Source organism: Pseudonocardia sp. GCM10023141 (assembly GCF_042653605.1).
In genome coordinates this window covers 1-57068 of the sequence record NZ_JBHSIR010000010.1, presented here as the reverse complement: position 1 = coordinate 57068, position 57068 = coordinate 1, and the positions used below count along the sequence as shown (strand labels likewise).

51 protein-coding genes, 1 tRNA gene and 1 pseudogene (1 of these 53 running past the window's edge) are annotated in these 57068 nt (G+C 71.9%); 25 read left to right on the top strand and 28 right to left on the bottom strand.

What is annotated here, in order from left to right:
- The 3 genes in view from ACFPFQ_RS07270 to ACFPFQ_RS07260 are tightly spaced (at most 24 nt apart) and all read right to left on the bottom strand, a layout consistent with a single transcriptional unit that may run on beyond the window.
- Positions 1-165: the 5' portion of a TetR/AcrR family transcriptional regulator gene (locus tag ACFPFQ_RS07270; protein WP_379616081.1), read on the bottom strand. The gene continues 417 nt to the left of window position 1, outside the view; only the first 165 of its 582 coding nucleotides appear in the window; its start codon is at positions 163-165; the stop codon falls past the left edge of the window.
- Between the two features lie 24 nt (positions 166-189).
- Entirely contained in the window at positions 190-1080 is an 891-nt protein-coding gene (locus tag ACFPFQ_RS07265; protein ID WP_379616079.1) for a hypothetical protein, read from the bottom strand.
- A gap of 17 nt (positions 1081-1097) precedes the next feature.
- Positions 1098-1613 (bottom strand): SigE family RNA polymerase sigma factor, encoded by a 516-nt coding sequence (locus ACFPFQ_RS07260; RefSeq protein WP_379616077.1) that lies wholly within the window; start codon positions 1611-1613, stop codon positions 1098-1100.
- Positions 1614-1870: 257 nt separating this feature from the next.
- Here ACFPFQ_RS07260 and ACFPFQ_RS07255 point away from each other — a divergent pair, with 257 nt between their 5' ends.
- Positions 1871-2899: a threonine aldolase family protein gene (locus ACFPFQ_RS07255; RefSeq protein WP_379616075.1), complete on the top strand. Its 1029-nt coding sequence runs from the start codon at positions 1871-1873 to the stop codon at positions 2897-2899.
- Here ACFPFQ_RS07255 and ACFPFQ_RS07250 read toward each other — a convergent pair.
- From ACFPFQ_RS07250 to ACFPFQ_RS07230, 5 genes are all read right to left on the bottom strand, one after another.
- Positions 2896-4194 (bottom strand): MFS transporter, encoded by a 1299-nt coding sequence (locus ACFPFQ_RS07250; RefSeq protein ID WP_379616073.1) that lies wholly within the window; start codon positions 4192-4194, stop codon positions 2896-2898. The two genes, ACFPFQ_RS07255 and ACFPFQ_RS07250, sit on opposite strands and share 4 nt — an antisense overlap.
- A gap of 97 nt (positions 4195-4291) precedes the next feature.
- Positions 4292-5428 (bottom strand): pyridoxal phosphate-dependent aminotransferase, encoded by a 1137-nt coding sequence (locus ACFPFQ_RS07245; RefSeq protein ID WP_379616109.1) that lies wholly within the window; start codon positions 5426-5428, stop codon positions 4292-4294.
- 130 nt (positions 5429-5558) lie between these two features.
- The gene (locus ACFPFQ_RS07240) at positions 5559-6305 is read right to left on the bottom strand and encodes a hypothetical protein (RefSeq protein ID WP_379616072.1); all 747 of its coding nucleotides are present in this window, start codon (positions 6303-6305) and stop codon (positions 5559-5561) included.
- A 253-nt stretch (positions 6306-6558) separates the two neighbouring features.
- On the bottom strand, positions 6559-7824 hold the full coding sequence (gene purD / locus ACFPFQ_RS07235) for a phosphoribosylamine--glycine ligase (protein WP_379616070.1): 1266 nt from the start codon (positions 7822-7824) through the stop codon (positions 6559-6561).
- 76 nt (positions 7825-7900) lie between these two features.
- Entirely contained in the window at positions 7901-8176 is a 276-nt protein-coding gene (locus ACFPFQ_RS07230) for a UBP-type zinc finger domain-containing protein (RefSeq protein WP_379616068.1), read from the bottom strand.
- A gap of 16 nt (positions 8177-8192) precedes the next feature.
- Here ACFPFQ_RS07230 and ACFPFQ_RS07225 point away from each other — a divergent pair, with 16 nt between their 5' ends.
- Positions 8193-9767, top strand: coding sequence for a Na+/H+ antiporter (locus tag ACFPFQ_RS07225; protein WP_379616066.1), 1575 nt, complete (start codon positions 8193-8195; stop codon positions 9765-9767).
- 6 nt (positions 9768-9773) lie between these two features.
- Here the strand turns inward: ACFPFQ_RS07225 and ACFPFQ_RS07220 are convergent, their stop codons facing one another.
- The 5 genes from ACFPFQ_RS07220 to acs form a co-directional block, all read right to left on the bottom strand.
- A complete protein-coding gene (locus ACFPFQ_RS07220) occupies positions 9774-10703 on the bottom strand; it encodes an alpha/beta fold hydrolase (RefSeq protein WP_379616064.1) in 930 nt (309 codons plus the stop codon).
- A 5-nt stretch (positions 10704-10708) separates the two neighbouring features.
- Positions 10709-11257 (bottom strand): phage holin family protein, encoded by a 549-nt coding sequence (locus tag ACFPFQ_RS07215; RefSeq protein ID WP_379616062.1) that lies wholly within the window; start codon positions 11255-11257, stop codon positions 10709-10711.
- Between the two features lie 115 nt (positions 11258-11372).
- Complete coding sequence (gene nhaA / locus ACFPFQ_RS07210) at positions 11373-12599, bottom strand: Na+/H+ antiporter NhaA (protein WP_379616107.1); 1227 nt, start codon at positions 12597-12599, stop codon at positions 11373-11375.
- 92 nt (positions 12600-12691) lie between these two features.
- Positions 12692-13120 (bottom strand): alternative ribosome rescue aminoacyl-tRNA hydrolase ArfB, encoded by a 429-nt coding sequence (gene arfB / locus ACFPFQ_RS07205; protein WP_379616060.1) that lies wholly within the window; start codon positions 13118-13120, stop codon positions 12692-12694.
- Between the two features lie 28 nt (positions 13121-13148).
- On the bottom strand, positions 13149-15134 hold the full coding sequence (acs, locus tag ACFPFQ_RS07200; RefSeq protein WP_379616058.1) for an acetate--CoA ligase: 1986 nt from the start codon (positions 15132-15134) through the stop codon (positions 13149-13151).
- 178 nt (positions 15135-15312) lie between these two features.
- Here acs and ACFPFQ_RS07195 point away from each other — a divergent pair, with 178 nt between their 5' ends.
- Positions 15313-16062, top strand: coding sequence for an oxidoreductase (locus ACFPFQ_RS07195; protein WP_379616056.1), 750 nt, complete (start codon positions 15313-15315; stop codon positions 16060-16062).
- Between the two features lie 323 nt (positions 16063-16385).
- On the opposite strand, the gene ACFPFQ_RS07190 is transcribed toward ACFPFQ_RS07195, so the two are convergent.
- Positions 16386-17222 (bottom strand): HAD family hydrolase, encoded by an 837-nt coding sequence (locus tag ACFPFQ_RS07190; RefSeq protein WP_379616105.1) that lies wholly within the window; start codon positions 17220-17222, stop codon positions 16386-16388.
- 440 nt (positions 17223-17662) lie between these two features.
- Between ACFPFQ_RS07190 and ssd the strand changes: the two genes are divergently transcribed.
- The 7 genes and pseudogenes from ssd to ACFPFQ_RS07155 all read left to right on the top strand — a co-directional run.
- Positions 17663-18772: a septum site-determining protein Ssd gene (ssd, locus tag ACFPFQ_RS07185; protein ID WP_379616054.1), complete on the top strand. Its 1110-nt coding sequence runs from the start codon at positions 17663-17665 to the stop codon at positions 18770-18772.
- Complete coding sequence (locus ACFPFQ_RS07180) at positions 18769-19959, top strand: TadA family conjugal transfer-associated ATPase (protein WP_379616052.1); 1191 nt, start codon at positions 18769-18771, stop codon at positions 19957-19959. Before ssd ends, ACFPFQ_RS07180 begins: the two co-directional genes overlap by 4 nt.
- Entirely contained in the window at positions 19953-20756 is an 804-nt protein-coding gene (locus tag ACFPFQ_RS07175; RefSeq protein WP_379616050.1) for a type II secretion system F family protein, read from the top strand. Before ACFPFQ_RS07180 ends, ACFPFQ_RS07175 begins: the two co-directional genes overlap by 7 nt.
- The gene (locus ACFPFQ_RS07170) at positions 20753-21514 is read left to right on the top strand and encodes a type II secretion system F family protein (RefSeq protein ID WP_379616048.1); all 762 of its coding nucleotides are present in this window, start codon (positions 20753-20755) and stop codon (positions 21512-21514) included. The genes ACFPFQ_RS07175 and ACFPFQ_RS07170 overlap by 4 nt, the downstream gene beginning before the upstream one ends.
- 45 nt (positions 21515-21559) lie before the next feature.
- A complete protein-coding gene (locus ACFPFQ_RS07165) occupies positions 21560-21769 on the top strand; it encodes a DUF4244 domain-containing protein (RefSeq protein ID WP_379616046.1) in 210 nt (69 codons plus the stop codon).
- A 13-nt stretch (positions 21770-21782) separates the two neighbouring features.
- The gene (locus ACFPFQ_RS07160) at positions 21783-22133 is read left to right on the top strand and encodes a TadE family type IV pilus minor pilin (RefSeq protein WP_379616044.1); all 351 of its coding nucleotides are present in this window, start codon (positions 21783-21785) and stop codon (positions 22131-22133) included.
- Positions 22130-22471 (top strand): annotated as a pseudogene (locus ACFPFQ_RS07155) (Rv3654c family TadE-like protein); the annotation flags it as partial. The gene ACFPFQ_RS07160 and the pseudogene ACFPFQ_RS07155, both read left to right, overlap by 4 nt.
- Positions 22472-22913: 442 nt before the next feature.
- Here the strand turns inward: ACFPFQ_RS07155 and ACFPFQ_RS07150 are convergent.
- Together ACFPFQ_RS07150 and ACFPFQ_RS07145 are read right to left on the bottom strand one after the other, a co-directional pair.
- A complete protein-coding gene (locus ACFPFQ_RS07150; RefSeq protein WP_379616042.1) occupies positions 22914-25304 on the bottom strand; it encodes a DEAD/DEAH box helicase in 2391 nt (796 codons plus the stop codon).
- 64 nt (positions 25305-25368) lie between these two features.
- A complete protein-coding gene (locus tag ACFPFQ_RS07145) occupies positions 25369-26328 on the bottom strand; it encodes a hypothetical protein (protein WP_379616040.1) in 960 nt (319 codons plus the stop codon).
- A 227-nt stretch (positions 26329-26555) separates the two neighbouring features.
- Between ACFPFQ_RS07145 and ACFPFQ_RS07140 the strand changes: the two genes are divergently transcribed.
- From ACFPFQ_RS07140 to topA, 6 genes are all read left to right on the top strand, one after another.
- A complete protein-coding gene (locus ACFPFQ_RS07140; protein WP_379616038.1) occupies positions 26556-28904 on the top strand; it encodes a sodium-translocating pyrophosphatase in 2349 nt (782 codons plus the stop codon).
- Positions 28905-29049: 145 nt separating this feature from the next.
- Positions 29050-29577, top strand: a complete 528-nt coding sequence (locus tag ACFPFQ_RS07135) for a hypothetical protein (RefSeq protein WP_379616036.1) — start codon at positions 29050-29052, stop codon at positions 29575-29577.
- Positions 29578-29639: 62 nt separating this feature from the next.
- Complete coding sequence (locus tag ACFPFQ_RS07130) at positions 29640-30239, top strand: hypothetical protein (RefSeq protein ID WP_379616034.1); 600 nt, start codon at positions 29640-29642, stop codon at positions 30237-30239.
- 9 nt (positions 30240-30248) lie between these two features.
- On the top strand, positions 30249-30857 hold the full coding sequence (locus ACFPFQ_RS07125; RefSeq protein WP_379616032.1) for a hypothetical protein: 609 nt from the start codon (positions 30249-30251) through the stop codon (positions 30855-30857).
- 111 nt (positions 30858-30968) lie between these two features.
- Positions 30969-31562 carry a hypothetical protein gene (locus ACFPFQ_RS07120; RefSeq protein ID WP_379616030.1) on the top strand — a complete coding sequence of 198 codons (594 nt, stop codon included), beginning with the start codon at positions 30969-30971 and terminating at the stop codon, positions 31560-31562.
- Between the two features lie 363 nt (positions 31563-31925).
- A complete protein-coding gene (gene topA, locus ACFPFQ_RS07115; protein ID WP_379616103.1) occupies positions 31926-34697 on the top strand; it encodes a type I DNA topoisomerase in 2772 nt (923 codons plus the stop codon).
- 15 nt (positions 34698-34712) lie between these two features.
- Here the strand turns inward: topA and ACFPFQ_RS07110 are convergent, their stop codons facing one another.
- Positions 34713-35183: a GatB/YqeY domain-containing protein gene (locus ACFPFQ_RS07110; RefSeq protein ID WP_379616028.1), complete on the bottom strand. Its 471-nt coding sequence runs from the start codon at positions 35181-35183 to the stop codon at positions 34713-34715.
- A gap of 66 nt (positions 35184-35249) precedes the next feature.
- Between ACFPFQ_RS07110 and ACFPFQ_RS07105 the strand changes: the two genes are divergently transcribed.
- Together ACFPFQ_RS07105 and ACFPFQ_RS07100 are read left to right on the top strand one after the other, a co-directional pair.
- The gene (locus tag ACFPFQ_RS07105; RefSeq protein ID WP_379616026.1) at positions 35250-36191 is read left to right on the top strand and encodes a metallophosphoesterase; all 942 of its coding nucleotides are present in this window, start codon (positions 35250-35252) and stop codon (positions 36189-36191) included.
- Between the two features lie 35 nt (positions 36192-36226).
- Positions 36227-36303 (top strand) — tRNA-Pro (locus ACFPFQ_RS07100).
- 922 nt (positions 36304-37225) lie between these two features.
- Here the strand turns inward: ACFPFQ_RS07100 and ACFPFQ_RS07095 are convergent.
- The 4 genes from ACFPFQ_RS07095 to ACFPFQ_RS07080 all read right to left on the bottom strand — a co-directional run bounded on the left by ACFPFQ_RS07095 (position 37226) and on the right by ACFPFQ_RS07080 (position 41626).
- Positions 37226-38731, bottom strand: a complete 1506-nt coding sequence (locus tag ACFPFQ_RS07095) for a LacI family DNA-binding transcriptional regulator (RefSeq protein ID WP_379616024.1) — start codon at positions 38729-38731, stop codon at positions 37226-37228.
- Between the two features lie 61 nt (positions 38732-38792).
- Positions 38793-39125, bottom strand: coding sequence for a helix-turn-helix domain-containing protein (locus ACFPFQ_RS07090; protein ID WP_379616022.1), 333 nt, complete (start codon positions 39123-39125; stop codon positions 38793-38795).
- Between the two features lie 331 nt (positions 39126-39456).
- Positions 39457-41088, bottom strand: coding sequence for a hypothetical protein (locus tag ACFPFQ_RS07085; RefSeq protein ID WP_379616020.1), 1632 nt, complete (start codon positions 41086-41088; stop codon positions 39457-39459).
- Positions 41089-41236: 148 nt separating this feature from the next.
- The gene (locus tag ACFPFQ_RS07080; RefSeq protein WP_379616018.1) at positions 41237-41626 is read right to left on the bottom strand and encodes a hypothetical protein; all 390 of its coding nucleotides are present in this window, start codon (positions 41624-41626) and stop codon (positions 41237-41239) included.
- Between the two features lie 278 nt (positions 41627-41904).
- Here ACFPFQ_RS07080 and ACFPFQ_RS07075 point away from each other — a divergent pair, with 278 nt between their 5' ends.
- The 7 genes from ACFPFQ_RS07075 to ACFPFQ_RS07045 all read left to right on the top strand — a co-directional run bounded on the left by ACFPFQ_RS07075 (position 41905) and on the right by ACFPFQ_RS07045 (position 49954).
- A complete protein-coding gene (locus ACFPFQ_RS07075; RefSeq protein WP_379616016.1) occupies positions 41905-42204 on the top strand; it encodes a transposase in 300 nt (99 codons plus the stop codon).
- 47 nt (positions 42205-42251) lie between these two features.
- The gene (locus ACFPFQ_RS07070) at positions 42252-43085 is read left to right on the top strand and encodes an IS3 family transposase (protein ID WP_379616014.1); all 834 of its coding nucleotides are present in this window, start codon (positions 42252-42254) and stop codon (positions 43083-43085) included.
- A 671-nt stretch (positions 43086-43756) separates the two neighbouring features.
- Positions 43757-45256 (top strand): tyrosine-type recombinase/integrase, encoded by a 1500-nt coding sequence (locus ACFPFQ_RS07065; RefSeq protein ID WP_379616012.1) that lies wholly within the window; start codon positions 43757-43759, stop codon positions 45254-45256.
- A complete protein-coding gene (locus ACFPFQ_RS07060; protein WP_379616010.1) occupies positions 45257-47014 on the top strand; it encodes a hypothetical protein in 1758 nt (585 codons plus the stop codon). It abuts the gene before it with no gap.
- Positions 47014-49293 (top strand): hypothetical protein, encoded by a 2280-nt coding sequence (locus tag ACFPFQ_RS07055; RefSeq protein ID WP_379616008.1) that lies wholly within the window; start codon positions 47014-47016, stop codon positions 49291-49293. The genes ACFPFQ_RS07060 and ACFPFQ_RS07055 overlap by 1 nt, the downstream gene beginning before the upstream one ends.
- Positions 49290-49721: a hypothetical protein gene (locus ACFPFQ_RS07050; RefSeq protein ID WP_379616007.1), complete on the top strand. Its 432-nt coding sequence runs from the start codon at positions 49290-49292 to the stop codon at positions 49719-49721. Before ACFPFQ_RS07055 ends, ACFPFQ_RS07050 begins: the two co-directional genes overlap by 4 nt.
- Entirely contained in the window at positions 49718-49954 is a 237-nt protein-coding gene (locus tag ACFPFQ_RS07045) for a hypothetical protein (RefSeq protein ID WP_379616005.1), read from the top strand. The genes ACFPFQ_RS07050 and ACFPFQ_RS07045 overlap by 4 nt, the downstream gene beginning before the upstream one ends.
- A gap of 84 nt (positions 49955-50038) precedes the next feature.
- Here ACFPFQ_RS07045 and ACFPFQ_RS07040 read toward each other — a convergent pair whose 3' ends face one another.
- The 7 genes from ACFPFQ_RS07040 to ACFPFQ_RS07010 form a co-directional block, all read right to left on the bottom strand.
- Positions 50039-50959 (bottom strand): bifunctional DNA primase/polymerase, encoded by a 921-nt coding sequence (locus tag ACFPFQ_RS07040; protein ID WP_379616003.1) that lies wholly within the window; start codon positions 50957-50959, stop codon positions 50039-50041.
- Complete coding sequence (locus ACFPFQ_RS07035; protein ID WP_379616001.1) at positions 50956-51627, bottom strand: bifunctional DNA primase/polymerase; 672 nt, start codon at positions 51625-51627, stop codon at positions 50956-50958. Before ACFPFQ_RS07035 ends, ACFPFQ_RS07040 begins: the two co-directional genes overlap by 4 nt.
- On the bottom strand, positions 51624-51905 hold the full coding sequence (locus tag ACFPFQ_RS07030) for a hypothetical protein (RefSeq protein WP_379615999.1): 282 nt from the start codon (positions 51903-51905) through the stop codon (positions 51624-51626). The genes ACFPFQ_RS07035 and ACFPFQ_RS07030 overlap by 4 nt, the downstream gene beginning before the upstream one ends.
- Positions 51902-52573, bottom strand: coding sequence for an HNH endonuclease family protein (locus ACFPFQ_RS07025; protein WP_379615997.1), 672 nt, complete (start codon positions 52571-52573; stop codon positions 51902-51904). The genes ACFPFQ_RS07030 and ACFPFQ_RS07025 overlap by 4 nt, the downstream gene beginning before the upstream one ends.
- A gap of 282 nt (positions 52574-52855) precedes the next feature.
- Positions 52856-55240: an FtsK/SpoIIIE domain-containing protein gene (locus ACFPFQ_RS07020; protein WP_379615995.1), complete on the bottom strand. Its 2385-nt coding sequence runs from the start codon at positions 55238-55240 to the stop codon at positions 52856-52858.
- The gene (locus ACFPFQ_RS07015) at positions 55240-56196 is read right to left on the bottom strand and encodes an ABC transporter permease (RefSeq protein ID WP_379615993.1); all 957 of its coding nucleotides are present in this window, start codon (positions 56194-56196) and stop codon (positions 55240-55242) included. Before ACFPFQ_RS07015 ends, ACFPFQ_RS07020 begins: the two co-directional genes overlap by 1 nt.
- Before the next feature lie 127 nt (positions 56197-56323).
- Positions 56324-56800: a hypothetical protein gene (locus ACFPFQ_RS07010; RefSeq protein ID WP_379615991.1), complete on the bottom strand. Its 477-nt coding sequence runs from the start codon at positions 56798-56800 to the stop codon at positions 56324-56326.
- Positions 56801-57068 lie beyond the last annotated feature (268 nt).

Sequence of the window (57068 nt, the reverse complement as noted above, 5' to 3'; positions counted from 1 at the left end):
CAGGTCGTCCAGCGACGCGAAGTAGTACGTGGTGGACGCCAGCGGCAGGCCGGCCCGCTCGGCGACGGCGCGGTGGCGCACGGCGTCGAAGCCGCCCTCGCGCAGCAGTGCGGCCGCGGCGGCCACCAGTTCCTGTCGCCGCCGCTCGCCCTTGGCCGTACCCATGCGACCAGTGTCTCGCGCGTCCACTCAGAGGCGCGGGACGAGGTAGGAGACGATCCCGCCCAGCCGATCGGCGAAGGGCACCGGCCCACCGGCCGTTGCCGGCCGGACCGAGACCACCACGGTGCCGCCCGACGCCGTGACCGCCGACGCCGTGCGTGCATCACCCTGTGCGGGTGGCGGCCTCGCACCCGGCGGCTCGTAGAGCACCGTCAGCAGCCCCGGTGCGCGGGCGTCGGAGACCTCGATGTTGACGCCCCGCTCCCCCGCGGGCCGGCACTCCATCGTGGTGGCAGCGGCCTTGGCCCCGACCGCCTCCGGCAGTGCCTGCTCCAGGTAGGCGCGCAGTTGGGGGTCCTGCCGGTCGGCGCACGCGGCGGTGCCGGGACCCAGTGGCGTGCCGGTGAACGGCGCCGCCCCGGCTGCCGCGGCAGGCGCACCACCGGCCTGAGCGGGGGGTGGGGTCGGGACGGGGGCGTTGTCGGGTGCCTCTGGAGCCGGCGCTGCCGAGCCCGGTGCCGGCGCAGCCTGGGCAGGCGCCGGCGCCGGTACGGCCTTGTCGGCGGCGGAGCCCCCGGCCGCCCCACCGGCCTGCCCCGGCTGTGCGTAGCCCTGCTCGGGGTTGTTGAGCGGTGGTGCGGCGGGCACGCCGTTGCCGACCGCCGGTCCCTCGGTCGCGGCGTAGGGCGCCGCCGCCGTGGTGGTGCCCGACTGCTGGAACTGCCCGGGCAGCACGACTGCCGCGCCGATACCGGCCACGATCAGGACACCGAGTGCGCCCCGTGCCATGGCCGTGCGGCGACGGCCGATCTTGTAGGAAGCCAGCACCACGTCGTCGTGGCCGAAGGCGGGCGGCGGCGCGCCCGGTTCCGAGGCCGCGTCGCGGAACAATGCCGCCAGCTTGTCGTCATCACTCATGTCTCGCCACCTCCTCCTCAGCCCGCGGGTCGCAGGTCGTCGAGCGCGTCACCGAGCGACGCGCGCAGTGCCGCCAGACCGTGGGAGGTCTGGCTCTTCACTGTGCCCTCCGAGCACCCCAGCGCGGCGGCGGTGCCGGCGATGTCGAGCCCTTCGAGATACCGCAGCACCAACACGGCGCGCTGGCGCGGTGGCACCGTGCGCAGCCCGTCCACCAACACGTGCCGGGTGGCCACAGCGTCCGACGCCGACGGCACGCCCACGGTGTCGGCGGGCTCTGCCGTGGAACGTTCCCGCCGCCACGGCCTGCGTGACTCGTCGATGACCGCACGCACCAGCGTCCGCCGCATCCATGCGTCGAGCGCGGCGCGATCCCGGATCTTCTGCCAGTGCCGGTGCAGCGACACGAACGCCGCCTGCGCATGGTCGTCGGCGCGGTGCCAGTCGCCGCACAGCATGTAGGCGGTGCGGCGCACCGTTTCCAGGCGCGCGCGGAAGTACTCGGCGAACTCCCGCTCGCTGGCCTCGTCCACCCGTGCCGTTCCCTCCTCCCTGCGTGCGACAGGGACGCAGGGACCGTCGCACACGGTTGCATGGCCATGAGGAGTTCCCCCGAACAGCGCAACGTCGTGATCGTTCTGTGACCCTTGCGCGACCTCACCGTCTCCAGATGGTTGAATCGGATTCTGTGCGACCCCCATCACGTATCCGCCGCGCCACGGGCACCGAAGGTCCGATCGACCTCCGGTCCGACACGGTCACGCAGCCGACGAAACAGATGCGGGCAGCGATGGCCGCCGCCGAGGTCGGCGACGACGTGCTCGATCGCGACCCCACCATGCAGGAGCTCGAAGAACGCGTCGCTGGGATGCTCGGCGCCGCCGCTGCCATGTGGACGCCCAGCGGCTCGATGGGCAACCTCATCGCGCTGATGCACCACCTCCAGCGGGGCGACGCGTTCCTCGCTCCGGCGGGTTCCCACGTGCTCGACGCCGAGCTGGGCACCGCGGCCTGGATCGCCGGCGGCATGCCGCGCCCGATGGAACACGACGCCGGTCCGGGCAAGGTCTCGCCCGACGCCGTGCGCCGCGCCGCCGGAACGGCCGGCCCGTACTTCACGCTGCGCACCACGCTGCTGTGCGTCGAGAACACCCACAACGGAGCGGGCGGCACCGTCACCGCACCCGAGGAGCACGCCGCCGTCGCGGCGGCGGCCCGGGCCGCGAAGCTGCGCGTGCACCTCGACGGCGCCCGGCTCTGGCACGCCGCCGTCGCGCTCGGCGTGCCGCCCGCCGCGCTGACGGTCGGGTCCGACACGGTGCAGGTCTGCCTCAGCAAGGGCCTCGGCGCGCCCGTCGGATCGGTGGTCGCGGGGTCGGAGGAGTTCGTCGAGAACGCGCGCAGGCTGCGCAAGATGCTCGGTGGCGGGGTCCGCCAGGGCGGCGTGCTGGCCGCCGCCGGCCTCGTCGCGCTCGACCGCATCGACCGGCTGGCCGAGGATCACGAGCGCGCCACCACGCTGGCGGCGGGGCTGCGCGAGCGCGGCTGGCGGGCGTCGGTGCCCCAGACCAACATCGTGCTGATCGCCGTGGCCGACCTGCCCGGCACGCTGCGGCGCTTCGAGTCGTCCGGCGTGCGGGCCTCAGCCATGTCGGGACAGGTCCGCCTGATCACCCACGCCGACATCTCCGACGCCGACATCACCGCGACGCTCGCGCGCATCGGCCCGGTGGAACCTGCCCGATCGGGCGATCCGTCGGCCGGGCCGCGCACCCTGCGCCGCTCCGAGGGCCGTCCCGCCGCCCAGCCCAGGGGCTAGGCCGGAACCTCGGCCGCCGGCACCGTGGCCTTCCGCGGCATCAGCACCAGCGCCACGAGCGACACCACGCAGCAAGCGATGATGTACAACGCGATGCTCGAGCTCGAACCCGTACCCGCGAGCAGTGCCGCCGCGATGAGCGGGGCCGGGCCACCGGCGATCACGGAGGCCAGCTGGTACCCGAGCCCCGCACCGCTGTAGCGCACGTTGGTGCCGAAGCTCTCCGCGATCAGTGCCGCCTGTGGCCCGTACTGCACGTCGTGCACGATCAGCGAGACGACGATGGCCAGCAGCACGAACCCGGACGAGCCGGTGTCGAGCAGGCCGAAGTACGGGAAGGCGAACACCCCGGTCGCGACGATGCCGATGCCGTACACGAGCCGCCGCCCGAAGCGGTCCGACAGATGCCCGAACAGCGGCACGCTGATCAGCCCGACCGCCGCTGCAACCAGCGTGTCGTTGAGCAGTTCCTCGCGGGGCAGCTTCAGCACCGTGGTGCCGTAGGTCAGCACGAACGTGATGAACAGGTAGAACGGCGCCTGCTCGGACATGCGCACGAACGCGGCGGTGAGCACCTCCCGCGGGTGCTCGCGCAGCACCACCCACACCGGCTGCCGCTCCACCACCTTCGTCTCCTTGACCGCGGCGAAGTCGGGGCTCTCCAGCACGCGCAGCCGCACGTAGAGCCCGATCCCGATGAGCACGGCGCTGAGCAGGAACGGGATCCGCCACGCCCACTCGAGGTAGGCGGGCCCGCTGATCGCGCTCACGAGCACCACCGCCCCGGTGGACAGCAGCAGCCCGAGCGGCACCCCCATCTGCGGCAGGCTCGCCATCAGCCCGCGCCGCTTCGCCTCGCCCCACTCCATCGACAGCAGCACCGAGCCGCCCCACTCGCCGCCGACCCCGATGCCCTGCGCGATGCGCAGCAGGGTGAGCAGGATCGGCGCCGCGATCCCGATGGTGGCGAAGGACGGGATCAGACCCATCAGGACCGTGGCGGTGCCCATGATCAGCAGCGTCGTCACGAGCGTCGACTTGCGGCCGATGCGGTCCCCGAGGTGGCCGAAGATCGCGGCACCGACCGGCCGGGCGGCGAAGCCGACGAACTGCGTCGCGAACGCCGACAGCACGCCCGCGGTCGTCGAACTGCCGGGGAAGAACACCTGTGGCAGCACGAGTGCGGCCACGGTGCTGTAGAGGAAGAAGTCGTACCACTCGATCGTCGTGCCGACGGTGCTCGCGACCGCGGCACGGCGACGCTGGGTGCGGTGTTCGGCAGCGGAGGACGTCATCGGGCTCCTCAGGATGACCGGAAACGGACTGGACCACTGGCCCAGTCCAACTCGCACCGAGGGTGACGACTTTCACTCCACCGCGCAAACGCTGGCGTCAGGCGGAGTACCGCTGCTCCAGACGGCGCAACGCTTCGTGGATGTCGGCGGTCGTACCGGCGCACGACAGCCGGATCCACCGGTGCCCGTCGACCGGGTCGAAGTCGATCCCGGGCGCCACCGCCACACCCGTCTCCCCGAGCAGCTCGTAGGTGAAGGCCATGGAGTCACCGGTCAGGTGCGACACGTCCGCGTAGACGTAGAACGCGCCGTCGGCAGGTGCCATGCGGGCGATGCCGAGCCGCGGCAGACCCTCCAGGAGCAGGGCGCGGTTGGTCGCGTAGCGCTCCACGTGCCCGTCGGCCTCCGCGTAGCTGGCCGGGTCGAACGCGCCGAGCGCGGCCTGCTGGGCGAGCGCGGGCGGGCACACCGTGAAGTTGCCTGCCAGGCAGAACGCCGCGTGCAGCAGCCGCGGGGGCAGCAGCAGCCAGCCGAGCCGCCAGCCCGTCATGGAGAAGTACTTGGAGAACGAGTTGACGACGATCGCCTCGCGCGACGTGCTCCACGCCGACGACGCCGCCGGCGTGCCGGCGTAGGAGATGCCGTGGTAGATCTCGTCGCTGACCAGCTGGACACCGGAGCGCTCGCACCACGTCGCGATCGCGGCGAGCTCATCGGGGTCGAGCACCGTGCCGGTCGGGTTGGCGGGGCTCGCGACGACCAGTCCCTGCACCGGCTCGTCCAGCGCCTCCAGCATCGCGACCGTCGGCTGGTAGCGCGTCTCCGGACCGCACGGCAGCTCCACCACCTCGCAGCCCAGCGCGGTGAGGATGTTGCGGTAGCAGGGGTAGCTGGGGCGGGCCATCGCCACGCGGTCACCCGCGTCGAACGCCGCGAGGAAGGCGAGCAGGAACCCTCCGGAGGAGCCGGTGGTGACCACGACCTGGTCCGGGGGCACGTCGATGCCGTAGGTGCGGCCGTAGTGCTCACCGATCGCGGTCCGCAGCGGCAGGATCCCCGTGGCCACGGTGTAGCCGAGCACGTCGCCCTCGATCGCCGCCGTCGCCGCGGCCCGGACGGCGGCGGGTGCCGGGGTCGAGGGCTGTCCCGCCGACAGGTTCACCACGTCGCCGTGGGTGCGCTGGCGCTCCTGCGCTGCCGCCCAGACGTCCATGACGTGGAACGGGGGGATCATGGCGCGGCGGGCGACCGCGAGACCGGCGGCGGTGGGGTTCGTCGTCACCCGCAGAGCCTACGGCCGGACGGCGGCCGCCCTGCCACGCTGCAGGACGGCCGCCGGGCTTGCGAGGAGCGGGTCGTTCGGGTCAGGCCTCGGCGTCGGGCGCGAAGGAGAACGCGTCCCCGGGGGCCTCGTTCGAACCGGACTCGTCCGAGACCGTCGGCACCTCGTCGGATGCCGCCGAGTCCTCGTCCGACGCCGTCGTGTCCTCGCCTGTCGCCGGTGCCGCTTCCGTGCTCGGCGCACCGAACAGCGAGCCGATGCCCGGCAGGGCCGAGACACCGGGCAGGGCGGGCAGGGCGGGCAGTGCCGGCAGGGCAGGCAGGACCGGAAGGACAGGCAGCGCGTCGGCGCCGGGCAGGGTCGGCAGGCCCGGGAGGGCGTCGGTGCTCGGGAGCGTCGGTACGGCGGCCACACTCGGGACCGCGGGCAGGGTCGGCAGCGCCGGGAGTGCCGTGGTGCTGGGCAGGTCGATGCCGAGCAGTCCCTGGTCCAGCGGGTTCGCCGGGTTCAGGCTCAGGATGCCGAGGTCGGGCAGTCCGGCGCTGGGCAGCGACGGCAGCCCGGTCTCGTCGCCACCGGGCTGGGGCAGGCTGGGCAGCCCCGGCAGGGTCGGCACCGCCGCCAGCGTGCCGCTGTCGAGGTGCAGCGTGGCCTCGCCACCGTTGTCACCGTCGGTGACGGCGCCGCCCAGGTCGAGCGTTGCGGCGTTCGCCGGACCGGCCACGGCGAGCAGGGCCATCGGCGCGCCCAGTGCGCCGAGCGCGGCGCGGCCTGCGATGCGGGAGGCGCGGCCGGGGAGTGCGTGCCGGGGACGTGAAGAGTTGGACATGCGTGGTCCTCAGTTCTCGGGGGAGCGAGCGGATCGACCCGGAGAAACGTGAACAACAGCCATCACGGGGAGCGACGACAGCTACCTCTCTCCGGGCACGGCAGAGCCTGTACTGTCACCCGTTCGCGCACAAGTTGTAGCGCGTAGTGCCCGGCGACTCACAGGTACGGCCGAATGGGCCATTAGCTCGCTCTTCGCGCCCCCGCCCCACCGAATACGGTGGACGAGCATCACCCGATCAGGTGACGAACTCTCAGGTTGCGACCGGGGCCGCGACCTCGCCCTGCACCGCGCGCAGCGCGATGTCGGTGCGGTGGTGCGATCCCGCGAGGTGCACGCCGTCGAGGCGCGCGTAGGCGTCGGCGCGCGCGGCGGCCAGATCCGCACCGGTACCCACCACCGAGAGCACCCGCCCGCCCGACGACACCACGGCACCGTCGTCGCGACGGCGCGTGCCGGCGTGCAGGACGCCGTCGGCCTCGCCACCACTGATGACGTCGCCCAGCCGCGGCGGGCCGGGATACCCCTCGGCGGCCACGACGACCGTGACAGCGGCTCCGTCGGCCCACTGCAGCGGCGGCTGCTGCGCGAGCGTGCCAACGGCCGTGGCGTGCAGCAGCGCGGTGAGCGGGGTGCGCAGCAGCGCGAGCACCACCTGGGTCTCGGGGTCACCGAAGCGGCAGTTGAACTCCACCACCGCCGGACCCGACGACGTGAGCGCGAGGCCCGCGTACAGCAGTCCCTGGAACGGTGTGCCGCGCTTGGCCAGCTCCGCAGCCACCGGTGCCACGACGTCGGCCACCAGCTCGTCGACGAGCCCGTCCGGGGCCCACGGCAGCGGCGCGTAGGCGCCCATGCCGCCGGTGTTGGGCCCGCTGTCGTCGTCGCCGACGCGCTTGAAGTCCTGCGCGGGCAGCAGCGGCACCACCGTGTCGCCGTCGACGAGGCAGAACAGCGAGACCTCCGGCCCGTCGAGGTAGGACTCGAGCAGCACCGGGTGCCCGCCGTCGAGCAGCGTGCACGCGTGTGCGCGGGCGATGTCGTAGTCGGAGCTGACCACCACGCCCTTGCCCGCGGCGAGCCCGTCGTCCTTGACCACGTAGGGCGGGGTGAACCGGCCGAGCGCGGCGTCGAGGCGGGCCGGGGTGTCGACGATCTCCGCGGTGGCCGTGCGGACGCCCGCGGCGGCCATCACGTCCTTCGCGAACGTCTTGGAGCCCTCGATGCGGGCGGCCTCGGCGCTGGGCCCGAAACAGGCGATACCGGACGCGCGGACGGCGTCGGCGACACCGGCGACGAGCGGCACCTCCGGCCCGATGACGACGAAGTCGGCCTTCCAGTCGGTGGCCAGCGCCACCACCGCCGCCGGGCCCGCCGCATCGACGCCCAACTGCTCGGCCACCGCTGCGGTGCCGGCGTTCCCCGGTGCGCACGCGAGCGCCGTCACCTCGGGGTCCTGCGCCATGGCCAGGACGATGGCGTGCTCACGAGCACCGGACCCCACTACCAGGACGCGCACGACTGGGAATCGTAGATCCCCCGTCCCGGGCGGTGCTGAGCGCATCGGTCCCGGCGGTGTTCCGGTCCCGTACTGGTCAGACGATCCGCTTGTCCTCGTAGCACCAGCGCCACTGCTCGCCCGGCTCGATGGAGCGCATCACGGGGTGCAGGGTGGCCTTGTGGTGCGCCGCGGCGTGCCGGTGCGGGCTGGAGTCGCAGCAGGCGACGTGGCCGCACGTGAGGCATTTTCGCAGGTGCGCCCACACGTTCTCGCCGAGTGCGACGCAGTCCTCGCAGTCGTCGGCCTTGTCGGGCGGGGGCTCGACCCACGACGAATTCTCGTAGGCGGTGGTGTGTGCGCAACTCATCATCAGTCATCCTGCCACCATGACCACGGAGTTGACGGTTCTCGTCCTCGTCATCGGTTCGCTGGCGGTGACCTGGGCCTGCCGTCGGCTCGACGTGTCGGCACCGCTGGTGCTCGTCGTCGTCGGGATCGGTGCCTCGTTCCTGCCCGGCGTGACGGTCGTCGAGTTCGACCCCAACATCGTGCTGCTGCTCGTGCTGACCCCGCTGCTCTACTCCGCGGCGCTCGAGTCGTCGTACCTGAACATCAAGGCCAATGTGCGCCCCATCGGCCTGCTCGCCGTCGGGTTGCCGGCGTTCACGGCGCTGGTGGTGGGGCTGGTCGCCTGGTGGTTCGTGCCGGGCCTGAACCTGGCCACCGGGCTGGTGCTGGGGGCCGTGGTGGCACCGCCCGACGCCGTGTCGGCGCTGGCCGTGGGCAGGCGGCTGGGCCTGCCGCGGCGCGTGATGACGATCCTCGGCGGCGAGAGCCTGGTCAACGACGCCACCTCGCTGACGCTGTTCCGCGTCTTCCTCGCGGTGGCGGCCGGCACCGGCATGTCGGCACTGGGCGCCACCGGGATGTTCCTGCTCGCCGCCGTCGGCGGCACCGTGATCGGTTACGCCGTCGGCTGGGTGGCGCACCGGATCCGGCGCAAGCTGCGCGACCCGCTCGTCGAGAGCGCGTTCGGTCTGGTCGTGCCGTTCGGCGTGTACCTGCTCGCCGAGGGCGCGCACACGTCCGGCGTGCTCGCGGTGGTCGTTGCGGGCCTCTACCTGGGCCACCACGCCCCGGACAGCGGCTACGCCACCCGCCTGCAGGAGACGGCCGTCTGGCAGGCGAGCGACACGATCCTGGAGTCGATCGTGTTCGTGCTGATCGGGCTGCAGCTGCGGTCGGTCGTCGCGACGGTCGGCGATCTCGGGCCGCTGTTGGTGGGTGGGATCGTCATCACCGCGGCAGTGGTGCTGGCCCGCATCGTGTGGGTCTTCCCCGCCACCTACCTGCCACGCCTGATACCGGCGGTCGGCAGGCGAGATCCGCGCCCGCGCTGGACGGTGCCCGCCGTGATCTCGTGGTCGGGCATGCGCGGGGTGGTCACGCTCGCGGCGGCGTTCGTCATCCCTCCCGACATCCCGGGTCGCGAGACGGTCGTGTTCCTCGCGTTCTTCGTCACCGTGGCCACGCTGCTGCTGCACGGACTGACACTGCCCGCGGTGATCCGCATGCTCGGCGTCCACGAGGACGGGCAGCAGGCCGACAAGCTGGCCGAGGCGCAGACGCAGTACGACGCCGTGCAGGCGTCCATCGCGCGGCTCGACGAGCTGACCGCCGAGGACAACGGCACCTCCTACGGCCACACGGTCGAGAAGCTGCGGCGCTCGGCCGAGCACAGCGCCAACGCCGTCTGGGAGCAGCTGGGCCGTGGGGCGGCCGAGGCGGGCGAGAGCCCCAGCGCGGCCTTCCGGCGGCTGCGCCGCGAGATGCTGACCCGCGAGCGCGACACGTTCGTGGCCAGCCGCGACTCCGGTGACATCGACGACGAGGTGCTGCGCCGGGTGCTGCGCCGCCTCGACCTGGAGGAGGCGATGCTGGCGCGCGACGAGGCGACCTGAGCCCGATCAGCTCCCCAGGTGCGCCGCGAGCAGTTCCGTGCTGCGCAGGGGCCGCTCCTCGTGCGGGAAGTGCCCGGTCCCGGCCAGCAGCTCCATGCGGTGGCCGGCGCCCGCCCATGGCACCGACGCGGCCGCCGTGCTGGGCAGCAGCCACGGGTCGGCAGCGCCGTGCACCTGCAGCACCGGCACCTCCGTGGGGCGCGCGACGGCCGCGGCGAAGCGGCGACCCTCCGGGCGCAGCTGCGAGCGTGCCGCCCAGCGGTAGTACTCCATCGAGCAGTGCACGACGCCGGGGATCTGGATGGCATGGCGGTAGCGCTCGACGGTGGCGGCGAAGTCCGCGGTGGCGGTCCAGTCCCCGCCCGACCACGCTCGCATGATCCGCTCGACGCGCGCCCCACCGTCCTCCCGCAGGGAGCGTTCCGGCCGGCGCGGCAGTTGGAACCCCAGTGCGTACCCCGCCGTCGCCCGGCCCTGCCCGCGCAGGTCGCGCAGCACGGCGGAGCGCACGGCGAGCGGGTGCGGCGCACCCACCACCGCCAGCGAGCCCACCAGCCGCGGGTGCAGCGCCGCCAGCGTCCACGCGATGAGACCGCCCCAGCCGTGCCCGACGACGTGGGCCCGCGGCTCGCCGAGTCCTTTGATCAACCCGGCGACGTCACCGGCGAGGGTCCACAGGTCATAGCCCCGGGGCGGCTTGTCCGAATCGCCGTAGCCGCGCAGGTCGACCGCGACGGCCCGGTAGCCCCGCTCGGCGAGCCCGACGAGCTGGTGCCGCCACGACCACCAGAACTCCGGGAAGCCGTGCAGCAGCACCACCAGCGGGCCGCTGCCGCACTCGGCGACGTGCAACCGGATCCCGTTGGCCGAGATCGCGCGATGGACCCACGGTCCGTCCAGCCTGACCGACGACGGATCCGGCGGCCGGGGCCGCATCCGGCTCAGCTGCGGGGCTCGCTCCGGGAGGCGAGCTCGCGCGCCCCGAGATCGGCCGCCCCGTGCCCGTTCAGCTCGGGGACGGCGCTGTTGCTCTCGCCGCGGCGCGACAGCAGCTGCGCCGAGTCCTTGAGGCTCGCGATCGTGCGCTCCGGCTTGCGGATCTTGCGAACGCGCAGGTAGCCGAGGAACCCGAACGCCCCCGCCGCCAGCAGCATCACGCCGAACACGATGCTGAAGGCTGCCCACTCCGGCAGCCAGATCGCGAGGATGAACCCCAGCGCGAAGAACAGGAAGAACAGGCTGAACAGCAGGATCACGAGCGCGATGACGAAGAAGATGCTGCCCTGCAGACCCTTGCGGACCTCTGCGGTGATCTCGGCGCGCGCGAGTTCGACCTCGGCACGCACGAGCGTCGAGACGTGGGCCGTTGCCTCCTTGACGAGGCTGCCGATCGACTGATCGGCCGACGACTTCTCCGGCTCGGGGGCGAGCGGGATCGAGGGGAGCACGGGGGGAACCTCCGCACCGCTGGAGCTGCTCGGGCTGGCCACCGCGATCCTCCTGCACGTCCGCCTGTTCCGGCGCGTAGTGATCAACGCGTCGGACACCTGATGATCGGCGACATCCTTCCACGGATGGCCCTCCGACGCGCCGTGAGGCGCGCGCTCACCCGTCGGTGTGACGCGATCCGGCCCGACGGTGGCTCCGGCTGCGCAGCACCAGCAGGGCCGCCGCGAGCAGGGCCGCGACGGCCGAGGCGAGCAGCACCGCCGCCTTCGCCGTCAGCACGTCCGCACCGTCGAGGCTCAGCTCGGCCATCAGCAGGCTCACCGTGAACCCCACACCACCCAGCATCGCCACGGCCAGCACGTCGGGCCACGACAGCCCGCGCGGCCGCGAAGCGGGCGTCAACCACACCACGAGCAGGACCGCACCGAAGATCCCCACCACCTTGCCGAGGATCAGCCCGGCCGCGACGGCCTGACCCAGCGGCTCGGTGACGACCGCGCGCAGCGCCTCGCCGTTGACCGGGACACCGGCGGCGAACAGCGCGAACAGGGGTACGCACAGGCCGGCCGACCACGGCTGCAGCCGGTGCTCCAGCCGGACGGCCGGGGCCTCGGACTCCCCCGGATCGGCACGAACCCTGGTCAACAGGCCCAGCAGGACACCGGCGATCGTGGCGTGCACCCCGGCCTCGTGCATGGCGACCCAGGTGGCCAGCGCGATCGGGACGTAGAGCCACGGGGACGTGACACGGCGCCGCTGCAGCATCCAGTACAGCCCGGCGAGCACGACGACGGCCCCGAGCGCCAGCAGGGCGATGCCGGTGCTGAACACCACGGCGATGAGCAGGATCGCCCCGAGGTCGTCGACGACGGCGAGCCCCAGCAGGAACACGCGAGCGGTGGTGGGGAGCGCGGTGCCGGCCAGCGCGAGCACGCCGAGCGCGAACGCGATGTCGGTGGCCACCGGGATCGCCCAGGCCTGTTCCATCCCGGGCGCGCCGCGCCCGACCAGCAGCGCGACGCCTGCCGGCACGATCATGCCGCCGAGCGCGGCGGCCACCGGCAACAGTGCCTGCCGCGGCCGCGACAGCTCCCCGATCACGAGCTCGCGCTTGAGCTCCAACCCGACGACGAAGAAGAACACCGCCAGCAGCCCGTCGGTGGCCCACTGCGCCAGCGTCAGGTCCAGGTGCAGCGCGTGCGGCCCGACCCGGAGGTCGCGCACCGCCTCGTAGGCGCCGTGCCACGGCGAGTTGGCCCAGAGCAGCGCCGCGGCGGTGGCGGCCAGCAGCACGAACCCGCCGACCGTCTCGGTGCGCAGGTAGCGGGCGAACTCCGCGGTCGGCCCGGCGAACCGGGCGAGGTCGAGGCGGCGGGGGGCGATCACGGGCGGCTCCATGAGGGGTCGGGTCGAACACGTGCCGACCAGACTTCCCGGCTCACCTCACACCACTCTACCTGCTGGTGCGCTGATCCCTACTCGGTCGGGCGACCCCGCAACCGCTTGATCTGCCCGCGGCGCGTCTTGCCGTCGAGCCGCCTGCGCTTGGCGCCGGCCGAGGGCCGGGTCGCCCGGCGCTGGGGCGGGTCGGGCTCGGTGGCGGCCCGCAGCATCGCGACGAGGCGTTCGCGCGCGGCGTCGCGGTTGCGCAGCTGGCTGCGGAACTCCGCGGCCGCGATGGTCACCACACCGTCGACCAGCCGGGACCCGAGCCGGGCCAGCGCCCGCACGCGCAGGTCGTCGGGGATGGACGGGGAGCCGGCCACGTCGAACGAGAGCTCGACGCGTGAATCCGTGGTGTTGACGCCCTGCCCGCCAGGTCCGGAGGCGCGCGAGAACCGCCAGTGCAGCTCCCGCTCGGGAATCACCAGCCGTCCCCGCACGGGGAGATCGCCTTCGGGCATGCCCGCAAGCATGCCCGAAGGCGGCCGATCAGTCCTCCGACTTGCCGTCCTGCAGACCCGCCGAGATCAGGCCCATCACCGTGGAGTCGGCCAGCGTGGTGACGTCGCCCACCTCGCGGTTCTCCGCGACGTCGCGCAGCAGCCGCCGCATGATCTTGCCGGAGCGGGTCTTCGGGAGCTCCTCGACGACCATGATCTGGCGCGGCTTGGCGATCGGCCCGATCTGCTTCGCGACGTGGTCCCGCAGGGCCTTGATCGCGTCCTCGCCGCCGTCCTTCGCGGCGTTTCCGCGCAGGATGACGAACGCGACGATGCCCTGTCCGGTGGTCGGGTCGGACGCGCCGACGACCGCCGCCTCGGCCACCGTGGGGTGGCTGACCAGAGCCGACTCCACCTCGGTCGTGGAGATGTTGTGCCCCGAGACGAGCATCACGTCGTCGACGCGGCCCAGCAACCACACCGCGCCGTCGTCGTCGTACTTCGCGCCGTCGCCCGCGAAGTAGAAGCCCTGCTTCGCGAAGCGCGACCAGTACGTCTCGCGGAAGCGCTCCTCGTCGCCCCAGATGCCCCGCAGCATCGACGGCCACGGCTTGTCCAGCACCAGGTAGCCACCGCCACCGTTGCCGACCGGCTCGCCGTCGTCGTTGACCACGACAGCGGAGATCCCGGGCAGCGCGCGCATCGCGGAGCCCGGCTTCGCGGCCGTGACCCCGGGCAGCGGGGCGATCATGATGGCGCCGGTCTCGGTCTGCCACCAGGTGTCCTCGATGGGGCACCTGTCGTGGCCGATGTTCTCCCGGTACCACATCCAGGCCTCGGGGTTGATCGGCTCACCGACGCTGCCCAGCACCTTGAGCGAGGAGAGGTCGTACTTGTCGGGGATCTCCTTGCCCCACTTCATGAACGTGCGGATCAGCGTGGGCGCGGTGTAGTAGATCGAGACGCCGTACTTCTGGATGATCTCCCAGTGGCGCCCCTCGTGCGGGGTGTTGGGCGTGCCCTCGTACATCACCGACGTGGCGCGGTTGGCCAGCGGCCCGTAGACGATGTAGCTGTGCCCGGTGACCCAGCCGATGTCGGCGGTGCACCAGTAGACGCTCTCGCCGGGCTTGTGGTCGAACACCACGTTGTGGGTGTACGCCGCCTGGGTCAGGTAGCCGCCGGAGGTGTGCAGGATGCCCTTCGGCTTCCCGGTGGTGCCCGAGGTGTAGAGGATGAACAGCGGGTTCTCGGCGTCGAAGGGCTGCGCCTCGTGCTCATCGGACGCGCCGTCGACGGCGTCGTGCCACCAGACGTCGCGACCCTCGGTCCACGGCACCTCGGTCTCGGTGCGCTTGACCACCAGCACGTGCTCGATCGACGGGGTGTCGGCCACCGCCTCGTCGGTGTTCTCCTTCATCGGGGCGGGCTTGCCACGCCGGTACTGGCCGTCCGAGGTGATCAGCAGCTTGCACTCGGCGTCCTCGATGCGGGCCTTCAGCGCGCTCGGGGAGAAACCGCCGAACACCACGCTGTGCATCGCACCCAGGCGCGCGCAGGCGAGCATGGCGAAGACCGCCTCGGGGATCATCGGGAGCTGGATCGCCACCCGGTCGCCCGCCGTCACACCCAGCGCGGCCAGCGCGTTGGCGGCCTTGCACACCTCGCGCTTGAGGTCGGCGTAGGTGATGGTGCGGGAGTCGCCCGGCTCACCCTCCCAGTGGTACGCGACCTGCTCGCCGAAACCGTCGGCCACGTGGCGGTCGACGCAGTTGTAGGCGACGTTGAGCTGACCACCGACGAACCACTTCGCGAACGGCGGCTGCCAGTCCAGCACCTGGTCCCACTTGCGGTTCCAGTGCAGGCGGTCGGCCTGCTCGGCCCAGAAGGCCTCTCTGTCGGCGTCGGCGGTGGCGTACCAGTCCTCGGTCGCGTTGGCCTGGGCGGCGAACTCCGCGCTGGGTGGGAAGCTGCGGGTCTCCGTGGACAGATTGCTCAGCGTGGGTCCGCCTGGAGCCGAGTCACTTGGGGCCATGTCCTCAGTGTCCTCCTCAGTCCTGCGCGCCGCCGGGCCACTGGCCGTGCGGCGCCTCGTCGAGAAGAGACGCTAGTGCCCCCCGATCGTGGATGCACCGTCAGTACGGACAGTGCACGCCCCGTACCGGCGGTAGCCGCGCAACGACCGGGCGTCGCCGGGATGACAGCATGACCGGGTGGCTCCGTCGCGCGTCTCCGATCCGCTCGCCCCGCTCCTCGACCTGCCCGGGGTGGCCGAGGCCGTGACCGCGGCCCGCGACGCGCTGGTCGCCGTGCACAACCATCCGGTGAACCTGAAGGGATGGCCGGCGTCGGCCGCGGAGGCCGGGCTGCGCGCAGCGCGGGCGTCGGCGGCGCTGGAGGGCGCGCGGATCGAGACCGGGGACACGGCCACCGATCCGGTGCTCGCCGGGTCCGTCCGGGTGGCGGAGGAGTCGGTTCGGCTACTCAGCGTCTGGCGCACGTCACCCCTTCAGGCACTCGCCCGGTTACACCTCGTAGCCGCGGCCGACATCGTCCCGGCCGACCGGCACGGCGCCGAACTGGGCCGTCCGCACAACTCGGCAGCGGTCTCCGCGCGCCTCGCACTGCTGACCGACCTCGTCACCGGTGGCACGCGGGTGCCCGCCCCGGTGCTCGTGGCGGTCGTGCACGGCGAGCTGCTCGCGCTCGAGCCGTTCCCGTCGGCCAACGGTGTGGTGGCCAGGGCCGCCGCCCGGCTGACCGCGGTGGCCGCCGGCCTGGATCCCCGCGGACTGGGTGTTCCGGAGGTGGGTCATCTGCGCAAGGCGGCCGAGTACCGCGCCGCCGCGGCGGGCTTCGCCGGCGGCAGCCGAGAGGGGCTCACCACCTGGTTGCTGCACTGTTGTGCCCAGTGGGAGGCCGGCGCCCGCGAGGGCCTGTCCATTGCGGACGCTCGCACGTAGGGCAAAAAGAAGACGGACGGTGCCCCCGTGCAGGGACACCGCCCGCCACCGCGAAGTTCAGGATCCAGGCGTGCACTACGTGTCGTGTTGCGGCCTCGGCGTCCAGCGTCCCGGTACGCAGGCCCACGACGACATGCCTCCCGCGGCGTGCTGTGCGTGGAGTGCCCGACCTTCGCGCACGGAGCTCTGCTCGGGGAGGACGGGTGCTTCTCTGCCGCACCGCCCCTGGCCGTTCAGAAGTCCGTGACCTCTTTGTAGTACGTGACGGGGAGCACAGCAAGGGCCCCGTGCGTATGCACCGGTTCAGGCACGCAGGGTGGCGATCATGCTCCGGTGGGGGACGGCAGTCCCGCCGGGCCACCGCGTCGCCGCAGCCCGACCCAGCCCAGGCCCAGCACCACCGCCGCGACACCGGTCGCCACCGCGACCCGCGGGACCCGCGACCGGAACCGCGACCGCAGCGCCACCGGGTTGTCGAACGTCAGCACCGGCCAGCCCCGCTGCAGCGCCGCACGCCGCAGCGCGCGGTCCGGGTTGACGGCCGTGGGATGCCCGACGGCCTCCAGCAGCGGCAGGTCGGTGATCGAGTCGGAGTACGCGTGGCAGTCCTCGAGCCGGAAGCCGCGCTCAGCAGCGATCGCGCGCGCCGCGGCCGCCTTCTCCTCGCCGTAGCAGTAGTACTCGATCTCCCCCGTGTACCGGCCGTGATCGACGCCCATCCGCGTGGCGAGGCAGCGGTCGGCCCCCACGAGCGCCGCGATCGGCTCGACGACCTCGAGCCCGGACGCCGAGAGCACCACGATCTCGTCGCCCAGCGCGCGGTGCTCGGCGATCAGCGCCGTGGCCTCCGCGTAGACGAGCGGCTCGACGATCTCGTGCAGCGTCTCGGCCACGATCGAGCGGATCTGCGCGACGTCCCAGCCGGTGCACAGCACGGTGATCCGCTGCCGGAGCAGATCCATCGTGTCCTCGTCCGCACCGGCGAACACGACCATCAACTGGGCGTAGACGCTGCGCAGCGCAGCTCGGCGACTGATCAGGCCCTGCCTGCGGAACGGCCTGCTGAAGGCCAGCGCACTCGATCCGGCGATGATCGTCTTGTCGAGGTCGAAGAACGCCGCAGCCGCGGTGTGCGCCACCGCCGCGCCCGCCGTCGGGATGGAGCGAGGGAGCTGCGGAACACCGGACACGTCGCGTCACCTTGCCAGAACCTCGGCCGCTGCCACGCACAGGTGGCTCACAGGCTGCGGAAGGACGCACAGATGGTCCATCCAGGGGCGCGCATTGCAGCGCGTCAACGGCTACAGTTGTGAGAGTCCGGCTTGTCCGGGCATGGTTCAGCTCGACCCCCCGGAGCTGAACCGACGACGACCCCCGCCAATCCCCCCTGGCGGGGGTCGTCCCATGCCCGGGGTTCCCCCGGTTCAACGATGCCCGACGGCACCGACAGAACCGAGCGATGGCGGCGGCGGGGCGCCGAGTTGTCCACATCGACCTCCGCTTGTCCACAGCTTCGCGATCGGTCCACCACGCCGCCCCGCGGCACCGCACGCTGGGCTGTGCCGCTCCACCCGGGAGCGCACAGCACCTGGAGGCGGGCGTGCAACCGATCACGGACGAGCGTCGTGGGCTCGTGATGGTGTCCGATACCGAACTGCTCGACGGCATCCTGCGGCTCGCCGCAGCAGCGGGGTGCGAGCTGCATCGGGTGCTCGACGCGAGCCAGGCGCGCCACCTGTGGCCGGGCGCGCCACTGGTGCTGCTCGATGCCCGTGCCGCGCACCAGTGCGCCGAAGCCGCGCTCCCCCGGCGCGGCGGCGTGGTGGTCGCGGTCCGCGGCGATCCGGCAGCCGAGGTGTGGCGCCATGCCGTCGCCATCGGCGCCGAGCACGTCGTCTCGCTGCCGGAGGCCGAGCCATGGCTGATCGCCGCCCTCACCGAGGCGGCAGAGGGGCGCCAGGACGCGGGCGCGGTGCTCGCCGTCGTCGGCGGCAGGGGCGGTGCCGGTGCGTCCGTGCTCGCCACCGTGGTGGCCGTCACCGCGGTCCGGGAGGGCAGGCGCGTGCTGCTCGTCGACTGCGATCCGCTCGGCGGCGGCCTGGATCTCGTACTCGGCGCGGAGGATCTCGGCGGCCTGCGCTGGCCCGACATCGACGTGGGCGGCGGCCGCGTCCCCGCCACCGCCCTGCACGCCGCACTGCCCGCGCCACCGGTCGGGCGCCGCAGCGGCGGCGGGCTCGCGCTGCTCTCGTGCGATCGCTCCGCGCACGGCCCCACCCCGGCGGCGGTGTCCTCCGTACTCGCCGCGGGCAGGCGCAGCGGCGACACGGTCGTCTGCGACGTCCCCCGCTACCCCACCGAGGCCGCGCTCGCCGCGCTCGGCGCCGCGGATCTCACGGTGCTCGTGGTGCCGTCCGATGTGCGCTCGTGCGCGGCCGCCGCCCGCGCGATGGCGGTGATCGCGGAGCACAGCAGCGACATCCGGCTCGTCGTGCGCGGCCCGTCGCCCGGCGGGGTCGAGCCCGACGAGGTCGCCATGGCGCTGAACCTGCCGCTGCTCGCGGCGATGCGGCCCGAACGCGGCCTGGCCCGCACGTTGGAGCGGGGTGACGCACCCGGTCGCCCGCACGGCCCGCTCGTCGCCACCGCCGCAGCCGTGCTCGCCCAGCTGCACCCGCATGCGGGCTCGGCCGCGGGAGCCGCATCGTGAACGGCATCGGCACGGGCCCAGCCACCGGCGCCGGGCTCGCACTCGTCGACCGCGTGCGCACCCGCCTGGCCACTTCCGGTGGGGGCACCAGCCAGGCCGCCGTCGCCGATGCCGTGCGGGCCGAGTCGGGCGGCGTCGCGTCGGATCTCGACGTCCTCGCGGCACTGCGCACACTGCGCCAGGAGTTCGTCGGTGCCGGCCCGCTCGACGAACTGCTGAGCGATCCACGCACCACCGACGTGCTGGTGTGCGGTCCGAGATCGGTCTGGGTCGATCGCGGAGCCGGCCTGGAACGCTCAGCCGTCCGGTTCCCGGACGAGGCCGCGGTCCGCAGGCTCGCCCAGCGCCTCGCGCTGGCCGCGGGGCGCCGCCTCGACGACGCCAGCCCGCACGTCGACGGCTGGCTGGCCGACGCCGGGGTGCGCCTGCACGCCGTGCTCGCTCCGATCGCCGCCGACGGCACCTGCCTGTCCCTGCGGGTGCTGCGACCGTCGGCACACGATCTCACCGGGCTGCGCACGCTCGGCACGGTCGATGCCGACGGCGAGGCACTCCTGCGGGCGGTCCTCACCGCCCGGCTCGCCTTCCTCGTCTCCGGTGGCACCGGCTCCGGCAAGACCACCATCCTGGGCGCGCTGCTCGGCGCGGTCGATCCGAGCGAGCGGCTGGTGCTGGTCGAGGATGCCGAGGAGCTGCGCCCGCGCCATCCCCACGTCGTGCGGCTGATCGCCCGGCCCGCCAACATCGAGGGTGCGGGTGGTGTGCCGCTGCGCGATCTCGTGCGCCAGGCGCTGCGCATGCGGCCCGACCGGCTCGTGGTCGGCGAGGTCCGGGGCGCCGAGGTGTGCGATCTCCTCGCCGCGCTCAACACCGGTCACGAGGGCGGCGCCGGCACCGTGCACGCCAACTCCGCGCGCGAGGTGCCCGCCCGCATGGAGGCGCTCGCCGCGGCGGGTGGGATGCCCTGTGCCGCGCTGCACAGCCAGCTCGCAGCCGCCGTCCAGGTGGTGCTCCACATGCGCAGGCTGCGCGCCGGGCCGCGCGTCCTCGATGCCGTGGCCGTGCTGGCCCGCGGCCCCGACGGTGTCGCCGTCAAGCCGGCCTGGACGCGCTCGGCCGGCTGGTCCGACGCCCGCACCCAGCTGGGCGAACTGCTTGCCGAGCGGGAGGTGGCGGTCCCGTGGTGATGTCGCTTTCCTGCCTCGCCGCGGCGGCGGCGGTGCTGCTGGCACCGGGCACCGCAGCACGGGCCCGCATCCACGGTCTGTGGCCCACACCGGCCAGGCGACGTTCGTGGCGGCCCGCTGCACTCGGCCCGGTGGCGCTCGGGGCGATCGGGGGGCTGCTGCTCGCCGGGCCGGGTGGGGCCGTCGCCGGAGCGGTCGTCGCCGGCACTGCACGCGGGCGCCACCGCCACCGCCGCGGCGCGCACCACGCCGCCGACACCTGCGAGCAGCTCGCCGACGCGGTCCGCCGCATGGCCGAGGAGCTGCGGGCCGGCACCCATCCCACCGCCGCACTGGCCGGCATCACGTCCGACGGTCCACAGGCCCGCGCGGTGCTCGGCCCGGCCGCCGTCGCGGCCGGACTCGGCGACGACGTTCCGGCCGCGCTGCGTCGCGCCGCCGGCGAGCATCCGGCCGTGGCGGGCGACGTGGAACGGATCGCCGGGGCCTGGGAGCTCTCCACCCGCCACGGCGTGCCGCTGGCCGGCCTGCTCGCAGGCGCCCAGGAGCACATCCGATGGCAGGTGCGGTTCACCCGCACCGTCGGTGCGCAGCTGGCCGGGCCCCGTGCCACCGCCACCGTCCTCACCGCGCTCCCGGTGCTCGGGCTGGGCCTCGGCCAGCTGGTCGGCGCCGATCCGATCGGGGTGCTGCGCAGTGGGCTGCTCGGGCAGGTGCTCGTCGTCGTCGGCGTGGCGCTGGCCGCCGCGGGATCGGCCTGGACCGAGCGCATCATCGCCGCGGCCACACCCCGATGACCACGGTCACGGCACCGAGCACGTCCGGCCTCGGGGGCGGCGCCGCACTGCTGTCGCTCGCACTGCTGGCGCTGGCGCTGCTGGTCGGGGGCCCGCCCACCGGGCGGCTGCGCCTGCTCGAGCTGGGCGCCGCTCCCGCCCGGCCGGCCGGCCCGGTGCCGGTCCTGCGCCCGTACTGGGCGGCTGTCGGTGCGCTCGCGATGGGTGCGCTGGGATGGGCCTTCGGCGGCCCGGGCGCCGGCGTCGTGCTCGGTGGTGCGACGGCCGCCATCCTCGTCGTCGCGTTGCGCCGGATGGCCCGGCCCGCGCCCCAGGAGAGCGACGCGGAGCTCGCCGGACGCTGGGAACTGCTCGCCGTCTGCCTCGATGCCGGGCTGCCCGTCGCCGCGGCCGTCTCGGCTGCCGCAGCGCCGCTGCGCGGCAGCGCCGGCATCCTGTTGCGCCGGGTCGCGGGGCTGCTGGAACTCGGGGCCGACGCCGCCGAGGCCTGGCACGGCGCCGAGGAGCTCCCAGCATTGGCGGCGTTCGCCCGGGCAGCCGGTCGCTCCGCAGGCACCGGTGCTGCTCTCGCCCAGGTCGCCGCGGCCGAGAGCACCCGGCTGCGCGCCGGCCTCGTCGACACCGCACAGGCCCGCGCCCAGCGGGCCGCCGTGCTCATCACCGCCCCACTGGGCCTGTGCTTCCTGCCCGCGTTCCTGGTGCTCGGCATCGCGCCGGTCGTCATCGGGCTCGCCGGTCGGGCACTCGCGCAGTGGTGAACCCGCAACTCGTCCACCTGCTCATCCAGCACCGAGGAGAGAACCATGTCCCCCACCCACGCCCCCGCCCACACCGTCATCACCAGGCTGCGCCGGCTGCGTCACGACGACTCCGGCATGTCGACCGTCGAGTACGCCATCGGCACCATCGCCGCGGCCGCGTTCGCTGCCGTGCTGTACGCGGTCGTCAGCGGCGATTCGGTCGTCACGGCTCTCACATCACTGATCGAGCGCGCCCTCTCGGCCACCTTCTGATGGGCACATCCTGATGCGGCGATGGTGCGGTCCCGGTGCCGATCGCGGCTCGGTCACCGTCGAGGCCGCGCTCGCGCTCTGTTCGCTGGCCGTCTTCCTCGCCGTGGCGATCGGCGCGGTGATGGCCGTGGCAGCGTCCATCCGCTGCACCGACGCCGCCCGTGAGCTGGCCCGGCTCGCGGCGCGCGGTGAACCCGACCGCGGGCGCGCCGTGGCGGCCGAGCTCGCACCCACCGGCGCACGTCTCGACGTCGTGCAGCGCGGCGACACCGTCACGTCCGAGGTGTCGGCACAACTGCTGGTGCCGCTGCCGATCAGGGTGGGCGGGCGGGCCGTGGCTGCCGTCGAGCCGGGCACACCGTGAGCCGGCCTGCCGCGGTCGATCGCGAGAGCGGGTTGGCCACGGTCTGGGCCGCCGCCGGCGTCGCGGCGATCGTCGTCGCGATGGTGTTCGGCCTGCACCTGGCCGCCACGATCGCCGCACGACACCGTGCCGAGTCGGCGGCCGACCTCGCCGCGCTCGCGGCAGCAGGGCTCGCCGCGCAGGGCACCGTCACCGCTTGCGCCAGAGCCACCGAGCTCACCGCCGCGATCGGCGGCCGGGTCGTCCGGTGCCGCCTCTCCGGGTGGGATGCGCTCGTCGAGGTCGAGGTGCCCCTGCCCATCACCCTCCCCGGCCGCAGTGTCGCCGCAGGTAGGGCGCGGGCGGGCCCGGGAATCCCCGCCGCAGCCGAGCCACCGCCGCCCGGCGCGGCACAGCTGCCGTCGGTCGACACTGATCCACAACGGCCCGCTACACCCTCCCCCGCACGAAGATCCACCCCAAGATCGGCGAGCGGTCGCCGAGCTCGGCCGGGCGGGTCGCCACCGCCGCGACGGCGCCGCCGCTGCGGCAGTTCGCTCCGCCCGACGACTGGGCGCAGGGCCGATGCGTTCGTCGTTGCTGCTGCACCGATCGGCGACGCGCTCTGGCCTCGCGAGCACCGACGAGGGCCTACTGGAACCAGTCGCAACAACACAGTGTTCGCTCCCCAGACTGCGGTGGGGCCGGTGCGTCGCCCCGACGCCCACCCCCATTCCGGTTCCACCGCGCATCGGTCGTCGCCGGCCGGCCCCTCCCCCGACCGGGCCGGCCGGCGGCGACCTACCTCGCCTCGGCGCCGGACGTGGGCCCACCACGCAGCGCCGCGAGCACCACGTCGAGCACCATCACCGCACCGGCCTTGTCCAGCGGCGAGTTGCCGTTGCCGCACTTGGGCGACTGCACGCACGACGGGCACCCCGTGCGGCACTCGCAGTCGTCGATCGTGGCGCGCGTGGCCGCCAGCCACTCCAGCAGCACCACGTGACCCCGCTCGGCGAACCCGGCGCCACCGGGATGCCCGTCGTGCACGAACACCGTGGGGCGCCCGGTGGCCGGGTGCATGGCGGTGGACATGCCGCCGATGTCCCAGCGGTCGCAGGTGGCGAACAGCGGCAGCAGACCGATCGCGGCGTGCTCGGCGGCGTGCAGCGCCCCCGGCACCCTTGCGGGCTCGAGCCCGGCCGCCAGCAGCGTCTCCTCGGCCACGTCGTACCAGACGCCCCGGGTGTGCAGTGTCTGTTCCGGCAGGTCCAGTGGCACGGTCTCGAGCACCGTGCCGTCGGGCGACTTGCGCTGGTAGGCCACCACCTGCGACGTCACCGTCACCTCACCGAACGACACGTGCACCGGCCCGTACGCGCGGTGGTGCAGCACGCGGGCCACCTCCACGTCGGCGGTGGAGCGCGCGTCGGTGCGCCAGTCCGGGTCGGCCGCATGCACCAGCGCCACCGCCGCATCGAGATCGAGGTGATCCACCACGTAGCTCTCCCCGCGGTGCAGGTACACCGCCCCGGTGTGCGCGGTGGCGGGCGCGGAGCCCGCGTCCACCGTGCCGAGCATCCGGCCGGTCTCCGACTCCACCATCGCCACCTGGCCGAGCCCCGAACCCCGGATGTCCACCGACGCTGCCGGCTGCTCCCGGGTGGACGGCCAGTACCAGCCGGTGGGCCTGCGCCGCAGCACGCCGTCTCGCACGAGTTCCTCGAGCAGCACCTCGGTGGGGGCGCCGCCGAACACGGTGGCCACGTCGGCCTCGGTCAGCGGCAGCTCTGCGGCCGCACAGGCCAGGTGCGGTGCCAGCACGTAGGGGTTGCCCGGATCGAGCACGCATCCTTCCACCGGTGCGCCGAGCAGCGCCTGCGGGTGGTGCACGAGGTAGGTGTCCATCGGGTCGTCGCGGGCCACGAGCACCACCAGCGCCTCGTCGCTGCCGCGGCCTGCCCGCCCGGCCTGCTGCCAGAACGACGCGCGGGTGCCCGGGAAGCCCGCCACCACCACGGCGTCGAGACCGGAGATGTCCACCCCCAGCTCCAGCGCGTTGGTGGTGGCCACTCCCAGCAGATCACCGTCGGCGAGTGCGGCCTCCAGTGCACGGCGCTCCTCCGGCAGGTACCCGCCGCGGTAGGGCGACACCCGGGGCACGAGCGCGGGGTCGACGTCGGCGAGCACCCGCTGCGCGCCGAGCGCCGTCAGCTCCGCACCACGCCGCGACCGCACGAACGCCAGCGTGCGAGCACCCTCCAGCACCAGGTCGGCCAGCATCCGCGCCGCCTCGGCACCCGCGGCCCGCCGCACCGGGGCGCCGTTCTCCCCGGCCAGCTCCGGCAGCAGCGGCGGCTCCCACAGCACCACGGTGCGGCCTGCGGCGGGCGATGCGTCCACGGCGACCGCGCTCACCTCGCGCCCGGTCAGCCGCGACGCGAACGCGGCCGGCTCGGCCACCGTGGCCGACGCCAGCACGAGCGTGGGATGCGATCCGTAGCGCTCGCAGATGCGCAGCAGCCTGCGCAGCAGCAGCGCCACGTGCGAACCGAACACCCCGCGGTAGGTGTGGCACTCGTCGATCACGACGTAGCGCAGCTTCCGCAGGAAGCCCGCCCAGCGGCTGTGGCGCGGCAGCATCGAGCGATGCAGCATGTCGGGATTGCTGAACAGCCACCGCCCGTGCAGCCGGGCCCAGTCGCGGGCGTCGAGTGACGTGTCGCCGTCGAAGGTGGCCGGGCGCACGTCCTCGAGCCCCAGCGCGTCGAGCGCCCGCAGCTGATCGGCGGCGAGCGCCTTGGTCGGCGAGAGGTACAGGGCCGTGGCCCGGGGATCGGCGGCGAACGCCGTGAGCACCGGGAGCTGGTAGGCGAGCGACTTGCCGGATGCCGTGCCGGTGGCCACCACCACGTGGCGACCGGCGTGGGCCAGCTCCGCCGCAGCGGCCTGGTGCTGCCACGGGGCGAGCACGCCACGCCGGACGAAGGCCTCGCGGACCGCAGGCGGAGTCCACAGCGGCCAGCCCGCGGCATCACCCGCCCGCGGCGGCAGGTGCACCACATGGCGCAGCGGCCCATCGGGATCGGTCGCCGGATCGGCATCCGGATCCACCCCCGAGCCCGCGAGCACCCGGCGCAGCAGGTGGGTGCCGCGGTCTCCCGCTCTCACCCGTTCGTGCGTGGTGCCCATGGTCAGCGAGGTTGGCACACGGCACCGTCAATCGCTGCAGTGCCGTCTGCTGCAGAGCCGGCGATCATCGCAGTGCGCGCACCGCCGCATCGGCCACGCTGTCGAGTTCCTGCCGCGCCGCCTCCCAGCCGGGCTCGCGCCGCATCCGCGACATCAGCGCCACCACGAACCTGTTGTCGGTGCCCACCAACCCGGCGCTGTGGAGGTAGAACTGCGCCCCGAAGCAGCACATCCAACCCTGCTTGGCCACCACGTCCGGGTGGCCGCTGGTGCCGTCGGGCACCGCCTCGAGCCCGTACTGCTGGTCGAATCCGTCGGCGGCCTCCGCGGGTGAGCGATCCATCGCCGAGACCAGCAGCTCCCGCTCCTCCTCCGGCACGTCGTCGAGGATGTAGTGCCACACGCGCACCATGTCGGTGGCCGGCATCGCCATCTCGCCCCACTGCGACGGGTCCTCGGGTGCCGAGGTGTTCTCCAGGCCGGCGCGCTTGCTCAGGCGGCCTGCCGCGCCCGCCCCGTCGAACCCGCTCCACAGCGCGTTCATGGCGTCGTCGTCGCTCGGGCCCAGCGCCCGCCGGATCAGGTCGACGTCGGTCTCGGTCACCGGGAGTCCCTCGAGCCGGTGGCGGTCGAGCACGTCCACCGCCACCACCAGCTTGGACAGCGACGCCGTGTAGAACGGCTCCGTACCCCGGTCGCCCACCGCCAGCTCGCCCGTGACCCGGTCGAGCACGGCCACCCCGAGCTCGGTGCCGTCGTGCGCAGCCGCCTCGGCTGCCGTCACCGCCGTGGCGGCCATGCCGGTGCGCGCCGGCGGCGACTCCGTCGGGGGCCGGGCCACCAGCGGCTGCGGTGCGGGCGCCGTCGGAGCCATCGACGCCGCCCGCGCCGCGCCGGCCCGCGCGAACGGGCCCCAGCCCGGTTCCAGTACCGATCGCGCCCAGAGCGAGCCGCCTAGCACCAGCAGCAGCGCGCAACCCGCCACCAGCAGCGGGGTGCGCCACCCACCTGTGGCCGAGCGCATCACGGCAAGATCACGGATTGGCCCCTACGAAACACCGTTTCGCCCAGTTCGTAATGGAATCGTTATTCGAATCGCAAACCGTACACCCGCCCCGAGAGGCGTGGGTCACACTCCTACACTGCAAACGCCCGACGCCGCTTCTACCTGCGCCGACGGGCGTTATCGAGACGCCAGGGACGCCGTCCGAGTGCCCTGGCCCGAGTGACTCACTTGAACCAGGAGGACGGATGTCCCTGTCCACCGCCACGCTCGCCCAGGGCGCGTCAGACGCGCTCAAACTGGGCGAGAGCGGCTACATCATCGCTGGTGTAGTCGCGGTGGTCGCCATTATTGCCTTGGCCATCGGCTTCGTACTACGCCGGGAGGTGCTAGCCGCCGACGAGGGCACCCCCAAGATGCAGGAGATCGGCAAGGCGGTGCAGGAGGGCGCTTCGGCGTACCTCAACCGCCAGTTCCGCACCCTCAGCGTCTTCGTCGTCATCGTCTTCGTGGTGCTGTTCGCGCTCCCCGCCGACGACATCGGTGAGCGCATCGGCCGCTCCATCTTCTTCCTGATCGGCGCGGGATTCTCCGCGACGATCGGCTACATGGGGATGCGGCTGGCGACCTTCGCCAACATCCGGGTCGCCTCCGCATCGCGTGAGGACGGTGGCCGCGAGAAGGCCACCCGCATCGCGTTCCGCACCGGTGGTGTCGTCGGCATGTTCACCGTGGGCCTCGGCCTGCTCGGTGCTGCCATCGTCGTCCTCGTCTACGCCGGCCAGGCACCCAAGGTGCTCGAGGGCTTCGGCTTCGGGGCCGCACTGCTCGCCATGTTCATGCGTGTCGGCGGCGGCATCTTCACCAAGGCCGCCGACGTGGGCGCCGACCTCGTCGGCAAGGTCGAGCAGGGCATCCCGGAGGACGACCCCCGCAACGCCGCCACCATCGCCGACAACGTCGGTGACAACGTGGGCGACTGTGCCGGCATGGCCGCCGATCTCTTCGAGTCCTACGCGGTCACGCTCGTCGCCGCGCTGATCCTCGGCAGTGCCGCGTTCGGCCAGCAGGGCCTGCTGTTCCCGCTGATCGTGCCGGCCATCGGCGTGCTGACGGCCGTCATCGGCGTCTACATCACGAAGACCCGCGAGAACGAGAGCAGCCTCAAGTCGATCAACCGGAGCTTCTACATCTCCGCGGTGATCTCCGGCGTGCTCTGCATCATCGCGGCCTACCTGTACCTGCCCGGCACCTTCGCCGGGCTGGGCGGCGGTGCGCCCAACAGCGCGCCGACCGACAACACCGTCGTCGCCGCCATGGCAGGCAGCGACCCGCGGCTCATCGCCTCGATCGCGGTGATCATCGGCATCGTTCTCGCCGGCATCATCCTGTGGCTCACGGGCTACTTCACCGGTACCGAGGACAAGCCCGTCCAGGACGTGGGCAAGTCCTCGCTCACCGGTGCGGCCACGGTCATCCTCGCGGGCATCTCGATCGGCTTCGAGTCGGCCGTCTACACCGCGCTGGTGATCTCGGCCGCCGTGTTCGGCGCGTTCGCGCTGGCCACCGGGTCGATCACGGTGGCGCTGTTCGCGGTGGCGCTGGCCGGCACCGGCCTGCTCACCACGGTCGGTGTCATCGTCGCGATGGACACCTTCGGCCCCGTCGCCGACAACGCGCAGGGCATCGCCGAGATGTCGGGCGACGTCGAGGGTGCCGGCGTCGGCGTGCTGACCGAGCTCGACGCGGTCGGCAACACCACGAAGGCCATCACCAAGGGCATCGCGATCGCCACTGCCGTGCTGGCTGCAACGGCGCTGTTCGGCTCCTACCGGGACGCGATCACGCAGGCGCTGGCCGATGCGGGCGGCAAGCTGGAGACCGCGGGCACCGCGTTCGCCTACGAGGTGTTCGCCCCGAACACGCTGGTCGGCGTGATCATCGGCGCGTCGGTCGTCTTCATGTTCTCGGGACTGGCCATCAACGCCGTGACCCGGGCCGCAGGCGCCATCGTGTTCGAGGTGCGCCGCCAGTTCCGCGAGCACCCCGGGATCATGGACTACACGGAGAAGCCGGAGTACGGCCGCGTCGTGGACATCTGCACCCGCGACTCGCTGCGTGAGCTGGCCACCCCCGGCCTGCTGGCGATCCTCTCCCCGATCGCCGTCGGCTTCGGCCTCGGCGTCGGCCCGCTGGCCGGTTACCTGGCAGGCGCCATCGCCACCGGCACCCTGATGGCGATCTTCCTCGCCAACTCGGGTGGCGCATGGGACAACGCCAAGAAGCTGGTCGAGGACGGCAACCACGGTGGCAAGGGATCGCCCGCCCACGAGGCGACGATCATCGGTGACACCGTCGGTGACCCGTTCAAGGACACCGCAGGCCCGTCGATCAACCCGCTGATCAAGGTGATGAACCTGGTCTCCGTGCTGATCGCGCCGGCCGTCGTCACGCTCTCGGTCGGCGACTCGGCCTCCGCGCCGATCCGGATCGTGATCGCGCTCGTCGCGTTCGCGATCATCGTCGGCGCGGTCGTCGTGTCGAAGCGGCGGTCCACGTCGATCACCGACACCCCCGCCGAGACCACCGTCGGCTGACGGGTCCCGGTGGGCCGATCGGCCCACGAACACGACGGAGGCCGCTCACCCGGACGGGTGGGCGGTCTCCGTCGTTCGGAACGTGCCTGTACGTTCCCCGAACCCGACGCGCGCCGCGCGTCCCATTCGCCCGGGAGGGCGTGCCATGGGAAGCCGTTCCAGCATCGGCGTGCTCGCCGCTGCTCTCGTCATCGTCGCGGGGTGCAGTTCCGGCCCCAGCGCCGGCGCCGTCACCTGGACCAACGACGTCTGCGGGGCACTGACCGGCTTCGCCCGCTCCGCCGCAGCGCAACCGAAGATCAACAAAGACGATCCGGCCGGCGCTGTGCGCCTCCTGAGCACCTACTTCAGCTCCACCGCCGCCGCGCTGCAGGACGCGATCACCGGGCTCGACTCGGCCGGTCCGGCGCCGGTCACCGGCGGCGACGACTTCGTGGGGCGGCTCAAGACCACCCTCACCAGCATCCACAGCAGCTTCACCGACGCCGGCACGCGGCTCAGCGGCGTCGACAGCTCGAGCCCGGAGGCGCTGGCCGCGGCCCTTCCCGCCGTGGTGGCACCGCTGCAGAGCCTCAGCAGCCTCGCCGACCCGACCCGGGGCCTCGAGTCCAACGACGCCCTGCGTGCGGCTGCCGAGCAGGCCCCCAACTGCAAGCAGCTACGCTCCAAGTGACCGATGCCGTCGGCCGTGACATGGCCATCCGGGGCCCTCATCCGACCTTCGGGAGCAGGCACATGCAACGCTTCACCACACCGGTGCTGCTCGCTGCAGTGGCGACCACGGCCGTGCTCGCGGCCGGGTGCACCACCACCGTGAGCGGCGCTGCCGCACCCGCCGCCGCGAGCGCACCGCTGTCGAGCCCCGCAGCACCGGCAGGCGACGCGGTCGCCTGGGTCAACAGGGTCTGCGGTGCGCTGACACCACTGGACAAGCTGACCACGGCCGAGCCCGACATCGACCCGAACGAGCCCGGTGCCGCGGTCAAGGCGCTGAGCAGCCTGTTCGGCACCGCGATCACGGCGATGGACTCCGCCGTGTCGGGGCTCAAGGCCGCTGGCCCGTCGCCGGTCAAGGGCGGCGACGATCTCGTCAACAAGGTCTCATCGACGGTCACCTCGGTGCGGGGCAAGGTCGCGGACGCCAAGTCGAAGATCGACCAGATCGACCCGGCCGATCCGCAGCAGCTGGCCAGCACCCTCCCCGATGTGCTGGGTCCACTCACGGAGCTGACCAACCTGCCGTCCCCGACGGCGGATCTGGCCGCCAACGCCGAGCTCGAGAAGGCGGCCAAGCAAGCGCCCAACTGCACGGCCCTGAAGGCCATCGGAGGCTGACCGGATCGCATGTCCCGTACGTCGCAGCGCGCACTCGTCCTCCTCGCCGGACTCCTGATCGGCGCCGGCCCGCTCACCACCGGCTGCAGCGTCGGCGTCACCGGCACCCCCGCTGCCGATCCGGCGCCCGCGCCCACCGAGGGTCCCGGCAGCGACCCGGTGCCCTGGACCGGTCAGGTCTGCACGGCCGTGCTGGCCTTCGCGACCCCGGCCACCACCCGGCCCGACTTCGGCGCCTCCCCGGACCTGCCGGCCGTGCGGCAGCTGGCCAGCACCTACCTGACGTCGGTCGTGACCGGAACCGAGCAGGGCGTGGCGCAGCTGCGCACGCTGGGCCGCGAACCCGTGCCGGGCGGTGACGCTGCCGCGGCGGGAGTCCGCGACGCGCTCACCGCGGCCGGCCAGACCTTCACCGCGGCGCGCGCCACCGTCGATGGTGCCGATCCGGCCGACCCCGCCACGTTCGGAGCCGTGCTGGCACAGCTGGAGGGCACGCTCGGCACTCTCAGAGCGCCCGACCCGATCGCGTCCTTCGCCTCGGTCCCGCGCCTGCAGCGTGCCGCGGAGCAGGCGCCGCCGTGCCAGCAGCTCGCCGCACTGGCCGCCAACCCGCACTGATCGCCATCGCAGCGCTCGTTGCCGTCCCAGCGCTCGCCGACCCACCCCGATCGGCGATTTCCCGGCGCGCCCCCTGTACGTCGATCGAACGTGTGTTCTACGGTTTCGCTCGTGTCGCAGCCTTCGCTGTTCTCCGCCGGCGCGCGCCCACCTCAGGTGAGCGATCTGGCGGGGCTCCTGTGCGGTCCCGGCCAGATCGTGCGGTTCGGCGCCGGAGACCAGGCCCGGATCTCGGTGGTGCTCCCCCACCCCGAACGCGCCCCGTTCGTCGCCGCGGTGTGCGCGGCCGTCGGCGTCCCGATGGACACGGTCGTCACGGAGAGCGGGGCCACCGCGCTGCGGTCCGCCTTCCGCTGTGACCTGGCGGATCTGGCCAGGTCCTGGACGTGCGGCGCGGTCAAGACGGTGCCGGCCGGGTGGCAGCTCGACGGCTCCGCGCTGCGGCTGTGGGCGCTGTCGGCCGGCTGGTCGGACGAGCGCGGCGGCTACCTCCTCTCCCTCGACACGCACGCCCCACAGACCCACGACCGCCTGATCACCGCGGCCACGCGCGCCGGCATCCCGCCGGCCCGCGTCACGGGCGGCACGGCGCTGCGGATCAGCGGCACGCGGCGCGTCCAGCGGCTCGTCGAACTGGTCGGACCCGTCCCTCCGCGGCTCTCCCGGGAGGCCTGGCCGCGATACTGGGGCCGTACGGCGTCTTGACAGGTCTGGTTAGGCTCTCGCGGCACGGCCGGCACGGATGCCTGGAGTGAGACGAGCAACACAACGGGTGAGTGTGCGAACGTGGCAGTACGGCGACACGCCGCAACGGGGGACACGCATACTCGACATCCGGGGGCTCTCGCGCACCAGGCGCGCGGACCCGGGCAGAACGGCCGGAGCACCTTTCAGGCACGGCCGTAGACGATGGAGTAGGACCAGGTGGCAACCGGAACGACCAGTACCGCACCCGATACCCACGAGGACGCCAGCAGCAACGGAGCAGGCAGCAACGGGACGGGCGCGCGGAAGGCGGGTGGCAGTCGGCGTACCGGCACGCCCGCAGCCGCGGCCACCGGCCGGCCGATCCGCCGGCTGGTGATCGTGGAGTCGGGCACCAAGGCCAAGAAGATCCAGGCCTACCTCGGCAAGGACTACGTGGTGGAGGCCTCGGTCGGCCACATCCGGGATCTGCCACGCGGTGCCGCCGACGTGCCGGCCAAGTACAAGGGCGAGTCGTGGGCCCGGCTGGGTGTCGACGTCGACCACGAGTTCGCGCCGCTCTACATCATCACGCCCGAGAAGCGGGGCAAGGTCGCCGAGCTGCGCGACGCCATGAAGGGCGTCGACGAGGTCCTGCTCGCCACCGACCCCGACCGCGAGGGCGAGGCCATCGCCTGGCACCTGCTCGACACGCTCAAGCCGAAGATCCCGGTGCGCCGGATGGTCTTCCACGAGATCAGCGAGCCCGCCATCCGCGCGGCCGTGGAGAACCTGCGCGATCTCGACCAGGACATGGTCGACGCCCAGGAGACCCGCCGCATCCTGGACCGGCTCTACGGCTACGAGGTCTCCCCCGTGCTGTGGAAGAAGGTCATGCCGAAGCTGTCGGCGGGCCGAGTGCAGTCCGTGGCCACGCGGATCATCGTCCAGCGCGAGCGCGAGCGCATGGCGTTCGTCTCGGCCGGGTACTGGGACATCGCCGCCCAGATGGACGCCGGCGCCGACGCTGCGCCGCGCCAGTTCCCGTCGCGCCTCGTCGCGGTCGACGGCAGCCGCGTCGCCACGGGCCGCGACTTCGGCTCCGACGGGCAGCTCAAGACCGGCGGCAAGGACCCCGCCCGCGCCCTGGACGAGGCGAGTGCCCGCAGGCTCGCGGAGGCGCTGCAGGACCGCGCGCTGACCGTGGAGTCGGTGGAGTCCAAGCCGTACACGCGCAAGCCCTACCCGCCGTTCATGACGTCGACGCTGCAGCAGGAGGCCGGGCGCAAGCTGCGCTTCTCGGCCGACCGCACGATGCGCAGCGCGCAGCGGCTCTACGAGAACGGCTACATCACCTACCTGCGTACCGACTCCACCACGCTGTCGCCCTCGGCGATCGAGGCAGCGCGGTCGCAGGCGCGCGAGCTCTACGGCGACGCCTACGTCCCGGCGCAGCCGCGGCAGTACACGCGCAAGGTCAAGAACGCGCAGGAGGCCCACGAGGCCATCCGGCCCGCGGGCGACACCTTCCGCACGCCCGGCGACGTCGCCCGCGAGGTCGAGGGCGACGACTTCCGGCTCTACGAGCTGATCTGGCAGCGCACGGTGGCCTCGCAGATGGCCGACGCCCGCGGCACCACGGTCAGCATCCGGATCACGGGCAACGCCGCCACCGGCGAGGACGTCACGTTCGCCTCGTCCGGGCGCACCATCACGTTCCCCGGGTTCCTCAAGGCCTACGTCGAGACGGTCGACGACCAGGCGGGCGGCGAGGCCGACGACGCGGAGTCGCGGCTGCCGGAGCTGACGAAGGGGCAGGCGCTCACCGCGGCGTCGCTCACGCCGGAGGGGCACTCCACCAACCCGCCGTCGCGCTACACCGAGCCGAGCCTGATCAAGCACCTCGAAGATCTCGGCATCGGCCGCCCGTCCACCTACGCCACGATCATCAAGACGATCCAGGACCGCGGCTACGTGTGGAAGAAGGGCCAGGCGCTGGTCCCGTCGTGGATCGCGTTCGCGGTCACCGGGCTGCTCGAGCACCACTTCGGGCGCCTGGTCGACTTCGACTTCACCGCCGCCATGGAGGACGAGCTCGACTCGATCGCGTCCGGCACCCAGCAGCGCACCGACTGGCTGACGGGCTTCTACTTCGGCGCCGAGCAGGGCTCCGAGGGCTCCGTCGCGAGGGCAGGCGGGCTGAAGAAGCTCGTGGGCGTCAACCTCGAGGAGATCGACGCGCGGGAGATCAACTCCGTGCCGGTCTTCGACGACGTGGTGGTCCGGGTCGGGCGCTACGGCCCGTACCTGGAGCGCATTCGCGACGGCGTGTCGCAGCGGGCCAACCTGCCCGACGAACTGCCACCCGACGAGCTCACCCCCGAGGTCGCCGAGCAGCTGTTCTCGGTGCCGCAGGAGGGTCGCTCACTGGGTGTCGACCCGGTCACCGGGCACGAGATCGTGGCGAAGGAGGGCCGCTACGGGCCCTACGTCACCGAGATCCTGCCGGAGCCGGCAGCGCCGGAGGAGGCCCCCGCCGCCGAAGGTGCCGCGCCGAAGAAGGCCGGCACCAAGACCGCCGCCGCCAAGAAGGCGGCCGCGGCCAAGCCGAAGCCGCGCACCGGCTCGCTGTTCAAGGGCATGTCCACCGAGACGGTCACGCTCGAGGACGCGCTGCGGCTGCTGTCGCTGCCGCGGCTGGTGGGGTCCGACCCGGAGAGCGGCGACGAGATCACCGCGCAGAACGGCCGCTACGGGCCGTACCTGAAGAAGGGCACCGACTCGCGGTCGCTGACCAGCGAGGAGCAGATGTTCACCGTCACGCTCGACGAGGCGTTGGAGATCTACAAGCAGCCCAAGCAGCGCGGGCGTGCGGCCGCCTCGGCCACCCCGCCACTGCGCGAACTGGGCGCCGATACGGCCACGAAGAAGCCGATGGTCATCAAGGACGGCCGGTTCGGGCCCTACGTCACCGACGGCGAGACCAACGCGTCGCTGCGCAAGGGCGACGTGGTCGAGACGCTGACCGACGAGCGGGCCTCCGAGCTGCTGGCCGAACGCCGGCTGCGCGCGCCCGCACCGAAGAAGGCGCCGGCACGCAAGCCCGCGGCCCGCAAGCCTGCCGCGCCGCGCAAGAAGGCGCCCACCACCAAGTAGGTGGGCGGCCGGCCGTCAGGGCGTGAGCAACGCCTTGACGGCCGCCGCCACCCGGCCGCCGTCGGCGCGACCGGCCACCACGGCGCCCGCGCGCTTCATGACCTGGCCCATCTGGCGCTGGCCGGGCTGCTGCCCCAGCTCGGCGGCCGTCTCCTCGACGGCGGCCTTCGCGATGGCGGCGAGCTCGTCGTCGGTGAGCTGCTTGGGCAAGTAGCGCGCGAGGATCTCCCCCTCGGCGCGCTCCTTGGCGGCGAGCTCGTCGCGGCCGGCACCGGCGAACGCCTCGGCCGACTCCGCGCGCTTCTTGGCCTCGCGCGTGATGACCTTCAGCACCTCCGCGTCGTCGAGCTCGCGGGCCGACGTGCCGGCGACCTCGGCCACCCCGATCGCGGTCAGGGTCATCCGCAGCGTCGCCTTCACCAGCTCGTCGCGGGCCTTCATGGCAGCGGTCAGATCGGTCCGCAACTGCTCCTTGAGGGTGCTCACGACTGACAACGCTAGCGGTCCCGGACCCGGCGCGGCCCATCCCGGGGACCGACGTACGGTGGAAGGGTGAACAGCTGGGCTCGGCTCGCGCTCGGCGCGACCACCACAGGAGCGGCCACGGTCGCGTACGCGGCCGGCATCGAACGCCGTCGGTGGACGCTGCGCGAGACCACGTTGCCCGTACTGGCGGCGGATTCCCGCCCGTTGCGCATCCTGCACATCTCCGATCTGCACCTGATGCCGACCCAGCACAGCAAGCAGCGCTGGGTGGCCGCGCTGGCGGCGCTGGAGCCCGATCTCGTCGTCAACACCGGCGACAACCTGGCCCACCCGCGCGCGGTGCCCGCGGTCATCGCCGCGCTCGGCCCGCTGCTGGAACGTCCCGGCCTGTTCGTGTTCGGGAGCAACGACTACTTCGGTCCCACCCCGAAGAACCCGGCCCGCTACCTCACGAAGAGCAACCGCCGGGTCCACGGCGAGCCGCTGCCGTGGCGCGACCTGCGCGCCGCGATGATCGAGCGCGGCTGGCTCGACGCCACCCACGCCAGGGTCGAGCTGGACGTGGCAGGCGTCCCGGTGGCCGCCGCCGGTGTCGACGACCCGCACCTGGGCCTCGACCGCTACGACCGCATCGCGGGCGGCCCCACCGGTCGCCCCGGCCTGCGCCTGGGTCTCACGCACTCCCCCGAGCCCCACGTACTCGACTGCTTCGCCGGCGACGGCTACGACCTCGTGATGGCGGGTCACACCCACGGTGGCCAGCTGCGCGTCCCCGGCTACGGCGCGCTCACCACCAACTGCGGCCTGGACCGGGCCCGCGCCCGCGGAGCGTCCCGCTGGGGCGCGCACACCTGGCTGCACGTGTCGGCGGGCCTGGGCACCTCGCCGTTCGCCCCGGTCCGTTTCGCGTGCCCGCCCGAGGCGAGCCTGCTGACCCTGGTGCCCCGCACCGTCGGCACGTCGCACCAAAGCACCACCCCCGCAAAGGCGGTGGCGGACGTCAGCTAGACTCATCCACGGTTCGCAGCACGATCGCAAACCATCGGGGTGTGGCGCAGCTTGGTAGCGCGCTTCGTTCGGGACGAAGAGGTCGCAGGTTCAAATCCTGTCACCCCGACCACGTTTTCCCAGCTCAGGGCCGGTATCCCACACGGGAGACCGGCCCTTTGTCGTTGCCCGGGCACGGTTTGGGAGAAATCTGGGAGACGATCTTGAATGAGTGGTGCTTCCAACAGGCGGTCTCCCCTCCTTCAAGTCCCGAGTACCCGGTAGGAATGCCGCGACTCCGGCGATGTGGTCCGCCAGCCGATACGCGACCTGATCGACCCCTCGGCAACTCGATCCTCGGCTCCGGGGCGCCGAGTCGGCCGAGACCACCACCCCGCCCCGGCTCCGGTTTAGCCGCCGGGACCGGGACGAGGACGTCGACTCATCGTCAGCCGATGATCACCTCCACCACACACCTACCCACCACATTCGCGACGATCTGCCAGACGACCTCGCGCACTCGGCGCCAGGGTGTCTGCCGGCAGTCGGTGATGGGGGTTCGACATCCTTGGATGTCCGCGCTACGTTCGACCGGCTCGTGCGATTGGCCTCTCTGGTGACCGCCGACGGTCCGGCCCTCGGTCCCGACTCCTACCTCGGGCCGAGGGCCTCCGGATCCGCATGCTGTGTGTTTCCCCATGTCAATCCGCCTTGCTCGCTTCCTAACGTCGACGATCGTCAACGCATGCAAGAAGGATCGGCCTACCCATGCGGCCAGCTCCGCGAACCTGAGAGCCACGTACGACCGATGGTCGCGCATGTGCGACGACTGCCCAAAAGATGCACTGATTGCCGTGCGGCGTACCCCCGAACGCCGCAACGGCTCTCAGGCTGAGAAGCTCGTCTTCGATCCGGCGGGCGCCCGTGTCCACTGGACCTCCATAAGACAGCTCGGCGCACGACTAGCGGCAATATCGGAACCGCTGGCCCGTTAGACGTTCACCATGAGATCGAGGGTCGTGCCGACACTCGGGGCGCTGAAGTCGATTCCGACCTCAAGCCTTGAGCAACTCGTCCAGCACGGTGACCGGCGAGCCTTCACTCATCTCGCGGCGTTGGGTCAGTGCCGCCTCCCAGACCTCCGTCAAGCCGTCCATGAGTCGCGTCCGCATCACTGGGGTCACATGCGAGTAGCGCGCCTGAACGGAGCCGTCCTCGTGTCCCATCCGCTCGTCCATCAGCTTCGGCGGGACCGCCAGTTCTTCCATGAGCGTCTTGTGGGTATGCCGCAGCCCGTGCGGCGTCAGTCCCCGAGCGATGGGGAGCCAGCACGCATCCGCTCGGCCGGCGGCGTTTCTCCCCCTCACCGGGACCCCCGGCCATGGAGATCCGAGCAGCGGCACCGGGCGAGCCGGCGACGGCGCCTTGCGCGGGTACCAGCCCGTCGCTGCGGGCTGGAAGAGCCACGTGGCAAACCCGTTCCTGCGCCAGTGGGCCGCCAGCCCTCCAGACGAGCCACCGCGGACGTAGCCGAGTTCCTGGACAGCCGCGCGAACCCTCAATTGAGTTACGTCAGGGACGGAATCCGGCCGGTTCAGCACCGCTGACACCGTTCCGGTCGACACCCCTGCCCGCCGCGCGACGTCGACGAGCTTGGGCCCGAAGTTGCGTGCGGCGCCATTGGCGGCGCGGTGGCCGCCAAAGACGTAGGTGCGCCCATGACACGCGCACGGCTTCGGTTGCGTGCGGGCGAGATGTCCGGCAAGCAAGCCTGCCAGCCCTTCGGGCACATCGATCGTCCGGTGCGAATCGTCCTTGGGTGGGCACCGGTGCATCTCTCCGGTGTCAAGTTCGTAGAGCTGCCATTCGACGCGGACGCTTGTCCCGCGAACGTACTCCGTCTCCAGCCCGACAAGCTCTCCCCATCGAATTCCCGTGAGCCCCATAAGCGCGACGGCCACGAACTCGTCGTCTCGACCGGAGAGCAATGCTGCCCTCTCGGCGATAAGGAGAGTGCCGGCGAGCGTTGTCACCGTCTTCTCCGGTCCACGGTTGCGGGATCGCCCGGCGCGCTTTCCTCTACCGCGACGCTTCGCCGCTGGGTTGGTGTCGCGGATGCCTTCCTCCATGGCGTCGGCGAGGATGAGGTGCAGAGTCCCGCGCCACGTCTTGACGCTGGATGGCGCGTACGGAACGGCCCGCTCCTTCTTCTCCCAGGCACTGATATCGGTTGCTCGGATGTCGGCGATCGCCGTGTTTTCGAACGTGGGCATGAGGTGCTCCTCGATGTGCCGCCTGTAGTTCTGCATCGTGGAGGCCGCCAGGTCCTGCGCCTCGTACCACCGGCTCGCGTACTCGCCGAACGTGGTCCTGCCGATAGCGGGATCCCGTCGACCCCCGCGACGGATTGCCGCTTCGGCATCATCTGCTGCCAGCTCCGCGTCACGCTTCGTTCGAAATCGTGTAACGCCACCACTCACATCGGTGACTGTGCCGTACTGCCCTCGGTCGATCTTGTATCGCCCACGCCAGTAAGTCCCGCGCTTCTCCGCGTATCCCATGAAATCGCTCCCAAGTTGGGCAGTATCGCTCAATCAAAGCCGTCGACCACGAATGCTGGTTTCACGCAGCGTTGACCTGTCCCGCTTGTATGCTGCGGACGCGACGCGGTGTGCGAGCCGTCAATCGGACCTTTGGCTCGATCATCGGCTTCCTACGGGCTCGGACGACTCGCTCCCCCTCGGCGGAGATCGAGGCGTTGCCGTCGGGCCTGCTCTCGAAGATCGCGACGATCTCCGCAATGTGGTCCCGCGTGAACAGGTAGCTGCCGCCGATCCAACTGAATGGGATGCGCCCGCGGCGCGCCTGTTCCTTGATCCACCATGTCGAGCACCGAAGCATCGCAGCGACCTCGGCGGGCTTGTAGAGCGTCACAACGGTGGGGGTGGCTGCCATCCTCGGTCTCCCTGGTTGACGAAGTTCGGGGCGGGACATCATTGGCTACTCATCGTTACCTCGGCGCGAGAGGGCTTTGATCGGACTGCGAGGGTTCCGTCTGCACGTTTTGGCGGGCGCCGTGGTAGCCGTTCTAAACCGCTAAACCGCTGAAACATGGGTTGACCTGCGGATACGTTCGGCGGTTTGGTTTCGGCCAGCGGTTTGCAAACCGCTAAACCGCGCGGTTTGGCGGTTTGGAAACCGCTCGCGCCTGTTAAACCGCAAGATCCACAACTACTGTTTTCCCAGGTCGGATCAGGTGTAGTGCGGTATAGCGGTTTGAAACGGCTTATACCCCGTGTGTGTTGGAGCTACCAACTTGATCTACGTGTTGGACCCAGTACCGGCGCCCGTGTCCGTGCTCGTCGTTCACGCTGCGTAGAACAACGGTGTCTCTCCACCGGTCGAGCTGACCGGTCAGCCGCCGGCCCAATGACCGCACCGACGGGAGTTGGCCGTTCGGGGTCATGGGGAACGTGCCCGACCAGGGGTCGCCGCTGAACCCGCCACCTCCGGATGTTTCAGCGCTTGTCCGTAGCTCGTTGGCGGTGAGGTGCCGGTCGGCGTGCAGGGTGCGCCAGCGCAGCAGGAACGCCCGCCATTCCGCGGCGTCGTCGTCGAGGCCGCGGGCGGTGTCAGCATTGGTGAGGAACCCGGGGACCTGGTGGTGCTCGAGGAACCCACCGACGTGCTGCGCCCACTTGGTGAACTGGCGCATCTCCGGCACCGAGCTGGAGGTCGGGGCGCCGTGGGCGGTCCAGTCCAGGATCAACGTGAGGACGTGGCGCAGCACGGTGGCTTGGTTGGCCGGCTGCAGGATCCACGAGTCGAGATTCGGGATGGTGAACCCGGTCCGCGCTTCCGGACGGGGGCAGTCCGGGTCCAGGCGCACCCACACCGCCCGGGAGGCCATGTCCCCGCCGGTGCGCAGGTTGTTCCCGGTCGCCAACCACAGCCGATCGTTCGGGAACGTCGACGCCGTGTTCGTGCCGAGCTTGCGGTCGGTCCAGGTCCGCTCGGTCACGAGCCGGGCGAGGACGGCGGAGTCGATGACCGCGCCCTCGATGAGGTTGTCGAACACGACCACACCGACCGCATCGGCGAGCACGGTGGTGATGGACTTGCGCAACTCGTCATCGGAGTCGGTCCACGTGAGCACGCGTTGCCCGACGAGTAGCCCGACGCAGCCGGCGAGGATGGTTTTCCCGGATCCGGGCATGGTCGCCTCAATCACCCCGAACGGAGACAACGAGCGGGTGTAGGGGCGGATGATCGGCGACACCAGCAGCGCCAGATAGTTCGCGCGGTCAGCGTCGGAGCGCCACGGGAAGTCGCGCAGGAACCGCTCCACCAGGAACTCCCGCGATGCCGCCACCGCGTCAGCGGCAGGCCGATCCGGGATCGGGTCCAACGCGGTTGTCGAGGCGAGGTAGAACCCGGTCGCTGGGTCATAGCCCGGGGTCTGGAGCAACGTGCCGTCCGGGCGTAGCACCGGGGTCGGGATGATCCGGTGCAGCACCGGCAACCCCGGCCAGGACTGGCGCGCCAGCACCGCGGAGAGCACCCCACCGCCCGGCGAGACTTCCTCGTCGTAGGAGTCGCCGTTGCGGTCTTTGCGGGGCCGGATGATGTCGGCGTGCTCGGCGAGCAGCGCCGCGAGCAGTGGCGGCCGTAGCGGACTCGCCGAGAGCGGCAACGCCACATCCTCGTCGCCCGCGGCCGGACCACCCGCACCCGACACGGCCTCGATCACCACCGGTTGGCCGTCGGTGACGTAGGTGTCGGGCAGCAGGCCGGCGTCCACGACGTCGGTCAGGATCCGGATCGACTCCGGATCCGCCCCGACCCGCACCCTCGGGCGGCCACCGGTCCCGACCGGCCACATTCGCCGCGGGGGCGGGGTCATCTCAGCGTTGCTCACCGTGTCTCCTCCGTCGAAGTGGTGGCGTAAGTGGGCCGTCGTGGCGTCGACGACTGAGGCCTGCTCAGCGGGCCCTGAGAGCCGTTGTGCGGGCCGTTCGGGACGTGGTCGGGGTGGTGGGCCGGCCCGGATCGGGCGGTAGTGGTGGTCATGCGGCATCTCCGATCGAGCGGCGCCGTTTGGCGCCGGCCTTGAGCCCGGAGGTGATCGTTTGCTCGGCTTGACGACGGCTGTAGGCGCCGGTTGCGATGTGCCGGGCGGCGGCATCGAGCAGCGCCGCGCGGGCGCGGTCCTCGGGGAGGGCGCGGCCCTCGACAAGCTGCCCCAGAGCGTTCGCGGCGCAGTACAGGGTGAAGTTGCGCTGCCCGCCCGGCGCGTTGTGCACTCGCGATGTTTCAGCCGCTATGGCCGCGTCGATGTAGCGGGCGGCGCGGCCGGTCCCGGTGCGGATCGGTGGTGGCGGTGCCGGCAGCGGTGCCGGTCGCAAGCGCTGCACCATCCACGCCGGCAGCGCGACCGGGGTCCGGTAGTCGACCACCCGGTATCGGCCATCGCGGGTGGTGGAGCCGGCGGCGAGGACGTAGCCGCCATTTGTCGTTGCTTTGCTGGCGTGTCTCGTTTCTTCGGGGTTTCTGGGTCGAGTGTGCGTAGGCCCCACTCACCTGACCGACGTCGCGTCCCCTTGCGGCGTCGACGAATCGCGGACAACTGGCCCTCCGCTAGCACGTTCGTCGATCGCCGCCATGTTGACGACGATTGAGCTTGACCCCTGGCGCCGGACACGTCACCTGAGGTGGACCCGGTCCACCAGGGAGGATGTCGTTCGTGCCTGCACCTCACCCGCCGGAGTTCCGGCGTCGCGCTGTGGACCTTGCCCGGCTGGGCGATAAGCCGGTCTCGGTGGTCGCGAAAGAACTGTCGATCTCCGAGTCGTGCCTGCGGAACTGGATGGCCCAGGCCGACGCCGACACCGGCGCCACCGATTCCCGGCTGTCCAGCGCCGACAGACGTGAACTGGCCGAACTCCGCAAGGAGAAGCGGCGCCTGGAGATCGAGAACGAGATCCTCAAACGCGCTGCCGCGTACTTCGCCCGGGAGAACGTCCTCCCAAAGTAGTCTTCCCGCTGGTCCGTGAACTCGCCGACGACGGATTCGACGTCGCGGTGACCTGCCGGGTCCTTGGCGTGCGACGCCAAGGCTTCTACGAATGGCGATCCGGGATGAAATCGGCCCGCGCCGTGGAGAACGAGTTGCTGCTCAAACACATCGAGAAGATCCACGAGGACTCCCGCGGAACGTACGGCTGGCCGCGGGTGCACGCCGAGCTGACCCTCGGGCTCGGGATCGCGGTCAACCACAAGCGGGTCGCGCGGATCATGCGCGAGGCCGGGATCCAGGGCCTCTACCGGCGGCGACGCCGTGGCTGTACGGTCCGTGACCCGCACGCCGAGCTGTATGCCGACCTGGTCGACCGCGACTTCGTCGTCGACGGCCCGGACGAGCTGTGGTGCACCGATATCACCGAACATCCGACGCTGGAAGGGAAGGTGTACTGCGCAGCGGTTCTCGACTCCTATTCACGGCGCGTGATCGGCTGGTCGATCGACGACAACATGCGCACCGAACTCGTCATCGACGCACTCAGTATGGCTATCGCCCGTCGCGACCCCGAACGCTACACCGCGATCCTGCATTCTGACCACGGGTCGCAATTCACATCTTGGGCGTTCGGCCGGCGGTTGGTCGACGCCGGACTCGTCGGCTCCATGGGCTCGATCGGAGACTGCTACGACAACTCCCTGGTCGAGTCGTTCTGGGGAACCATGCAACTCGAACTCCTCGACTCCAGAACCTGGAAAACCCGGGCCGAGCTTGCCAACGCAATATTCGAGTGGATAGAGTGCTGGTACAACCCGACAAGGCGTCATTCCAGCATCGGAATGCTCTCCCCGGCTGACTACGAAGCGGCCCACACCCCGCCAGACCAAGATCACTGACCCCACACCGTCAGTGTCCGGCGCAGGGGGTCAAGCTCAGATCGACCTTGTGACGACGCTGCCCGGCGTCGCGGCTGCGGCGCCACCCGGGGTCCTGGTTGTCGCCCCACCATCGGGACGATTCAACGAACCAGGCTTCTGGCACTTCCCAGGTCAGGTGTGCTGTGACGCACTGATTGCCAGAGTCGATCAGGGTGCCCCAATACGAACGGAAGCGGTGTTCGTGGGCGCACCCACGGTGCGGCAGGCGCTCACAGATCAACTACATGCACAGGTCGGGTTGCCAGGGTAGCGTCGGCGTGAGCCAAGAACGTGGAGGGCGGCATGGCATCACAAGCGCGGGTAGCGCACCAACCAGAGCCGGACGAAGACTTCCCGCCGCTTCCGACGGAACGCGCGGCGCCGCGCCTACCTGACGACGCCATCCCTGAACTCGATGAGGACGAGCCTCCGATCGCGCCGACGGAGGACCTCCCCCACGTGCCGGATCCGTTTGTCCCGGAAGCCGAACGTGTTCGCGGGAACCGGCACACCCGGGATGAGCCTGCGGATAGTTGACCGTTGCCGGGGCCGCCCATGATCGGTGCGGTGATCGTCGAACTCGATGGCAGCTCCTGATCGTGTGAGTGGGCGGGTTAAGGCAGGTCGGGCGTCGGCGGTAGGTTCCGCCGATGCTGTTGATCGACTTCTCGTCGCGGGGCTGGGAGTCCTGGGGCGTGGAGCGCCAGCCGCTGATCCGCGAGGGCATGCCGGTACTGGTGGACGACGATCTGCGCTTCGAGGACGGCCCCGGCAACCCGCGCGCCACGGTGGTGGTCAACCGTTGGTTGCGGGAGCTACCGGTGAACGGCGCGCCGGCTCGGCGAACGTGGCGGGTCTACGCGGAGGCGCTGCGGGCGTGGCTGGAGTTCCTGTCCGAGCGCGGCGTCGCACCGTTCGGGTCGCGGCAGGAGCTGCGGGCGGTGCTCAGCGCGTATGCCGGCCACCGGCTCAGCGAGTCACCGCAGCATCGCTGGGACGGCTCGACCTGGAACCTGCACGTCACCGCGTTGTCGCGGTTCTACGAGTGGGCGCAGGCCGAGCGCTACGCCACGGCCGGCCCGCTCAGCTACTCGAGCGGCACGCGGATCGCGGAGGGGACCGTGTGGACGCAGCGGCGCAACCACGCCAAGCTGCGCCCGGCGAAACGCCACGCCCAGATCAAGTACCTCGAGCACGACTTCGCTGCGCTGTTGCTGCATGCGCTGGCCGGGCTGACACCCGAGGGCGGCCCGGACGAGGCGTATCGGGGCCGGGCACTGGGCCGCAACGCCGCGGTGGGTCGGCTGGCACTGGCCAGCGGGCTGCGCCGCCAGGAGCTGACCTACCTGCTGGTCTACGAGATCCCGCCGTTGCCGGCCCGGCGGTCCGCGGTCCCGGTGGAGTTCCCGCTGGGCCGAGGCACCACCAAGGGCAGCAAACCCCGCACCACCTGGATCGACTACGACAGCCTGGTCGAGGTCTGGGACTACGTCCGCCTGGAGCGTACGGCCGCGGCGCGCCGGGGCGGGTGGCAACCACCGGCGCAGCTGGGCGAGCCGCTGCGGGTGCGCGACCCGGACTGGGAAGGCGCCCGGATCAACGGGGTGCGCCGCTCGTGGCGCACGCTGACCCCGAACGAGCGGCTGCGGCTGGTCTCCCCCGACGGCGCCGCCTGCCTGCTCGCGCTGCAGTCCACCGGTGCCCCGTTCACCGACTGGGCCACGGTGTTGCGGCGCACCTCGCAGCGGATCCGGCGGCGGTTCGAGCCGCGGTTTCCGATCGTGAGCCCGCACCGGCTGCGGCACACCTTCGCGATGCACACCCTGGAGCGGCTGATCCGCGGCTACTACCAGCAGGCCGCGGCGCTGGTGAAGGACACCGACGCCGACGCCGCGCTCGCGCTGTATTTGACCATGAGTGACCCGATGGCGGTGCTGCGTGATCTGTTGGGTCATTCCTCGGTGACCACCACACAGCTTTACCTGTCGCGCTTGGACATCACCCGGGTCTACCGCGACGCCTACGCCGCCGCCGCACCCGACACAGCCCTGCCCGACACCTCCACGTTCGGCGACGGGGTCGGCGCCGAGTTCCACGCGGAGTTCGACGCGGAGTTCGACGGCGACTTCGACGATGAGGCGAGTGGATAGATGCCGGTGGAGGTGATCGAGAAGCCGCTGGCGGTGCGGTTCTCGTTTCCCGGTGGCCGCAGCTGGAGCGCGCGGCTCGACGGGCTGCCCAACCCGCAGCTGGCGCTGGATCTGGCGCACGGGATGGTGATGTGCTTCCACCCCTACGGTCGGGGGAACGCCGTGCACACCGCGCGACACTACGTCGCGGGTTTGCGCAACATCGTGCGGGCGCTGGCCGAGGCCGGGTTCACCGGGCCGGCCGGCGAGCTGACCCGCCCGATGCTGCTGCGCTACTGGATGAGCCACAGCCCGGGCCTGGAGTTGGCGACCCGGGGGTTGCTGCGCGGGTGCGACGCCGCGAGCGGCGCGTTGCGCCCCGAGGTCGGCGAGCACCTATCCGGGCGGGCGATCCACGCCCATCCCAAGAACAACAGCTATCAGCCCTACACCGACGCGGAGTGGGCCCGGTTGAGCGGCTGCTGCCAGCAGCACATCGAGCACAGCTGGGCCCGCCACCGCGCCGTGCTGGCCGGAGCCGGCCGGGCGGGTGACCCGAGAACGGCGGGAGTCAGCCGCGACAGCGTGGCCTGGCTGATGCTGGGCCACGGTCCGCTGGACATCGGCGAGGTCAAGGCGCATCTGCGCGGGCATGTCTCGACGATGCGGCGACACGACCCGGCCGGCCGGGAGGGGTTCGACGCGCTCGTGCGGGCCGCACGCGAGGCACTGTTCCCGACCTACGCCACACAGACCGCCTACCGGCTGCTGTTCGGCGTCTACACCGGCATCGTCCCCGACGGCATCGACAGCATGGGCTTGGGCGACATCGACTGGGCCGGTGATCACACCATCCTGCTCGACTACGTCAAGGGCCGGACCGGGCCGGAGGGACTGGCCCTGCCGAGCCGAGCGGTCCGGCTGCTGACCCGTTGGCTGGAGCACTCGGCGCCGTTGCGCCGCGTCGCCCCACCGCCGCTGCAGGACCGCGTGTGGATCGCCGCGCCGGAACCGGGCGGACGCTCGGTCGTGGGCTCGCGTGTGGCCACCCCGAGTGATCACCACACCGTTACCCGCTGGGCCGTCGAGCAGCAGGAGCTGCGCAGTGACGACGGGTCCCCGCTGGCGATCCACCGCAGCCGGATCCGCACCACCTACCAGCACATCCTGGCCCGCCAGGGGTGGACCGGGCGCACCACGATCGACCCCAACCACACCGCGCGCGTCGAGGGCGACCACTACCTCAGCGCCACCACCCCCGGCCAGCGTGACGCGCTTGAGTCGATCGTCGAGCAGGGCCAGGCCGACCTGCTGCGCCGGGCATTGCCCCCGGTGGTGCTCTGCGGCGAGCAGGCCGTCGAGCTGGTCGCCGGCTTCCCGGACGCGGTGGCCCGGCTCGGGCTCGATGAGGGTGTCATCGCCGAGCTCGTCGGTGGTCGCCGCGACGTGTTCACCGCCGCCTGCGTCGATCAGCTCGCCGGCGCGCACGGCCCGAAAGGTGCGCCCTGCCCGGCGCGTCCGTGGGTGTGTCTGCTCTGCCCGCTGGCGGTGTTCCTGCCCCGCCACGCGCCGAACCTGTTGCGGCTGCGGGCCTTCTTCGCCCGCCAGTCCCAGCAGATGCCCACCGAGGGGTTCCTGCGCGTGTTCGGCCCCTACGCCGACCGGTTGGACAACGACATCCTGCCCCGCTTGCCCGCGGCCGCCCTCGCCCAGGCCGCCGGGCACGTCCGCGACACCGACACCGAGCTCCCCCTGCGCCCCGAGGAGACCACCACCTGATGTCACTCGCCCTCGAGCGCCCCGTGCGCGCCGCCCTGAGCACCCCGCTGGCCGCCGGCACGGCCACCACCGCGGGCCCCGGTGGCGCGGTGTCGGTGTTCGCCGGCGCCGATGTCTGCGCCACGGCGGGACTGGCGCTGCGACCCGGGGCCGTCCGCCCGGTCTATGACGACGAGGTCTGGGACTTTCGCGGGCTGGCCGAGGCCCCCCGCGAGATGACCGAGCGGGAGAAGCGCTGGGACTTCTCGGCCATCGACAACCCGCGCTGGCGACCGATGCTCAAAGACCTGCTGCTGGCGTTGCTGGCCCCGCACGAGGAACGGGTGCTCGCGATCCCGGCCGCGTTTCGCACCGTGCGCAGCCCGCGCACGTGTCACCTCTACCTGCGTCGCGCGATCACCTGGTGCAACTGGCTCACCGCGCACGACGTCACGACGCTCGACCAGGTCACCCAGGCTGACTGCGACGCGTTCCTCGAGCAGCACTCCTGGAGCCACCCCGACACCGGCCGGCCGCGCCGGCGCCTGGCCCGGACAACGACCTCGCAGCTGGCGACGGTGATCCAGGTGCTGGCCCCCTACGGGCCCCTGTTCCTCGCCGATCGCTACCGGCCGGGTTTCCTGCCCTGGGCCGGGCGCACCGCCAGCCAGGTCACCGGCCGCAAGTCCTACAGCGAGAGTTCCACCCCGCCGGTCCCCGAGCACATCCTGGCGCCGCTGTTGGCCACCACGCTCTACCTGGTCGAGACGATCGGGCCGCACCTGGCCTCGGAGCGCGAGCGGCTGCGCGCGAGCGCAGCCGAGGCCGGGTTGCCCGCTCCCGCGCATCTGGGTGCGGTGCGCCTGGCCCGGGTCGAATCCGCGGTGGAGGCGCTGCGCTCCCGCGGGGCGCCGCTGCCACGGTCCTCGGACGCGATCGTGGGTCAACGGCTGGCCGCCGGGTGGGACCCGCAGGACCCGCTTCTGCACGTGCACCTCAACCTGATCGCGCGCCAAGCCCGCCTCCGCCGGCTGCCCGCCCGCCAGCTGCCCCAGATCCGGCCGGTCCTGGAGGCCGCGGTAGCGCAGGTCGGCGTCGCCGGGTGGTGGGCACGCGACGCGGCGATGGTCGCGCGCGCCGATACCGGCGAACCGGTGGCCTGGACCGAACCGATGACCGCCGAACAACTGCAGCGCGTGGCCGGCTACGTCCTGATCGCAGCGCAGATCCTGACCACGGCCACGACCGGGATGCGGCGCAGCGAGCTGATGGAGATCACCGCCGGGTCGCGCCTACCCGCCCGCGAGGTCCCCGGGGGCGGGCGCCGGTTCCGGCTGGCCAGCAGGCAGATCAAGCACCAGCGCTTCGGTGGCATCCCCGACGAATGGGTGGTCATCGCCCAAGTCGACCGGGCGGTGGCCCTGGCCGAGCGGCTCACCGGGGCTGCCGCCGGGCAGCCGCTGTTCGGGGCGGTGCTCATCGGCACCAGCTACGCCAACCTACGGTCGTGGCTGGCCGAGCCGTTCGCCCGCCGCCTCGGGCTGGCCGCGCTGCCGGCGGGCCCGGTCAACGCCCGGATGCTGCGCCGCACCCTGGCCTTGGAGATGGCCAAACGCCCCGGCGGACTGCTCGCCTCGAAGATCCACCTCAAGCACGTGTCGGTGGCCACCACCGAGGGCTACGCGCAGCGTCCCGGCGGCTCGCAGGCCCTGTTCCGGGCCGAGGTCGAGCACGCCGAACACCAGCACCACCTCGAGCTGACCGTTGCGGCGTTCCGCGACTACCAGCAGGGCATCCTGCCCACCGGGCCCGGCGCCCGCGCCCTGATCGACCGCTTCGACCACGTCGACGCCGCGCTGCAACCCCCGCCCGGCCAGGCACCCGCGGCCACGGTGCTGGCCAACGACCGCCGGCTGGAGAACCTGCTGCGCAGCCACGCCGACGTGCTGCACGTCGGGGCGGCGAACTTCTGCTGGTTCACCGATCCGAGCAAGGCGTTGTGCCTGCGGCTGGCCGCCGCGACCACAGCGACCGCCGCGACTACCCCGACGCGGCCACTGATCGGCATGTGCGACTCCGCGCGCTGCCCACAGGCCACCCACCACCGCGAACACCGCGAGGTCTGGGCGGACAACGCCCACACGATCAGCCAGTTCCTCGGCAACCCCCGAGTGCCCCCGGGAGAGAAGCGTCGGCTCCAACCCGAGCACGAGCGCGCGCTGCGAGTCCTCACCGAGATCGACACCGCCACCGCGCCGAGCAGCGCCCACGACGGCGAGCCCGAAGGACACACGCGGTGAGGATCAACGAGCAGCAGCGCCGCGACACCGAGGACCGCATCCGCGCCGCCACGGATCGACTCCTCGGCGGGCACCTCCCACCCGGGGGCCGATGCGACGTCAAGACCCTCGCCCAGGACGCCGGGGTGAGCCGAGCCGCCCTCTACAGCACCTACCGCCCCCTCAAGGACGAGTTCGAGCGCCGCCGCGAGCACCAGCGCAACACCGGACAACTCAGTGACCCGCGCGTCGCTCGGATCGAGAGGCTCCAAGCCCAGATCGGCCAGCTCACCACCCGGGTCGCCGACCGTGACCGCGAGCTCACCGACCTGCGCGCGTTCCGGGTCGAGGCGGTGTCGCGGCTGGCCGCCCAACACGACGAGATCCTGCGCCTGCGCCAACACCCCGCCCACGTCGGCCTGGTGCGCCGGTTGCCGAGCTCACGATGAGCGACCCCCGCCAGCCCGCGATCAGTCTCGACGTCATCGACGCCGCGGAGCTGGTCGAGATGCTCACCTTCATCGGCGACTGGCTCGAGGGCACCGACAGGCCCCTGCTCAACGCCTCGCTGCAGCGCTTCGCGCACGCCGCCTACGGCCTGGCCGACCTGCAAACCGACCTCGCCCGCTTCGCGTTCCTGCTCGGCGACGAGGGCGAGCGGCTCTTCGGCCACCTCGGGTGAATCCCCTGCACAAGCCCGGAAGACCAGGCGACACGGATACCCAGCACGCGCGCCCCGCCATGACGTGGTGGCCACGGAACTCCCTCACGCTCGGTCGGGTCGCGGCGGTTGGGCCTGCGCTGTCCCCGGCTGCGCGCGGCTCACCCACCGCGGAAGGCGCTCCCCATACGCGACGCCGTCCTCGATCGTTCGATGCACCTCCTCGGCGGTGCAGCCATCGATTCCGATGTGGCCGCTACATGCCTCCCACAGAGCGGCCCGCGCGTCGTGGTCAGCCAGCTCGCCACCCCCGACCAGCCGCCCCAAGTTGCGGGCGGCTGTGAGCAGAACCCGATGACGGGTGCCCGTGCTCGCCGCGGCCACCGCCCGTGCCTCGCTCTCGACGATCGCTCGCACATAGGCGCTCGCGCGTCGCGCCGACAACTCCATCGGCGGACCGAGCGCGGGAGGCGGTGCCGGAGTCAGCGCCCGCGCGAGCCAGTCCGGCAGCTCCGCGACTTCGCCACCTCGCACGACCCGGTAGACGCCGTGCTCGGCGGCACTGCCGGCCGCGACGCAGTACCCCCCGACCGACCTCGAGTCGATCTTCCAACCCAGCGAGCCGGCGGTATTGCGCAGCACCAGCCCGGGCGGAGATCGGAAATACAGATGGCTCCCGCCGCGGGGGGTCGCGACCTCGAAAGTGTCGGTCGGAACCGGGACGTCAAACTCCGCCGCAAGCATGGCAAGCACGTCTCGACCGTGACGAGCACCGGCGAACCGCTCCGGCGGGGCCGCGCCGCGGCCGTCATCCAGATCGATCACGACCAACCCGGACCTGCCCGTTGCCACGCCGATGTTCGCCTCGGCGTTAACCCACCACCGGTAGATCCGGCGCTTGTCGGTCGTGGCGCGCTGCTCCCAATCGCGCAGCGCCGGGACCTTGCCCGCCCGGACAAGCGGGAACACGTGCCAACCACGATCGGCCGCGTCAAGAGCCGCACCCAGCAACCGATTCCACGTCATCGCCGCAGCCCTCCGAAGGCGGCTCCCGCCGCGTCCACAGCATCAGGAGACGAGACGCACAGGGTTGAGGACCTCGCCCGCCGCATCGCAGCCGACAGTGCCTCAATCAGGACACGCACTCGGCTGGACACGGCAACTGCCGCGACAACGCCGTGAGCGCGGGTGTCGATCAGCCACCCCAGCCCGCGGCCCTTGTCGCCCTGGGTGTTGCGCAATTCCGCCCCGGCGGGCGCGGTGAAGTACAGGTGCCGCCCACCGGTCGGGGTCGCGACGGTCCACGTCGCCGGGACGGTCTCGCGGGCTTGTTCGGCGATCGCGGCCAGGACGTCCGCGCCGCACGTGATGTCCAGGCGTGCCCACTGCGGCGGTGGCGCGGCGCCGGGCTTGGGGCTGTCGAGATCGACGACCACCAGCCCGGCCGGGCCGGTCGCCAACCCGATGTTGAACGGCGCCCTCCTCCAGGCCTGCCGGATCCGGTCCGGGTCCGTGCTGGCTCGCGGCTCCCATCCCTGATGGCCACCAACGCAGTCCCCTGATGCCGGGCAGCCCCCGGCGCCGTGCAGGGCCGGCAGCTTCGATCCCGCGCGTAGCGGGAACACCGGCCATCCGCGCCCGGCGGTGTCGAGCGCGGCCTGGAGCAGCGCCTCGCGCGTGGTCTCGGTGTTCATGCCGCCACCACGTCGAACGTGCCGCACCGGGCGCAGCAGGCCCGGATGAAGCGGTGCCCGCGCAGTGGCTCCCAGTCGTGGCCATCACGGGTGCAGCGGCACGCCGGGCACAGGTCCGGGCCGTGCTGGCTGGTGCTGATCGTCCAGTGGTGCCCGTCGTCGATGACGGCGGCAAGGCGGGTGGGCCAATGCATCGTCGCCCGGGTGTCGGTGTCGGCGAGCTCGTCCCCGCAGCCGTCGCAGACGATCACCACACACATCACGGTCTGCGCGCTCATCGCGCACCGCCGCAGGTGTTGAGCATCGCGACCAGGCCGGCGCTCTCCCGGTCGTCGATCGTGAGCCGGTAGGTGGTCTTGGTGGTGATGTAGGCGGTGGCGTAGCCGCACCACGACTCCCGCGCCGGTGGGCGCCATGTCCCGGGGTCGCGGTCGCCCTTGCTCGTGTTCGACCTCCCCGAGACGGCCACCAGGTTGGCGGGGTCGTTGTAGAACCGGGCCCGCTCCGCGCGGGTCCAGCCGCGCGAGCCCGACCGGTTGGCTTCCTTGACCGGCACGCGGTGATCGATCTGCACCGCGGTCGGGTCGGTGATCGTGGTGTCGTCGTAGCCCGACACCCACCGGCCGGCGGCCACGGCGCAGCCGGCGCGAGTCCGGACGTTCTGGCCGTCGCGGATGAGGACCGCCTCGCGGGTCGTGCACCCGCGCGAGGTGGTCCAGTCGCCCCACTCGTCGCGGTTGTAGTGAGCGCCGGTGTCCTCGACCCGGACCGTGAGCGCCGCGAGCAGCTCCCGCGCCGACCCGGCGCCGGCCGGCGCGGTGGTGGTGGTGGTGACGGCGGTGGGTGTCGGGGTCGGTTCGGTGTGGGTGGTGGCGGCGATGGTGAGGCCGGCGAGGGCCGCGAGGATGCCGGCGGCGGCGGCGCGGCGGGGGTCGTGGGTAACCATGAGTCGCGAAGCTCCTGTGCTCGTTCGATGACTGTGGGTGATCGGATGTGGGCGTGCAGAGGGAAGGGAGGGAGGCACCGGTGGTGTCTCGATCCCGCGTTCTGGCAGGGTTTTGGCTGGTCAGGACAGGGCGGGTCCCTCGGGTCCCTCAAGGGTGTTGGGGCTGGTCAGGGTGAGGGAGGTGGCCGAGGGAGGCACGGAGGGAGAACTCCCTCGGTCCCTCGGCGCTCCCTCGTCGGATCCCTGGCCGCGGACCACGCCTCCCGTTACCGAACGTGACGTCTAGTCGGTCTCGACGTCCTCGTCGTCGAGGTCGTTGTCGGTGGTGCCGTCGCGGTCGGCGAGGGCTTCGGCGACCCGGTGCGCGGAGAGTTGCTGGACGCCCTGGGTCTTGTAGGGCTGCGCCGATTCGGGCAACGCGTTCTTGAGGTCGGTGAAGGTCCACTTGCCGTAGGCCGCGGGGTTGCGGGCGGCGAGGGCGGTGAGGACTTCCTGGGTGCGCATCCGGTCGTGCCCGACCAGGACCGTGGCGATGTCGGCGAGCGGATCCAGCACCACGACCGGCTCCCCCTCGTCGGCGGTCGCCGTGGTGGTGACGCCGGCCTCCGCACGGAGGGCGAGGGCACGTTGGACAACGGGGGTGACGTCGTCGACGCCGTTGCCGCGCTGCACGTAGAAGCAGCGCATCAACCCGTCGGTCGGGGTGAACCCGACGGCCATACAGGTCCCGATGTCCCCGGGGTCGACGGTCCCGTTCCCGGCGGTCGTGAGCGGGCGCAGAGTGGTGGCGGTGATCCCGGCCTTGTGCTTGCCGGTACCGAGGATGGCGTCGTTGCCCTGATGGTCACCGATGGCGAAGCACGCCTTGTTCGACAGCACCTTCGCGACCTTCCGCGGCAGGCTGTCCGCGGACGGGACCGGGGTTGCGAAGATCATGTGGACGCCGTACTTACGGGCCTTGGCCACCATTTTCTCCACCAGTTCCGCGGCTTCGTCGCCGACCGCGGAGACGAACAGTTCCTGGCATTCGTCGATCACCACAACGCGCGGGCGCATCACCGGGTCGGCCTCGGCCAGGGCGCGGGTCAGCTTCGGCTCACCGGCGAGGGAGAGCTTGCGGCCCCGCTGGGACAGGTCCGACATCAACGCTTTGAGCGCGTCGAGAACGGCCGGGATCTCGTCGGGGTCATCGGACTTGAACAGTGTCCGCAACCGGGGCTTGAGGGGGTCGTAGTCGGCGTTCTGCGCCATGCAGTACACGTCGATGTCGACCAGCGGGTCGAGCATCAGCCCCAACAGATACGTGATGATCAGGGTGGATTTGCCCGAGCCCATCATCCCGGCGACACCCATGTTGGTGCCGAACGGGCGGGCGATGATCGGGTTCCCGCGCGGGTCGACCCCGACCGGGACACCCTTGAAGAAGTCCGCGCGGCCGGTCTTGAGCAGCGGCCACGGCGCCACCGGCTTGGTCAGGCTCCCGGGGTCGGCCACCCACAGATCCAGCATCCCCGGCCGGTCCCGCGGCTCGGTCGGCCACACCTCCACCGGCAGCCGCAACAGGTTGTGCGCGAGGACGGACTTGCGGTCGACGATCATCTCGACCGTCACACCCTCGGGGAGCAGGAACTGTGAGTGCCAGCCCTTCCCGTCATGCACCGGCGGCAGCTCCCACCGTGGCGCCCAGCCCTCCTTGAACTTGCGGTTGATCGCCGGGAGGTTGAGGTTCTTGAGCGCGTTGGTGATCGCGCGCTCGTCCGGGATCACGTCCCGACCGGCCACTTCTTGGGCGGGTGCGGCCCATGCGGGTGCTTCGGTGCGGGTGCGGCCGAGGTTCCACACGTAGGCGAGCCCGCCGGCGGTGGCGAGGGTGAGCATGAGGGCGCCGTAGGTGGCCAGGAACCACGCCACGAACACCACCAGGTTGATCACCCCGATGATCGGGCCCAGCACTTGGGAGACGTCTTTGGTGCCGACCGCGAGGATGATCCCGAGGACCAGGAGTAGGCCGGTGAAGGCGACGATGCCGACGGTGAGGGCCTTGAGGAACGCGATGGGTGAGGCGATCCAGTCCATGACCCGGCCGTGGCGGCGGTCCTTCTCGGCGACGTCGCGGGCCTCCCACTCCAACAGCGCCTCACGGTCCCCGGCGAGTTCGGCCTGTCGCATCATCCGCTCGTAACGGCTCGCGCCGTGGGTGTCGCGCCACGCCCGCACCACCACCCCGGTTCCGGCGACCGGGTACCAGAGATGGCGGATCACGGCCTTTGCCGTGGTCTTCGTGTGCGGGTGGGTGACCGCGGTCGTGATCAGGTGCACCGTCTGACGGCCCGCCACCCGCCCGGCGTCGCGCAGGGCGACAGCAGTGCCCGGCTTGGTCGGGGTGTCGTCGACGATCTCGGCGTCGACGATCTCGCCCTCGACGACCTGGCCCTCGACGACCGCGCCGTCGACCACCTGGCCCTCGACCACCTGGCCGTCGACGAGGTGCTCGTACTCGCCGGACGCGGCGGCGTCGACGATCCAGCCCGGCAGCTTTGTCGGGTCGGTCTTGGACAGGTTGACCGGAGTCTTGGACAGGTTGATCCGCGGCCCGGGTGTAGGCCGGCGGCCGTGCAGGCCGGGTCGGGCTGTCTGGCGGTCGTTGGACTCATCGGTGGTCGACATCAGCGAACCTCCCTCTCGGCGGGGGCGTCAGTGCTGGCGTGGGTGGTCAGGTGCGCGAGTGCGGCGCCGCAGCCAAGGACGACCACGGGTAGGGCGGAGACGAACGCGGTGATCGGCCACGGCGCGACGTGGATCCCGGCCGCGGTCATCAGGTGGTAGGCGATCTGCCCCGTCATCCCGAGCAACAGCGCACCGATCGCGGAACGGCGAGCGAACGTGCGCGCTCGTTCGGCACCCGGGCCGAGGTTCGTGGGGGGTGCGAGCCAGACGCGCAGGGCGAACGCGGCGTAGGCCTCGACGCCGATCGGCAGGGTGATCGCAGAGTTGATGACCCAGTTGTCGACGATCCCGGGCAGGAGCCGGATGGGGCCGAATCCGGTGAGTTCACCTAGCCCGACCCAGCCACCCCAGATGGACACGAACGCACCCGCGGCGAGCAGCAGCAGCGGCCAGGACCGCACCCGCCATGCCGAACTCACCTCACCGACGGGTGAGTCCACAGTGGAGGACACCTCATCAGGCGAAACCATGATCATCCGCGGTGTGTCCGCGGGCTCGGCCGCTGTGTCCGGATAGGTTCCTGGCGCAGGCTCTGCGCCCGGAATTGGACCGTCGGGCGCGCCTGCAACGGTGTTGACCTGCGCCGGGTCAACACCGGTCTCCCGTCCCGCAGCGGGCATCTCCTCCCCGGACGTGACCGCTGCGGGCACGGGCACCACCTCGCGGGACGCCTCTACGGGTGCGGGCGCGTCGACGGCGTGCAGGCGCCGCTCCGGTCGTGTTCCGGGTGTGAATCCGGACTCGGCGAGTGCGGCCAGGGCGGCGGTCGCCTTCGGGCGGCCGACCTTGAAGTCGGCCATCACGCGGCGTTGGGTGGGCATGTGTCCGTGCTCGATCGCGCGGGCGCGGACTTTCTCGATCAGGGTGGACACGTCCACCGGGTAGGCGCTGGTCATCACAGGTCTCCTCGCGTGGACGCGGTCGTGATCGTCGAATGGGTGGCGTGCGGGAAGGCGCTGCCCCAGCACGGGGCGAGCCCGGCCGCGCGAGTGGCGGCGGGCAGATGCGGACAGCGGTGACGGTTCACAGCGCACCGCCCGAGAGCCGGCCGGTGCGGGCGAGTTCGGCGGTGAGCGTGTCGAGCCGGCCACTACGGCCGCCGAGGATGGCTACGGCCCGGTTCTGGGCCGCGCCGATCGTGAGCGTGCTGCGGTGGGCCTTGGCCAGGCGCCGGAACTCGCCGACGTCATGGGCGGCGTTGCCGCGCGCGGCGGATCCGGCGAACAGGTGCCCGAGGTAGCGACTCGCGCACCGTGACTGCGCCGCCGCGCCGGCCATCAGCCCAACCAGGAACCCGTCGATGTTCCCGGCGTCGAGCCACAACCGGCCGCGCTGGCAGTAGGCCTCACCGATCCCACCGAACACACCGGTGGTGATGACCATGCGCACGATCGGGAACCCGGCGTGGCGCCACACGATGCCGTGCCCGACCTCGTGCGCGGCGACCTTCAACCGCAGCGGGTCCACCCCGTCGGTGAGGGCCTTGTGGATGGGATTCATCGCGCACCACCGCGGGCCCGGACCGGGCGCGCGGGTTCGTAGCCGTTGCTGCCGACGATCGGGCACAGCGGCTCACCGTCGAGATGCGACGCCGCCGGGCGGCGGCCGAGTCCGGCCGGCCACAGCCGCGGGGGCCGTTGCTGGACCGCCTCACCGCATTCCGGGCATACCAGTCCCGTCGTGCTGTTGGTGCCTACCATTGAGAATGACAACCCCATCTGGCCCCACTGTGATGGTCTGATCTGGCCCCACCCTGGCTCGTGCGGGG

Coding starts and splice junctions, on each gene's coding strand:
- ACFPFQ_RS07015 (WP_379615993.1), bottom strand. CDS start 56,196: ATGACCAGCGCCTACCCGGTGGACGTGTCCACCCTGATCGAGAAAGTC.
- ACFPFQ_RS07245 (WP_379616109.1), bottom strand. CDS start 5,428: ATGATCCCCCCGTTCCACGTCATGGACGTCTGGGCGGCAGCGCAGGAG.
- ACFPFQ_RS07060 (WP_379616010.1), top strand. CDS start 45,257: ATGCCGGTGGAGGTGATCGAGAAGCCGCTGGCGGTGCGGTTCTCGTTT.
- ACFPFQ_RS07220 (WP_379616064.1), bottom strand. CDS start 10,703: ATGCGGCCCCGGCCGCCGGATCCGTCGTCGGTCAGGCTGGACGGACCG.
- ACFPFQ_RS07035 (WP_379616001.1), bottom strand. CDS start 51,627: ATGAACACCGAGACCACGCGCGAGGCGCTGCTCCAGGCCGCGCTCGAC.
- ACFPFQ_RS07225 (WP_379616066.1), top strand. CDS start 8,193: ATGACCACGGAGTTGACGGTTCTCGTCCTCGTCATCGGTTCGCTGGCG.
- ACFPFQ_RS07090 (WP_379616022.1), bottom strand. CDS start 39,125: ATGGCAGCCACCCCCACCGTTGTGACGCTCTACAAGCCCGCCGAGGTC.
- ACFPFQ_RS07045 (WP_379616005.1), top strand. CDS start 49,718: ATGAGCGACCCCCGCCAGCCCGCGATCAGTCTCGACGTCATCGACGCC.
- ACFPFQ_RS07065 (WP_379616012.1), top strand. CDS start 43,757: ATGCTGTTGATCGACTTCTCGTCGCGGGGCTGGGAGTCCTGGGGCGTG.
- ACFPFQ_RS07040 (WP_379616003.1), bottom strand. CDS start 50,959: ATGACGTGGAATCGGTTGCTGGGTGCGGCTCTTGACGCGGCCGATCGT.
- ACFPFQ_RS07255 (WP_379616075.1), top strand. CDS start 1,871: ATGGCCGCCGCCGAGGTCGGCGACGACGTGCTCGATCGCGACCCCACC.
- ACFPFQ_RS07265 (WP_379616079.1), bottom strand. CDS start 1,080: ATGAGTGATGACGACAAGCTGGCGGCATTGTTCCGCGACGCGGCCTCG.
- ACFPFQ_RS07025 (WP_379615997.1), bottom strand. CDS start 52,573: ATGGTTACCCACGACCCCCGCCGCGCCGCCGCCGCCGGCATCCTCGCG.
- ACFPFQ_RS07250 (WP_379616073.1), bottom strand. CDS start 4,194: ATGACGTCCTCCGCTGCCGAACACCGCACCCAGCGTCGCCGTGCCGCG.
- ACFPFQ_RS07165 (WP_379616046.1), top strand. CDS start 21,560: ATGTCCCCCACCCACGCCCCCGCCCACACCGTCATCACCAGGCTGCGC.
- acs (WP_379616058.1), bottom strand. CDS start 15,134: ATGGCCCCAAGTGACTCGGCTCCAGGCGGACCCACGCTGAGCAATCTG.
- ACFPFQ_RS07125 (WP_379616032.1), top strand. CDS start 30,249: ATGTCCCGTACGTCGCAGCGCGCACTCGTCCTCCTCGCCGGACTCCTG.
- ACFPFQ_RS07020 (WP_379615995.1), bottom strand. CDS start 55,240: ATGTCGACCACCGATGAGTCCAACGACCGCCAGACAGCCCGACCCGGC.
- ACFPFQ_RS07140 (WP_379616038.1), top strand. CDS start 26,556: ATGTCCCTGTCCACCGCCACGCTCGCCCAGGGCGCGTCAGACGCGCTC.
- ACFPFQ_RS07030 (WP_379615999.1), bottom strand. CDS start 51,905: ATGAGCGCGCAGACCGTGATGTGTGTGGTGATCGTCTGCGACGGCTGC.
- arfB (WP_379616060.1), bottom strand. CDS start 13,120: ATGCCCGAAGGCGATCTCCCCGTGCGGGGACGGCTGGTGATTCCCGAG.
- ACFPFQ_RS07135 (WP_379616036.1), top strand. CDS start 29,050: ATGGGAAGCCGTTCCAGCATCGGCGTGCTCGCCGCTGCTCTCGTCATC.
- ACFPFQ_RS07095 (WP_379616024.1), bottom strand. CDS start 38,731: ATGGGATACGCGGAGAAGCGCGGGACTTACTGGCGTGGGCGATACAAG.
- ACFPFQ_RS07145 (WP_379616040.1), bottom strand. CDS start 26,328: ATGCGCTCGGCCACAGGTGGGTGGCGCACCCCGCTGCTGGTGGCGGGT.
- ACFPFQ_RS07170 (WP_379616048.1), top strand. CDS start 20,753: ATGACCACGGTCACGGCACCGAGCACGTCCGGCCTCGGGGGCGGCGCC.
- ACFPFQ_RS07010 (WP_379615991.1), bottom strand. CDS start 56,800: ATGAATCCCATCCACAAGGCCCTCACCGACGGGGTGGACCCGCTGCGG.
- ACFPFQ_RS07240 (WP_379616072.1), bottom strand. CDS start 6,305: ATGTCCAACTCTTCACGTCCCCGGCACGCACTCCCCGGCCGCGCCTCC.
- ACFPFQ_RS07150 (WP_379616042.1), bottom strand. CDS start 25,304: ATGGGCACCACGCACGAACGGGTGAGAGCGGGAGACCGCGGCACCCAC.
- ACFPFQ_RS07130 (WP_379616034.1), top strand. CDS start 29,640: ATGCAACGCTTCACCACACCGGTGCTGCTCGCTGCAGTGGCGACCACG.
- ACFPFQ_RS07160 (WP_379616044.1), top strand. CDS start 21,783: ATGCGGCGATGGTGCGGTCCCGGTGCCGATCGCGGCTCGGTCACCGTC.
- ACFPFQ_RS07075 (WP_379616016.1), top strand. CDS start 41,905: ATGTCGTTCGTGCCTGCACCTCACCCGCCGGAGTTCCGGCGTCGCGCT.
- ACFPFQ_RS07055 (WP_379616008.1), top strand. CDS start 47,014: ATGTCACTCGCCCTCGAGCGCCCCGTGCGCGCCGCCCTGAGCACCCCG.
- ACFPFQ_RS07230 (WP_379616068.1), bottom strand. CDS start 8,176: ATGATGAGTTGCGCACACACCACCGCCTACGAGAATTCGTCGTGGGTC.